67 protein-coding genes and 1 pseudogene (1 of these 68 running past the window's edge) are annotated in these 56,405 nt (G+C 38.6%); 67 read left to right on the top strand and 1 reads right to left on the bottom strand.

Annotated elements, in window-relative coordinates:
- The 4 genes from K9L86_07180 to K9L86_07165 form a co-directional block, all read left to right on the top strand.
- Positions 1-2,387, top strand: partial view of a DUF2341 domain-containing protein gene (locus tag K9L86_07180; GenBank protein MCF7908632.1) — the end only. It extends 8,587 nt beyond the left edge of the window; only the last 2,387 of its 10,974 coding nucleotides appear in the window; its start codon lies beyond the left edge, outside the window; it ends in the stop codon at positions 2,385-2,387.
- Between the two features lie 129 nt (positions 2,388-2,516).
- Complete coding sequence (locus tag K9L86_07175; GenBank protein ID MCF7908631.1) at positions 2,517-3,065, top strand: hypothetical protein; 549 nt, start codon at positions 2,517-2,519, stop codon at positions 3,063-3,065.
- Positions 3,066-3,078: 13 nt separating this feature from the next.
- Positions 3,079-3,648 (top strand): hypothetical protein, encoded by a 570-nt coding sequence (locus K9L86_07170; protein MCF7908630.1) that lies wholly within the window; start codon positions 3,079-3,081, stop codon positions 3,646-3,648.
- The gene (locus tag K9L86_07165; protein MCF7908629.1) at positions 3,648-4,220 is read left to right on the top strand and encodes a hypothetical protein; all 573 of its coding nucleotides are present in this window, start codon (positions 3,648-3,650) and stop codon (positions 4,218-4,220) included. The genes K9L86_07170 and K9L86_07165 overlap by 1 nt, the downstream gene beginning before the upstream one ends.
- A 10-nt stretch (positions 4,221-4,230) precedes the next feature.
- Here K9L86_07165 and K9L86_07160 read toward each other — a convergent pair whose 3' ends face one another.
- A complete protein-coding gene (locus K9L86_07160) occupies positions 4,231-4,335 on the bottom strand; it encodes a hypothetical protein (protein MCF7908628.1) in 105 nt (34 codons plus the stop codon).
- A gap of 371 nt (positions 4,336-4,706) precedes the next feature.
- Here K9L86_07160 and K9L86_07155 point away from each other — a divergent pair, with 371 nt between their 5' ends.
- From K9L86_07155 to K9L86_06845, 63 genes and pseudogenes are all read left to right on the top strand, one after another.
- Positions 4,707-6,152, top strand: a complete 1,446-nt coding sequence (locus tag K9L86_07155; GenBank protein MCF7908627.1) for a PEGA domain-containing protein — start codon at positions 4,707-4,709, stop codon at positions 6,150-6,152.
- A 6-nt stretch (positions 6,153-6,158) separates the two neighbouring features.
- Positions 6,159-7,775, top strand: coding sequence for a hypothetical protein (locus tag K9L86_07150; protein ID MCF7908626.1), 1,617 nt, complete (start codon positions 6,159-6,161; stop codon positions 7,773-7,775).
- A gap of 1 nt (position 7,776) precedes the next feature.
- On the top strand, positions 7,777-8,937 hold the full coding sequence (locus K9L86_07145; GenBank protein MCF7908625.1) for an iron-containing alcohol dehydrogenase: 1,161 nt from the start codon (positions 7,777-7,779) through the stop codon (positions 8,935-8,937).
- A 22-nt stretch (positions 8,938-8,959) separates the two neighbouring features.
- Complete coding sequence (locus K9L86_07140; protein ID MCF7908624.1) at positions 8,960-9,583, top strand: hypothetical protein; 624 nt, start codon at positions 8,960-8,962, stop codon at positions 9,581-9,583.
- Positions 9,580-12,000, top strand: coding sequence for a homocysteine S-methyltransferase family protein (locus K9L86_07135; protein MCF7908623.1), 2,421 nt, complete (start codon positions 9,580-9,582; stop codon positions 11,998-12,000). The genes K9L86_07140 and K9L86_07135 overlap by 4 nt, the downstream gene beginning before the upstream one ends.
- Positions 12,001-12,011: 11 nt before the next feature.
- Entirely contained in the window at positions 12,012-13,736 is a 1,725-nt protein-coding gene (locus tag K9L86_07130; protein ID MCF7908622.1) for a glutamine--tRNA ligase/YqeY domain fusion protein, read from the top strand.
- Positions 13,690-14,268, top strand: coding sequence for a prepilin-type N-terminal cleavage/methylation domain-containing protein (locus K9L86_07125; protein ID MCF7908621.1), 579 nt, complete (start codon positions 13,690-13,692; stop codon positions 14,266-14,268). Before K9L86_07130 ends, K9L86_07125 begins: the two co-directional genes overlap by 47 nt.
- Before the next feature lie 23 nt (positions 14,269-14,291).
- On the top strand, positions 14,292-14,564 hold the full coding sequence (locus K9L86_07120; protein MCF7908620.1) for a TMEM165/GDT1 family protein: 273 nt from the start codon (positions 14,292-14,294) through the stop codon (positions 14,562-14,564).
- 11 nt (positions 14,565-14,575) lie between these two features.
- Entirely contained in the window at positions 14,576-15,334 is a 759-nt protein-coding gene (zupT, locus tag K9L86_07115) for a zinc transporter ZupT (GenBank protein MCF7908619.1), read from the top strand.
- 23 nt (positions 15,335-15,357) lie between these two features.
- Positions 15,358-15,738, top strand: a complete 381-nt coding sequence (locus tag K9L86_07110; protein MCF7908618.1) for a hypothetical protein — start codon at positions 15,358-15,360, stop codon at positions 15,736-15,738.
- Positions 15,739-15,941: 203 nt separating this feature from the next.
- Positions 15,942-16,439: a peptidylprolyl isomerase gene (locus tag K9L86_07105; GenBank protein MCF7908617.1), complete on the top strand. Its 498-nt coding sequence runs from the start codon at positions 15,942-15,944 to the stop codon at positions 16,437-16,439.
- Positions 16,440-16,490: 51 nt separating this feature from the next.
- Positions 16,491-16,826, top strand: a complete 336-nt coding sequence (locus K9L86_07100) for an RNA-binding protein (GenBank protein ID MCF7908616.1) — start codon at positions 16,491-16,493, stop codon at positions 16,824-16,826.
- Between the two features lie 81 nt (positions 16,827-16,907).
- On the top strand, positions 16,908-18,017 hold the full coding sequence (gene arsB / locus K9L86_07095; protein ID MCF7908615.1) for an ACR3 family arsenite efflux transporter: 1,110 nt from the start codon (positions 16,908-16,910) through the stop codon (positions 18,015-18,017).
- Between the two features lie 99 nt (positions 18,018-18,116).
- On the top strand, positions 18,117-18,791 hold the full coding sequence (locus K9L86_07090) for a hypothetical protein (protein ID MCF7908614.1): 675 nt from the start codon (positions 18,117-18,119) through the stop codon (positions 18,789-18,791).
- Positions 18,792-18,801: 10 nt separating this feature from the next.
- A complete protein-coding gene (locus tag K9L86_07085) occupies positions 18,802-21,093 on the top strand; it encodes an MMPL family transporter (GenBank protein MCF7908613.1) in 2,292 nt (763 codons plus the stop codon).
- A 55-nt stretch (positions 21,094-21,148) separates the two neighbouring features.
- Complete coding sequence (locus K9L86_07080) at positions 21,149-21,427, top strand: GIY-YIG nuclease family protein (GenBank protein MCF7908612.1); 279 nt, start codon at positions 21,149-21,151, stop codon at positions 21,425-21,427.
- A complete protein-coding gene (gene dusB, locus K9L86_07075) occupies positions 21,405-22,418 on the top strand; it encodes a tRNA dihydrouridine synthase DusB (protein MCF7908611.1) in 1,014 nt (337 codons plus the stop codon). Before K9L86_07080 ends, dusB begins: the two co-directional genes overlap by 23 nt.
- Positions 22,419-22,447: 29 nt before the next feature.
- The gene (locus K9L86_07070) at positions 22,448-23,890 is read left to right on the top strand and encodes a B12-binding domain-containing radical SAM protein (GenBank protein ID MCF7908610.1); all 1,443 of its coding nucleotides are present in this window, start codon (positions 22,448-22,450) and stop codon (positions 23,888-23,890) included.
- Between the two features lie 54 nt (positions 23,891-23,944).
- Entirely contained in the window at positions 23,945-24,139 is a 195-nt protein-coding gene (locus tag K9L86_07065) for a hypothetical protein (protein MCF7908609.1), read from the top strand.
- A gap of 30 nt (positions 24,140-24,169) precedes the next feature.
- Positions 24,170-25,345, top strand: a complete 1,176-nt coding sequence (locus tag K9L86_07060; GenBank protein MCF7908608.1) for a DEAD/DEAH box helicase — start codon at positions 24,170-24,172, stop codon at positions 25,343-25,345.
- A gap of 13 nt (positions 25,346-25,358) precedes the next feature.
- Entirely contained in the window at positions 25,359-26,027 is a 669-nt protein-coding gene (locus tag K9L86_07055) for a M48 family metallopeptidase (protein ID MCF7908607.1), read from the top strand.
- 200 nt (positions 26,028-26,227) lie between these two features.
- Positions 26,228-26,566, top strand: a complete 339-nt coding sequence (locus K9L86_07050) for a metalloregulator ArsR/SmtB family transcription factor (GenBank protein MCF7908606.1) — start codon at positions 26,228-26,230, stop codon at positions 26,564-26,566.
- A 114-nt stretch (positions 26,567-26,680) separates the two neighbouring features.
- Complete coding sequence (locus K9L86_07045) at positions 26,681-26,908, top strand: hypothetical protein (protein ID MCF7908605.1); 228 nt, start codon at positions 26,681-26,683, stop codon at positions 26,906-26,908.
- Entirely contained in the window at positions 26,905-27,228 is a 324-nt protein-coding gene (locus K9L86_07040) for a hypothetical protein (GenBank protein MCF7908604.1), read from the top strand. Before K9L86_07045 ends, K9L86_07040 begins: the two co-directional genes overlap by 4 nt.
- Positions 27,229-27,298: 70 nt before the next feature.
- Complete coding sequence (locus K9L86_07035; protein MCF7908603.1) at positions 27,299-29,494, top strand: KamA family radical SAM protein; 2,196 nt, start codon at positions 27,299-27,301, stop codon at positions 29,492-29,494.
- Positions 29,495-29,496: 2 nt separating this feature from the next.
- Complete coding sequence (locus tag K9L86_07030) at positions 29,497-30,417, top strand: LD-carboxypeptidase (protein MCF7908602.1); 921 nt, start codon at positions 29,497-29,499, stop codon at positions 30,415-30,417.
- A gap of 9 nt (positions 30,418-30,426) precedes the next feature.
- Positions 30,427-31,503, top strand: coding sequence for a hypothetical protein (locus K9L86_07025; GenBank protein MCF7908601.1), 1,077 nt, complete (start codon positions 30,427-30,429; stop codon positions 31,501-31,503).
- 12 nt (positions 31,504-31,515) lie between these two features.
- A complete protein-coding gene (locus tag K9L86_07020) occupies positions 31,516-32,091 on the top strand; it encodes a DUF2179 domain-containing protein (protein MCF7908600.1) in 576 nt (191 codons plus the stop codon).
- A gap of 141 nt (positions 32,092-32,232) precedes the next feature.
- Positions 32,233-33,480 (top strand): alpha-amylase, encoded by a 1,248-nt coding sequence (locus tag K9L86_07015; protein ID MCF7908599.1) that lies wholly within the window; start codon positions 32,233-32,235, stop codon positions 33,478-33,480.
- 28 nt (positions 33,481-33,508) lie between these two features.
- A complete protein-coding gene (locus K9L86_07010) occupies positions 33,509-33,709 on the top strand; it encodes a LapA family protein (GenBank protein MCF7908598.1) in 201 nt (66 codons plus the stop codon).
- A gap of 10 nt (positions 33,710-33,719) precedes the next feature.
- Positions 33,720-34,409, top strand: coding sequence for a DnaJ domain-containing protein (locus K9L86_07005; protein MCF7908597.1), 690 nt, complete (start codon positions 33,720-33,722; stop codon positions 34,407-34,409).
- A gap of 24 nt (positions 34,410-34,433) precedes the next feature.
- Positions 34,434-35,516, top strand: coding sequence for a magnesium/cobalt transporter CorA (gene corA, locus K9L86_07000; protein ID MCF7908596.1), 1,083 nt, complete (start codon positions 34,434-34,436; stop codon positions 35,514-35,516).
- A 13-nt stretch (positions 35,517-35,529) separates the two neighbouring features.
- Positions 35,530-36,258, top strand: a complete 729-nt coding sequence (locus K9L86_06995; GenBank protein ID MCF7908595.1) for a hypothetical protein — start codon at positions 35,530-35,532, stop codon at positions 36,256-36,258.
- The gene (locus K9L86_06990; protein MCF7908594.1) at positions 36,255-37,754 is read left to right on the top strand and encodes an MFS transporter; all 1,500 of its coding nucleotides are present in this window, start codon (positions 36,255-36,257) and stop codon (positions 37,752-37,754) included. Before K9L86_06995 ends, K9L86_06990 begins: the two co-directional genes overlap by 4 nt.
- A complete protein-coding gene (locus K9L86_06985) occupies positions 37,751-38,374 on the top strand; it encodes a hypothetical protein (protein ID MCF7908593.1) in 624 nt (207 codons plus the stop codon). Before K9L86_06990 ends, K9L86_06985 begins: the two co-directional genes overlap by 4 nt.
- Positions 38,375-38,409: 35 nt before the next feature.
- Positions 38,410-40,218: a glycoside hydrolase family 15 protein gene (locus tag K9L86_06980; protein ID MCF7908592.1), complete on the top strand. Its 1,809-nt coding sequence runs from the start codon at positions 38,410-38,412 to the stop codon at positions 40,216-40,218.
- Positions 40,219-40,469: 251 nt separating this feature from the next.
- Positions 40,470-40,736, top strand: a complete 267-nt coding sequence (locus tag K9L86_06975; protein MCF7908591.1) for a GlsB/YeaQ/YmgE family stress response membrane protein — start codon at positions 40,470-40,472, stop codon at positions 40,734-40,736.
- A gap of 51 nt (positions 40,737-40,787) precedes the next feature.
- On the top strand, positions 40,788-41,249 hold the full coding sequence (locus K9L86_06970; protein MCF7908590.1) for a hypothetical protein: 462 nt from the start codon (positions 40,788-40,790) through the stop codon (positions 41,247-41,249).
- Between the two features lie 4 nt (positions 41,250-41,253).
- Positions 41,254-41,379 (top strand): annotated as a pseudogene (locus K9L86_06965) (DUF3185 family protein).
- A gap of 45 nt (positions 41,380-41,424) precedes the next feature.
- A complete protein-coding gene (locus tag K9L86_06960; GenBank protein ID MCF7908589.1) occupies positions 41,425-42,354 on the top strand; it encodes a DUF3568 domain-containing protein in 930 nt (309 codons plus the stop codon).
- 21 nt (positions 42,355-42,375) lie between these two features.
- Complete coding sequence (locus K9L86_06955; GenBank protein MCF7908588.1) at positions 42,376-42,516, top strand: hypothetical protein; 141 nt, start codon at positions 42,376-42,378, stop codon at positions 42,514-42,516.
- A 305-nt stretch (positions 42,517-42,821) separates the two neighbouring features.
- Entirely contained in the window at positions 42,822-43,304 is a 483-nt protein-coding gene (locus tag K9L86_06950; protein MCF7908587.1) for a transcriptional repressor, read from the top strand.
- A gap of 58 nt (positions 43,305-43,362) precedes the next feature.
- Positions 43,363-43,713, top strand: a complete 351-nt coding sequence (locus K9L86_06945) for a DUF5320 domain-containing protein (GenBank protein MCF7908586.1) — start codon at positions 43,363-43,365, stop codon at positions 43,711-43,713.
- Positions 43,714-43,788: 75 nt separating this feature from the next.
- Positions 43,789-44,190 carry a NifB/NifX family molybdenum-iron cluster-binding protein gene (locus K9L86_06940; protein ID MCF7908585.1) on the top strand — a complete coding sequence of 134 codons (402 nt, stop codon included), beginning with the start codon at positions 43,789-43,791 and terminating at the stop codon, positions 44,188-44,190.
- Positions 44,191-44,201: 11 nt separating this feature from the next.
- Positions 44,202-44,567, top strand: a complete 366-nt coding sequence (locus tag K9L86_06935; GenBank protein MCF7908584.1) for a NifB/NifX family molybdenum-iron cluster-binding protein — start codon at positions 44,202-44,204, stop codon at positions 44,565-44,567.
- 13 nt (positions 44,568-44,580) lie between these two features.
- A complete protein-coding gene (locus K9L86_06930) occupies positions 44,581-44,748 on the top strand; it encodes a 4Fe-4S binding protein (GenBank protein MCF7908583.1) in 168 nt (55 codons plus the stop codon).
- An 81-nt stretch (positions 44,749-44,829) separates the two neighbouring features.
- Positions 44,830-45,048: a DUF5320 family protein gene (locus K9L86_06925; GenBank protein MCF7908582.1), complete on the top strand. Its 219-nt coding sequence runs from the start codon at positions 44,830-44,832 to the stop codon at positions 45,046-45,048.
- 3 nt (positions 45,049-45,051) lie between these two features.
- Positions 45,052-45,663 (top strand): class I SAM-dependent methyltransferase, encoded by a 612-nt coding sequence (locus K9L86_06920; GenBank protein ID MCF7908581.1) that lies wholly within the window; start codon positions 45,052-45,054, stop codon positions 45,661-45,663.
- A gap of 4 nt (positions 45,664-45,667) precedes the next feature.
- Positions 45,668-46,525: an ATP-binding protein gene (locus K9L86_06915; protein ID MCF7908580.1), complete on the top strand. Its 858-nt coding sequence runs from the start codon at positions 45,668-45,670 to the stop codon at positions 46,523-46,525.
- Entirely contained in the window at positions 46,509-46,892 is a 384-nt protein-coding gene (locus K9L86_06910; GenBank protein ID MCF7908579.1) for a CoA-binding protein, read from the top strand. The genes K9L86_06915 and K9L86_06910 overlap by 17 nt, the downstream gene beginning before the upstream one ends.
- A gap of 16 nt (positions 46,893-46,908) precedes the next feature.
- A complete protein-coding gene (locus K9L86_06905; protein ID MCF7908578.1) occupies positions 46,909-48,255 on the top strand; it encodes an FAD-dependent oxidoreductase in 1,347 nt (448 codons plus the stop codon).
- 10 nt (positions 48,256-48,265) lie between these two features.
- Positions 48,266-49,117 (top strand): ATP-binding protein, encoded by an 852-nt coding sequence (locus K9L86_06900; protein ID MCF7908577.1) that lies wholly within the window; start codon positions 48,266-48,268, stop codon positions 49,115-49,117.
- Positions 49,118-49,129: 12 nt separating this feature from the next.
- On the top strand, positions 49,130-50,119 hold the full coding sequence (locus K9L86_06895) for a DUF2099 family protein (protein MCF7908576.1): 990 nt from the start codon (positions 49,130-49,132) through the stop codon (positions 50,117-50,119).
- A gap of 25 nt (positions 50,120-50,144) precedes the next feature.
- A complete protein-coding gene (locus K9L86_06890) occupies positions 50,145-50,540 on the top strand; it encodes an iron-sulfur cluster assembly scaffold protein (GenBank protein MCF7908575.1) in 396 nt (131 codons plus the stop codon).
- Between the two features lie 29 nt (positions 50,541-50,569).
- A complete protein-coding gene (locus K9L86_06885; protein MCF7908574.1) occupies positions 50,570-50,929 on the top strand; it encodes an S-adenosylmethionine decarboxylase in 360 nt (119 codons plus the stop codon).
- Positions 50,930-50,932: 3 nt separating this feature from the next.
- Entirely contained in the window at positions 50,933-51,706 is a 774-nt protein-coding gene (locus K9L86_06880) for a radical SAM protein (protein ID MCF7908573.1), read from the top strand.
- Positions 51,706-52,596, top strand: coding sequence for an ARMT1-like domain-containing protein (locus tag K9L86_06875; GenBank protein MCF7908572.1), 891 nt, complete (start codon positions 51,706-51,708; stop codon positions 52,594-52,596). Before K9L86_06880 ends, K9L86_06875 begins: the two co-directional genes overlap by 1 nt.
- Positions 52,586-53,296, top strand: a complete 711-nt coding sequence (locus K9L86_06870) for an MBL fold metallo-hydrolase (protein ID MCF7908571.1) — start codon at positions 52,586-52,588, stop codon at positions 53,294-53,296. Before K9L86_06875 ends, K9L86_06870 begins: the two co-directional genes overlap by 11 nt.
- A gap of 27 nt (positions 53,297-53,323) precedes the next feature.
- Positions 53,324-53,641 (top strand): thioredoxin, encoded by a 318-nt coding sequence (trxA, locus tag K9L86_06865; GenBank protein MCF7908570.1) that lies wholly within the window; start codon positions 53,324-53,326, stop codon positions 53,639-53,641.
- A gap of 37 nt (positions 53,642-53,678) precedes the next feature.
- Entirely contained in the window at positions 53,679-53,996 is a 318-nt protein-coding gene (locus tag K9L86_06860) for a J domain-containing protein (protein ID MCF7908569.1), read from the top strand.
- 26 nt (positions 53,997-54,022) lie between these two features.
- Positions 54,023-54,397, top strand: coding sequence for a CZB domain-containing protein (locus tag K9L86_06855; GenBank protein ID MCF7908568.1), 375 nt, complete (start codon positions 54,023-54,025; stop codon positions 54,395-54,397).
- Complete coding sequence (locus K9L86_06850) at positions 54,394-55,017, top strand: class I SAM-dependent methyltransferase (protein MCF7908567.1); 624 nt, start codon at positions 54,394-54,396, stop codon at positions 55,015-55,017. Before K9L86_06855 ends, K9L86_06850 begins: the two co-directional genes overlap by 4 nt.
- A 105-nt stretch (positions 55,018-55,122) precedes the next feature.
- On the top strand, positions 55,123-56,037 hold the full coding sequence (locus K9L86_06845; GenBank protein ID MCF7908566.1) for an energy-coupling factor ABC transporter permease: 915 nt from the start codon (positions 55,123-55,125) through the stop codon (positions 56,035-56,037).
- Positions 56,038-56,405: the final 368 nt, after the last annotated feature.

Here is a 56,405-nt window from a genome sequence, read left to right as displayed (position 1 = left end):
GGATGGAGATTGTTAACAGTAATGTATTAGCCACAGTTGACATCGATGCTGAAGATGACGTTGAGATCACCAACGGCGATGACGTTGACACCGTTAAATCCGAGATCGACCTAGTAGTCGGTGGTTGGGATCCTGAAGAAGGCAACTGGTGGAATGACCTAATAATTCAAGACAGCACTGTAAAATCAACAATTGACATTGAAGCTGGAGAAAACATCGAAGTAACTGATGAGACAATTGAAGCTCAGGTCGATATAGTATCAGCTGATGATGTCAAGATCTCTTCTAGTACGGTTAAATCTGAGATCAATCTAGAAGCTGATGAAAGAGTCGAAATCCAAGACAGCGACATCAAAGCCACTGTCAATATCGAAGCTGAAGATGATATCGAGGTCGATACTGGTCATGTTGAAGCCTACACTGATTATGGATATGCTTTGGTTGGTAATGACGGTGACGCAACAGTTAACTTAGAAGCTGGCGACAATACTACAATTACTGATTCAACCTTGGAAGCTTTGGTTGGTAATGATGGCGATGCTACGATTAACGTTCTTGCCGCAAATGATATAACCATTGATCCGAGTACACTTGCTGCATCAGTAGTAAATGATGGCGATGCTACGGTTAACTTGGCTGCCGACAAAGGCAACATAGAGGTAATAGAAAGTACAGTAATAGCTTCAGTTGGCAATGATGGTGATGCAACTATTCTTAGCGTTGCTGGGAATAGTACAACAATTACCGATTCAACCTTGGAAGCTTTAGTAGGCAATGAAGGAATAGCCCTTGTTGATATTAATACCCTTAACGATGTTAATATTAGCAATAGTGATATTACTGCTGACGTAGATGGAGAAGGTCATGCCGAAATAGGCGTAACCGCCCAAGATGGTGAAATTAACGTAACTAATGGCAGCACTATTTTAGCTCAAGCTTTAAGTGGTAGTGATACAGCTTTAGTTGAATTATTTGCTAATTTGGGTGTAAATATTACTGATAGTACTGTTTCAGCTGAGATGATAGGTGACGGCGATGCCAGAGCAACTTTAATCTCTGGTAACGGCGATGTAACCCTTGCTAATAGCTCTATTTCAGCTTCAGTTGGCGGTACAGGCAGCTCAGAAGTAGATATCTATGCTTGGGAAGGTAATATCTATGGTGATGCTACTTCGCTGGTTAGCGCTGATTTTGCCGGGTTATTGGCCCGTCACAATATCGGTACCAGTGCTTCGCCATTTATGACAGCAGTTGATTATTTAAGTGCTTACTCTTGGGATGTAGGAAACATCTACGTTAATGAATTAGACAGCATTACCCTAGGTACCTTGACTGAGGACGCAGGCACTCTTTATGGTCTTTCAGTTGCTGCTAATAATGGGATAATTAATGTTAGTAGTGGTGGGGACATGACAGTTAACTCAGTTATCGCACCGCGCGGTGGAGTTTATTTAGAAAGCCGCACTGGCTCGATTTATGCCGGAACCGGCTGGGATCCTAGCGGAGTACAACCAGACGTAACAACTGGTCCTGACACGGTAAATGATTTCGCAAGAGCGCTTCCGATGGACTTAACTGGTACTCCTTGGTCGACCGATGGTGGAATAGATGTATTTTCACATTACGTAGTTGACCCGGTTTCTGGGCCAAACGTAATTGCTGGAAGTTATTCTTATTTCTCAACACCAGAAGGCACAATTGGAATTGGTAACGCAGGAGTTCCAGTAGATGCAGATAATTTTTATAATCCTTTAAATGTAAATATTCAGGCAGTGGATTTAGATCCTTCAAAATGGGCAGTTCCTGCTGGTTTTACGCCAGTTGCTGGGCTTACCCTAGAGATAGGTGGCGCTGCTCCTGGTTTTACCTTAGCTGGTCCTAGTGGTACCTTAGGGGTAAGCGGAGCCATTGAAGGTATAGTTAGACCTGGGGTTACAGCAGTTACCGGGGTTTTTCCATCGCCAGATATTGACTTAACCAATGTTACACCTCCGGGATACATCTTTTATGATGATACCGACACCAGAGGTGCTTCACCTTTGTTTGGCCCTGCGGCAGCTAACTTAGGACCTCAGCAGATTTGGCCAGATTTCTTACCAGAATTTGACGGTGCTCAATTTTTAGCAAGTATCTTGCGTGATTCTAGGACTTACTATGAATTGATGGCTAACTATAGATTTAGTACAGTTACCCCAGTTAGAAGCACCGATTTTTATGCTTATCATCCGTTAACTGTAACCGATGAGTCAGGCTTTGATGGTATTAGCCTAGATAGTGGTGCTTATGAGTTCATTGAGCAGAATATTAACCTCAAAGGGACTCTAGCTCCTTATTTTGGCGGCAAAGACGATGATGAGAAAAAGAAGAAAAAAGCAACTGATTTGTAAGTAGATTTTGACAATAGAGAGTTTAATTAACAGGAAGGTGGCATCCACCTTCCTGTTTTTTATTTTGAGTTCTTCCGATAAAATAGTATAATAAAAGAAAGATTGATTAGCGGAAAAAAAGGAGGTTCTATGTTCAGAGCAATTCCTGTTATTATAATGATTTTATTAGTTGTTGGTTGCGGCTTAGCAGATAAAGAGCACCCGGTAATTACGATTGGTAATATTGAAGTAAGTAAGCAGGAGTTTAAACAAGCTCTAAACTCTTCCTTATCTCGTAGCTCTGATGTTGAATCGCAGCGAGATTTCCTAGATCAGTTTATATCCCGCAAACTAATTCTTAATGAAGCCGAGAGGTTGGGTTTGGATAAGGATCCGGAATTTCTAAAAGACGTTCAGCTTTTCTGGGAGCAGTCATTACTTAAACTTGCTTTATCAAAAAAGATAAAAGAACTGGCTGTTGGTATTCAGGTTAATGACCAGGATATTCGTAGATATTACAAAAAAAATAAAGATAGTCAATTTCCGGAGAAAGAGCTAGCTCAAGTATATGATCAGATAAAATGGGTCATTTTGAATGAAAAACAACGTGAGGCGATAAACCAGTGGGCAGAGTCCTTAAAGACAAAAGTGAAGATTAATATTGATTATGAAGGTTTAGACCTTAAAGCTAACCAATAAAAGGGAGGAAGTCATGGCAGAAAAATTTAAACGTAGGAATTACTTTATTGATAAAAATTTTCAGACAAGATTTATGATGAAATTCGGTTCAATTATTGTTTTATCATCGTTGCTTATTCTAGGAGGAATATTATTTTTTTCTAGTGATTCAAACACAGTAGCCATTGAAAACACAAAAGTAACCGTTAAAAGAACCTCGGATTTTATTTTGCCGATAGTTGCTATTAATTTAACGGTAGTAGTATTTTTTAGTGGCTTAGGGGTTCTTGCTTTAACAATGCTTGTGTCTCATCAAATTGCTGGACCTCTTTTTCGCCTGCGCCGTGAGGTTGATTTACTCCAGCGTGCAGATTTTAGAAGAGATTTTCATATTCGCGGCAATGATCAGTTGCAGGCGTTTGCTAAATCTTTAGATGCTATGTGTAGGTCATTGAAAGATAAGCACTTAGGGCTAAAAGCTAGCTTTAACTCCTTGAGCAAATTTATAAGAGACAGGAATTTTCATATAGCAGCAAAAGATGCTGATCAACTTTTAACTCTTCTTGATCATTTGCAGGTTGAACTTGATAATTTTAAAACTTGATGAAAAAGAGCTTAATACTGTCTATTGTCATGTTAGGGGTTTTATTTACTCCTAAGGTTTTAGCTCAAGAGGGTAGCCTTTCGCTTCTTGCTACCGGAAAATACTTTTCGGTTTATGGGTCTCGCAAGCTAGATGTTGTTTCTTTGTTAAGTAAAATAAATTTTAGCTATTTAGGAAATGTTGACAGTTTTTTTGGCAAGCAGAAAAATGATTCTTACTCTCTCATAGCACAGGCGATGGATGATTTGTATTTGGAAGTTTCCGATATCCTCGATATCCATGTTTATAGCTTTCACGGCAAGATAAGCATTCTTCCGGATCAGTCATCTTTGAGCTCAGTGTTTAGCAGTTATTTTGGTTCTAGTTTTCCGGAGCGTTCTTTCTATCTTCATTCCAAAAATACAATCTATATTTCCTATCAAGACTTAACTCTTGGCATGCTTGGTCATGAGATGGCTCATGCAGTCATTTCTCATTACTTTGCTGTCCCGCCCCCGGCTAAGGTGCAGGAAGTTTTATGCGGCTATGTTGAATATACTTTATTGAAGAAGGCAAAAAATAGGATTCCTTAGATTTGTTTGTTTAGGCGGGTATTTTTTCAATAATTGTCTTAGTTGTAGATTCAGGTGTTGAAGCTCCAGCTATAATCCCTACTTTTTTTATTCCTTTAAACCATAGGTTTTTAATGTATTTAGTAAGCTTTTTAACGGTTTTAAGCGTTTTTTTTCAAAATTTTGAGTTGATTGAACCACTACTGCGGCTTTTTGTAACTTCTGAACTTTTTTTGAGCTAGATAGGGTAATGCTAACAGCTCTTTTACCCCGAAACAAAAACCAGAAGATTTAGCCAGATTTATTTGCATAGTCTTATTTTTATTCTATTGAGGTGATTTTATATTACCATATTGAATAATCGGAGGTAAATAAAATATGATTGCCTTTAAAAGTAGCAAGGTAGAAAGCGGATAGATAATAGCGTAATGTTTATTAAGGGAAATAGGCTTACATTTTTTCTACATTTTGTTATAATGTATAAGGTACTTATTTTAGGTTTAGATTATGCTTTATTTAAGAAAAACACTCCTTTTTAGTTTCATAGCAGCTTATCTTATTCTTTGTCCTTTACTTCTTTTATATAGTTTTGGCCGAATTATGAGGCCAGGGGGCGAGGGTGATTTGGCTGGTCTTATTTTCCTCTCTAGCAGTCCGCCGGGCGCTACAATTCATGTTGAAGGGAGGCGTTTTACCGAGAAAACTCCAGCGGCCCTATCTGGCATGTTGCCGGGATCATACGATGTCACACTTTCCTTAAAAAATTATAAGCCTTGGCATTATAAAATTACCGCTCTCCCTAAATTAGCATCTGTTTTCGATAAAATTTTATTGATTCCACAGAGATGGGTAACCCGCGAACTATCTTCTGATTCTTTTCAAAAGCTGATCCCATTATCCGGAAGTAGATTTTTTATTTTAGCTAAAGGTCCTAAGCTTAGAGATTATTACAGCTTTGATTCAAAGTCAGAAGCTCTAACATCATTTGTGCGTTCTGATTCAACCTTGGCGAATTACGAGGTAGTTTCCCTATTTAAGATTAAGGAAAGTTCTACGGTGATTGCTAGGGTTAGAAATTTCAATGGAGAAAAGTATCTTTTAATCGAACAAGATATTGATTATGTTAATGTTAAAGATATTAGTCGTTTTTTTACCGGAAGCCCTGAGCATATTATTTGGGAGCCAGGACAGTCTAGGTATTTTTTTCCTTTTGAGAACAATAGCCTTAGTAAAATAGATTTAATTGAACAATCGTTAGAGGCTGATTATATAGACAATTTACGTGGCTATGGTCTTTTTAACAACAAAATATATGTTTTAAAAGAGATTAATACTCTTTTTCGTATTAATTATGCTCGAAGAAATCAAAAGGTTTTGATAAATGATCCGATTTTGGGTAAATTTCTTTTTGGAGATAAAGGATTCTTTGAGGTTAAACCTTTAGATGAGGATTTAATTATCTTTCTTGGTGAAGAGGGAAAGCTTTTAAGCAACCATTTGCCGCATCGTATTACCGAAAGTGGAGTTAGGGGGCTTGAGTTTCATCGAAAGACTAAACGGGTATTGTTTTGGATGAAGAAGCAGGCTGGAATTATGGATTATCGGCCTTTATTGGCGGTAGATCCTACCTATGTTAAGACCACACCGACGAAAGGGTACTGGTTTTATACTAAGGGTCGTGATATTACTCAGAGTTTTTGGGCCTATCAGGGAACTTATATTGTTTTAGCTGATGCTGACGAAGTTTTTATTTTTGAGCTTAAAGCTGAGGGGGAGGCTGCTCCTAATCAAATTATTAAAATAAAAACTAATTCTTCAGTTCACTATTTGGAGGATAATGGAAAGTTATATTATTTGGATGCGCTTACTAAAAAGTTAAGTTGCGCTGAAGTTATTGACCTGAATCGAGAAAGGCCATTTTCTTATCGAGAATACTTAAGCAAGAAGAGGTAAATAGATATGGAGTTTGAATTTTCATATAAGAATTTAAGTAAATTAGATAAAATATTGCAAAGATTTTTTGAAATCTTGCCAGCAGCTATAAGTTGGACTATTCTTTTGGCGCTGACTGTAGTTTGCTTTGTGAGGCCACTTATCGCCGCAGTTATTACTATCGCTTTTAGTTTTTACTGGTTTCTGCGTCTTCTTTATATGGCGATATCTTTTGTTCTTAGATGTTCTCGCTTGGAACTTGAGTCACAGGCTAATTGGCCGGAGCGGGCAAGAGGCTTAAATCGTATCTATACTTATTGGAAAGAGTTAAATGACTTAGAGGCGGCATCTAAAACTAAGCAAGACATATCATTTTTAATTCATAGAAAAGAAATGCGTCTTTTAGAGAAAAGTAAACAGAAGGCGCCGCAATTAGATGATATACATCATTTAATTATAATTCCGGTTAGTGATAATCAAGAGAATTTGATTTCAAAAACAGTTACTAGCTTAATTGGCGGTAACTTTCCTTCAATAAGGATGGTAGTGGTTTTGGCTTTTGAGCCGGGAGTTAGCGAGAATGCAAAGTTGAGTAATCGGCGTCTCATCGAGCGTTATCGCGATAAGTTTTTTGATTTTTTAACCGTAGCTTGCTCAGCTGAATCTCAAACCGGGAAATCTTTTAAGGGGGCCATCCTTAGCCAGGCTGCTAGCCAGGCAGCTAACTACTTCAAAGAAAAGAAAATTGCCCACGAAAATGTGATTACTTCATCTCTAGAGCCCGGAGCTTTAGTTAATCCGGACCACTACAGTTGCCTTACTTATCGTTTTATGGTTTTGCCTAGTCGTCAACTGGCTTGTTTTCAAGCGATTGCTGCTTACGACGTTTCTCTTTGGCGAGCTTCGGCCCCAGGAAGGGTTCTTAACGCGGCCGCTTCATTTTTTCAAATAATTGAAGCGGTTCATCCTGACAATTTGATTATTTTTTCTAGTTTTAGTGTTAGTTTGGCAACTTTGCTTGAGCTTAAGTTTTGGCCAAGCGATTTAATCTCAGCTGATTTATCATTTTTTTGGAAAGCTTTTATTAATTTTAATGGTGCGTTCACCATTAATCCGTTGTATGTTACTTATCCAATTACCATGGATATCGCTGGAGATTCTTCGGATTCAGTTTCTGAACTTTATAAGAAAAAATGTAATTTAGCTTATGCCGGAGAGAATCTACCGATTGTGATGCGAGCCCTTTTAAGGATTGGCCGGATGCCGTTTCTAAAAAAAATTATTTGTGCCTTTAAGTTGCTTGAGGCCCAAATCTTGCCGGCTGTTTGGCCTTTTATTATATTTATCATTGGCTGGCTTCCGGCCTTACTGTCAGGTCGTGAATTTTCAGATTCCGGAATATATTACAGTGCTCCGAGAATAACTTTTGTAATTTTTGCTTTGATGACAGCATGCTTTATTATTTCAATCGTTTTGACTAGTTTAGTTTTTCCGAGAAAGAAATCTAAGCTGGGTTTCTTTAACCAAATTTCTCAATTTTTCGCCTTAATTTTTTTAGTTCCGGTGGGAATTTTTTTAACAGCTGCAGCTACTTTAAGTGTTCAAACAAACCTTATGCTTGGAAAGCATCCAAAGCCTCAGTAAGATGTTAGATTTTAACTATTTAGTTGATACGAAAATATTTTTTGGTAGGGATCGGCTTGATAGCCTTGGTCCGGAGATAAAAAAATATGCCGATCGAGTGCTGATAGTCTATGGTCGTTCGAGTATTAAGCAGAACGGTATTTACCAAAAAATAGTAAAAATATTAGAAGCGAATAATATTTTTTATAAAGAGCTATCGGGAGTTAGGCCTAATCCGAGGATTAAGACGGTTAGGGAGGGGGTGGCTCTTTGTCGTGAGAATAATTTGGGCTTTGTTTTAGCCGTTGGCGGCGGTTCAGTCATTGATTGTGCAAAAGCGGTTGCTTGCGGTACGCTTTACGATCAGGATCCTTGGGATTTTTTCTCAAAGCAGACAGAAATAAAACAGGCCTTAGCTCTAGGCACGGTATTGACTCTAGCGGCTTCCGGTTCAGAGATGAATGGCTATAGCGTAATTAGCAATGAACAGACCCAGGAGAAGCTTGCTGCCGGAAGCGATATCCTTCGGCCAAAATTTTCAGTTTTAGATCCTGAGGTTATGTTTAACTTACCTAAGGAGCAGACTGCAGCCGGAGTGGTTGATATTTATGTTCATGTAATCGAGCAGTATTTTTCTTCTGTCTCAGGAGCTTTTTTGCAAGATAGATTAGCTGAGGCGATTTTTAAAACTTGCCTACATTATGGATCAGTAGTCATGAATGAACCAAAAAACTATCAGGCCCGGGCAAATATTATGTGGGCTAGCAGCCTAGCTTTATGCGGATTGCTTAGCTATGGTAAAATTGGTGATTGGTCAACCCACGCTATCGAACATGCGGTTAGTGCGGTTTATGATGTAACTCACGGGGTCGGGCTGGCGATAATTGTTCCGTTTTGGATGAATGCAGTTTTAAATGAAACCACGGTTGATAAGTTTGCTGAATACGCAATAAATGTTTGGGGCCTAGAGGGGGAAGATAAGTTTGCTCTAGCTAAACAGTCAATTAAGAAAACTCGAGAATTTTTTGATAGTTTGGCTATGCCGAAAACTTTGCGTGAAGTAGGAGTTAAAGAGTCTGAGCTCTCATTATTAGTTTCTAAGGCCATGGTTTTTGGTCCAATTGGGACATTTAAAAAATTAGAGACTTTAGATGTTTTAGGGATATTAAAAGCAGCCTTTTAAAAACCTATGATTAATTTTTATAATGAATAAGGTAAGATTTTTTAATCAAATCGGAGTCAAAATACCAATTGAGAAAATATATGCCCGCTTAGGATATCAACCGGGGGTGACTAAGATATCTTCTGAGCAGGAAAAAGAGCTTAAGGCCTATATTGAAGAGGCAGTTCAGCTTATACAGCTAAAAGGAGCCGCTCGGCGAATTGCCATTGAGATGAAGCATGTTTCAAAATTAGAGCTTTCCGAAGGGGTAATTTTTGAAGGCAACCTTGTTGGGTCGGTTTTTGAAGACTGCCAGGAGCTTCTTTTGATTGGGGCGACCGCCGGGGCCGAAATAGTCAAGGCGATTACAAATGTTAAAGACAACGATTTAACTCGGGGAGTTGTTTTTGATGCGGTTGCTTCGGAAACTGTTGATGCTTCATTTGTCTGGATTCAAGATTATTTTGGACCGCAACTTAAACGTGAGAATAAACAGTTGATTCCTAAACGGATATCCTGCGGTTATGGTGATTTTGCACTTACAAACCAAGAGACAATTCATCGGCTTTTGCAATTAGAAAAAATCCAAGTTTCAATAACCGATAGATATGTACTTATTCCTGAGAAATCAGTTACCGCTATTTGTGGAGTCATCCAAAGGCTATGAGTAATTCTAGAATCAAACTACTTCTAAAAAAGCGTGTTGTTTTGCTTGATGGAGCAACCGGAACCGAGTTGCATAAGCGCGGCATGCCTCAAGGAGTTTGTCCGGAAAGTTGGTGCCTTAAGAATCCTGAGCTTACAAAAAGTGTCCATTCGGACTATCTTAAGGCTGGTTCGGATATAGTTTATGCTTGTACTTTTGGTGCCAATCGCCTGAAACTTTCCCATTTCAAGATTAAAGATGTGGTGTCGGTCAATCGACGTCTAGCCTTATTAGCCCGCCAGGCTGTGGGCAAAAAAGCCTTAGTTGCTGGTGATATAGCTACGACCGGTGAGTTTATTAAGCCCTTTGGCTCTTTGGATTTTAATCAAGCCGTAGATATTTATAAAGAGCAGGTTAAGGGGTTGCTTTTGGGTGGGGTTGATCTTTTTGCTATTGAGACGATGATTGATATTCAAGAGGCCCGAGCCGCCTTGATTGCAGTAAAAGAGCTTACTAATAAATTCACTATAGTAACCATGACCTACGAGTCAGGGGGGCGGACTTTAAATGGTAATGATCCGGTTAGTGCCTTAATTACTTTACAGAGTTTAGGGGCTGATGCTATAGGTTGCAATTGTTCAAGTGGCCCTCAAGCTATGGTTAAGATAATTTCAAAGATGAGGCCATATAGCACTGTGCCTTTGGTAGCTAAACCAAATGCCGGCATGCCGAAGCTTATTAATAACAAGGCTGTTTTTAATATGAAGCCCGGAGATTTTGCTGATTCGGCTAAAAAGTTAATTACTGCCGGAGCAACTATAATCGGCGGTTGTTGCGGAACAACGCCGGAACATATCTTTAAGCTAAAAAAAGTTGCCTTAAGGAGTAAGCCAGTTTTTCCTAAGCGAAAAAAGATAGCGGCCTTAAGTTCTGCTCGGGGAGTTTTTATTTTCGAGAAAGAAAAATTTCCGATTGTTGTTGGTGAAAAAATAAATCCAACCGGTAAAAAGACTATGCAAGCCGAGTTGCTTCAAAATAAATATACCCAAATCCGCACTTTTGCTAAAGCTCAAGAGGCTCAGGGAGCAAAGCTTTTGGATGTAAATTTGGGCGCTCCAAGAGTTGATGAGAAAAAGGCGATGCTTGAAGTTATATCGTTATTGCCACTTGCAACTTCATTGCCTTTGGTAATTGACTCAGCAAATCCTGAAGTTATCGAGCAAGCCTTAAGATTCTATCCTGGACGAGCTTTGATTAATTCTATTTCCGGAGAAAGTCGAAAGCTTAAAAAGCTACTTAATATAGCTAAAAAATACGGAGCAATGTTTATAATCTTGCCTTTGGCCGGAAAAAAGCTCCCTAAAACTTTTAAGGAACGTAAGCCGATAATCGAGGCCGTTTTTAAGGCGGCAAAAAAAATAGGATTTTCTAAAGAGGATATTTTAATTGATGGGCTAGTGATGCCGCTTTCTTGGAATGCTCAGGCTGCTGGAGAGGTTTTCAAGACTATCAGCTGGTGCACGAGGAGCTTTAAAGCTAAAACAATAGTTGGGCTTTCGAATATTTCATTTGGGCTTCCTCAGAGACATTTAATTAATAAAGTTTTTTTAAAATTGGCCGGAATCAAAGGGCTAACTTTAGCAATTGCCGATCCTGAGGATTCACCAGGTTTACGGAATAAATTAGCCGAAGACTTATTATTTAATAAACCTAAGGCTAGCGAAAAATTTATCGCTGCTTATGCTAAGCAAAAAGAATCAACCTTCAGTAAAAGAATAAGCAAAAAGAAGCTTTCTCCTTGTGATTATGTATCGATTGCGATTATTGAAGGGGATAGAAGCCAAATTGAAGAGTTTATTCAAAAGGCTCTAGAGTCGGGGGAGACACCGTCAAAACTTATAGAGCAGGTAATGACCCCGGCAATAATAAAGGTTGGTAACCTTTTTGATCGAAAAGAATACTTTCTGCCGCAGCTAATTGCCAGCGCTGAGGCGATGAAAAAAGGAGTCTCCCGTTTAGAGCCTTACTTAAAGAACCAGAAGTTAGCTTGGGCTAAAAAGGGAGTAATTATTCTAGCTACGGTTAAGGGGGATGTCCATGACATCGGTAAGAATATAGTAGCTTTGATGCTTAAGAATCACGGGTTTAAGATTATCGACTTAGGAAAGGATATTTCGACTAAAAAGATCATTCAGAATATAAAGATATATTCTCCGGATATTGTGGGGCTCTCAGCGCTTATGACTACAACTATGATTAATATGGATGAGGTGGTTAAGTCCGCCGAGAGGGAAGGTTTAAAATGTAAATTTATGATTGGCGGGGCGGTAGTCAATAAAGCTTATGCTGATTCAATAGGTGCTAAATACGCAAAAGATGGTGTTGAAGCGGTAAGAGTCGCTGAGAAGTTGGACAATAAGTCAGCACCTAAGAGATAGCCGAAGGTTATATGGAAGAATCAAAAATAACTTCTAATTTTATCAGAGATATTATTGATCAAGATTTAAAGGACAATAATCGAGCCAAGGTCCATACCCGCTTTCCGCCTGAACCTAATGGGTATTTGCATATTGGCCACGCTAAATCAATTTGTCTTAATTTTGGTATTGCTCGGGATTATCGGGGAAAGTGTAATCTGCGCTTTGATGATACTAATCCGGCTAAGGAGGATATTGAATACGTTGAATCAATAAAAAGGGATGTTCGCTGGCTGGGTTTTTCTTGGGGTTGGCATAAATTTTACGCTTCTGATTACTTTACTAAACTTTATAAATATGCAGAAAAGTTGATCAAAAAAGGTAAGGCCTATGTTTGTGATTTAACTTCTGATCAAATAAGAGAATATCGAGGAACCTTAATTAAACCCGGTAAAGATAGTCCTTATCGAGATCGTTCAATTGCTGAGAATTTAAATTTGTTCAAGAGAATGAAGGCGGGTGAGTTTGAAGATGGAGCAAGGGTTTTACGGGCAAAGATAGACATGAGTTCTCCTAATTTAAATATGCGCGACCCAGCCCTTTATCGCATTCGTCGAGTGAGACATCATCGCACAAGGGATAAATGGTGTATTTATCCGATGTATGATTTTGCTCATTGTCTTTCTGACTCTATTGAGCGGATAACTCATTCTATTTGTACTTTAGAGTTTGAAAACAATCGTCCTTTATACGATTGGATACTTGACCAGTTGGAGGTTCATCATCCACGTCAGATTGAATTTGCTCGCTTGAACCTTAGCCATACGGTTTTAAGTAAAAGAAAACTTCTAGAATTAGTTGAGGGTAGATATGTAAGTGGCTGGGATGATCCGCGGATGCCGACTTTGAGTGGCCTACGTAGACGTGGCTATACTGCAAGTTCAATTAGGAGTTTTTGCCAAACCATCGGAGTAGCAAAATTTAACAGTATAATCGATATGGTTGTACTTGAAAATACTATTCGCCAAGAGCTAAATAAAACTGCTCCTCGGGTAATGGCAGTGTTGCGCCCCTTAAAGGTGGTCATTACCAATTATCCTGAAGGTAAGATCGAGCAACTCGAAGCGATTAACAATCCTGAGGACCCTGCTATGGGTAAAAGAAAGGTTCCTTTTTCAAAAGTTTTATATATCGAGCAAGGCGATTTCCAGGAAGATCCGCCAAAAAAGTTTTTTCGTCTTTCACCGGGTAAGGAAGTGCGCCTGCGCTATGCCTACTTTATTAAATGCTTGGAGGTGATCAAGGATAAAGCTGGCAGGATAATCGAGTTGCACTGTAGTTATGACCCGGCGACCCGTGGCGGTGATTCGCCTGATGGCCGTAAAGTAAAAGCTACTTTGCACTGGGTTGCGGCTGAAAAATCTTTAAAGGCCAAAATCAGGCTTTATGACTATCTTTTTACTGAACGGGATCCCAACAAGGCTTCGGCCGGCCAGGATTGGAAAACCGGCTTAAATCCTAAATCTTTAGAGGTCATTGACGAGTGTTATCTTGAGCCAAGTTTGAAGAATGCTCAACCCGGCCAACGCTATCAATTTGAAAGAAAGGGTTACTTTTGTGTTGATTCGGCTGATTTGTCTTTAAATAAATTAGTATTTAATCGAATAGTTAGTTTGCGTGATAGTTGGGCTAAAATAAAAAGTAGCGAAGATAAAAAAAAGGAGAGAGATGACAAGAAAAAGCTTCACCCTGATTGAGTTGATTGTGGTTATTGCAATAATTGCTATTCTTGCTGCAATTATCGCTCCCAATGCTTTTAAGGCAATTGAGAAGGCCAAGGTTTCTAGGGCTATAGCTGATATGAAGTCAGTTAAGAACGCAGTTCTTGCTCTTTATGCTGACACTGGCCATTGGCTGGGAGATGATTATTGTGCTTGCGGGGTTTGTTTTATAAGCATAGATGAACCCAGGGCTAATCCGGCTTTTTGTCGTTCAGATATTATGATTAATTTCAGTAATTGGTTAGGTTGGGATGGGCCTTATCTTGAGAAAAATGTCGGACCGAGCCCATGGAATAATCTTTATTTAGTTCAGAACTTTATGAGTCGGGCAGATTCCGATATGCGGTTAATTGTTTTGAATTTTTGTTATCAGGATTCTGGAGTCGTTTGTCCAATTCCTGATGACGCTTATAAACGTGTAGATTCCACCTTAGATGATGGTGATTTGGCGACCGGTAATCTTATCAAGGTGGGTGATAGCATACGCTGGTTGATGATTCATAATTAAATTTATTGACAGAGGAGGAAACTATGGATTGGAAGGTATTTTTAGCTACTTTTGGTGCGATATTTCTTGCTGAATTAGGTGATAAAACTCAAGTGGCAAATCTTTGTTTGTCGGCAAAGTCTAAATCTTGGTTGACGGTATTTGTGGCTTCAGTAGCTGCCTTTGCTGTAGTTACTTTAATTACTGTTTCTTTAGGGAATATTCTATGTAAATATATTCATCCTGAGCATATTAAATATGGATCAGGGGCACTTTTTATCGTAATTGGTATTTTGATGCTGGTGGGAAAAATTTAACTGTGCAGACTATCAGTTTAAATAATATTTGGATACCGCTTTTACTTACCTTTTTGGCTGGTATTTCAACTGGCTTAGGAAGTCTTATTTCCCTATTTATAAAAAATTTTAAGCGAAGCTATCTACAGTTTTTCTTGGGGCTTTCAGCCGGGGTGATGATCTACGTTTCATTTGCTGAATTGCTTGTCTCGGCTATTAGAGATGTAGGTTTTTTAAAAGCAAACATTGCCTTTTTTTCCGGAATTATTTTTATTATGCTTATAGATTTTATCATTCCTCATGAATATATCGAAGAGCACGTTACTAAAGGGGTAAACAATAAGAAACTTATGGCTGCCGGAGTATTTACTGCTCTTGGCTTAGCAATTCATAATTTTCCCGAGGGGCTAGCTGTTTTTATGAGTTCCTTAGGGAGTCTGAAATTGGGAGTAGCAATGGCTTTCGCAATCGCGGTTCATAATATTCCTGAAGGTATTGCGGTTGCGATGCCTATTTTTTATGCTACCAAGAGTCGCAAAAAGGCATTTTGGTATTCGTTTTTGTCAGGGGTGGCTGAGCCAATAGGGGCGATAATTGGAATTTTAATTTTAATGCCTTTTTTAAATCCGGCGGTTTTGTCTTTTTCTTTAGCTTTTGTTGCCGGGATTATGGTATTTATTAGCTTTGATGAGTTGTTGCCGCTTGCTTATGAACACGATGGCAGTCATATTTCAATTTTGGGATTAATTTTAGGGATGCTGATAATGGCTTTTAGCCTTTATCTGTTGTAAATTAACTAAAGGAGGATATCTATATGGGTAAGGTAGTTTTTTTTATTTTTTTAGTTAGTATTTTTTCTTTTACAGTTTTAGCCGAAGGTTTTGAGCAGGTAAATGATGCTAATATGGAGAAATATTTGCTGATAACTAAAGAGGTGAGCCGTTTTGCACCACCAGGGAAGTTTGATCCTTCTAAAGGTGCTGAGATAGCCTTTAAGATTAAGGCTGTATGTGATAAGTATAATGTTTCAATGCTTGAATATGCTACTTTTAGTCAGAAAATAGCTTTGGGTATAGCCCAGATAGAGGGGGTTGACAGCTTTGTGCCGTTAAGCCCTAGCGCTCTTTCACCTGATGAGTCAAAGATAATTAAAAAGTATCTTTCTAAGCTAAAGGCGACGATAAACGAGAAGTGACCATTGACTAAGGCTTTTTAAGGTTAGCTGATAGTGGCGATTTTGTCCTTTTTAATTTTTATTGACAAATATTGATAAAAAAGGTAGTATACTCATGGTTGAAAAGTAGGTTTTTGCTCTGAAGTATCTTGAAGCCGCAAAGTTCCAAGATCGGTAACTTTGTGGTTTTTTTATTTATAGGGGCAAGAGTTACTTAAGGATAAATGAAGATAAATCGTTTGTTATTATTAGGGTTGTTGTTGATGACCCTTTGTGTAGCATGTGCCAAGGAGAAGAAAGTGGCAATTACCGAAGGAAGTAAAGTATCTTTTGATTATACTTTAATGATAGATGGAAAAGTGGTTGACAGCTCTAAAGATCGTCAGCCTTTGGAATATACCCAAGGTTCCGGTCAAATTATTCCCGGTCTCGAAAAAGAGCTTTCAGGCTTAACCGTTGGAGATGAGAAAACTGTAGCAGTTCCTCCTGAGGAAGGCTACGGACAAATAGATTCAAGTAAATTTAGTGAGGTTCCGAAAACGTCTTTACCGCCTGAATTGGAACCGCAAGTTGGAATGGTGCTTGCTATGCAGGGGCCAAGCGGCAAACCCCTGCCAGTCAAGATTTCCGATGTCAAGGAAGATCTGGTAGTGCTCGATCTAAACCACCCACTTGCTGGTAAACAATTAAATTTTGAGGTAAAGATTATTTCGGTTGAATAGTATTTAGGTTCGCAGTATGCGACCTAAGGTTTAGGAAAAAGGAGATTTGGAATGGAAGAAGAAAAGAAGATTTACATTGGTAACTTGGAGTATGGCGTAGGTGAAAATGAGCTTAAAGCTCTTCTTGACGAGAAAGGCATTGCTGCAAAAGAAGTAACGGTGATAATTGACAAATACACCGGACGTTCAAAGGGTTTTGGATTTGCCGAATTCGAAACAGCTGACGATGCACAGAAAGCAATTGATGCTTTAAACGGTCAGGATTTAAATGGAAGAGCACTAAAAGTGAACAGAGCACAAAAAAGAAAGCCGCGCAGTGATTTCGGAGGCGGAAGCGGAGGCGGAAGCGGAGCCGGCGGCGGACGCGGTAGAGATAGACGCTACTAAAAAACAACGTTTATGACAGTTTAAGGGCATAAGGAATATAACTCCTTGTGCCCTTTTCTTTTTAAAGCTAAAAATTAGCGTATGAATAAATGTAAGATCAGATCATCAAACCAAATCGAACCAGATTTGGGTTTTTTTGAAAGATATTTAACTTTGTGGGTTTTTGTCTGTATCGGTCTAGGTATTTTGCTCGGAAAATTGTTTCCTCAGGCAGCGGTGAATCTAGAAAGCCTTTCTATTTATCAAGTTTCAATTCCAATCGCGATCTGTTTATTTTTTATGATTTATCCGATTATGGTCAAGATAGATTTTGCCGAAGTAGTTAAGGCTGGTAAAACTCCTAAGCCAGTTATTCTTACTTTGGTTGTTAATTGGTGTATTAAGCCGTTTACGATGTTGGCGATAGCAACCTTATTCCTTGGTGTAATATTTAAAGGCTCGCTTGGCGGATTTGAACTCATTAAGGGTGGCGCTCAGGTTGAACTCTATCGTTCTTATATATCTGGTTGTATACTTTTAGGCATTGCCCCTTGCACGGCAATGGTTTTGGTTTGGGGCCATTTAGCTAAAGGCAATGACGGTCACACCTTGGTTATGGTTGCGATAAATTCGCTGACAATGTTATTTTTGTATGCTCCTTTGGGTAGTTGGCTTCTTGGGGTAAACCAGATGCCGATTCCTTGGCAGACTATTGTTCTGTCGGTTGTGGTTTATGTTGGCCTACCGTTAGTTTTAGGGTATTATTCAAGGAAATTAATCATAGCTAAAAAAGGGGTTATTTGGTTTAAGGAGAAGTTTTTGCATTTCTTAACTCCGGTATCAATTGGAGCCTTATTAATTACCTTGATTCTTTTATTTTCATTTAAGGGTAACTTAATCGTTAAGCAGCCACAAGTAATAGTTTTGATCGCGATACCGCTTTTTATTCAGACCTGCTTTATTTTTGCTTTGACCTATTTGGGAGCTAAATGGCTTAAATTACCCTATCGAGATGCCGCTCCTTCGGCGTTGATAGGAGCTAGTAACCATTTTGAAGTAGCCATAGCGACTTCAGCAATGCTTTTTGGTCTATCTTCAGGAGCTTCATTGGCAACAGTTGTCGGAGTTTTGATTGAAGTTCCGGTAATGCTTATGTTGGTGAAGATATGCTTGAAAACCAGAGGCTGGTTTGCTAGTAACCCTATTAATTGAGAGATTGCTTAGCCTTAAGTCAATCTGGTTAGTCATCAAAAAATTAGGTTTGATTTATCTTGAGGTTTGATGTAATATAGCAATGAAACATAGCTATTTATGAATAAAATTAAGACCTTTTTTGTTGTTGCTTTAATTCTCACGGTAACCCTCATTTCATACCATTATATCCAGCGCTATATTAACCAGAATAAAGTTTTGAGGAAAGTTATTGCTCGTCTTGAGGCTGATTCGAGGATAGCCGAGGTTTTGGTTACCGGAGTAAATTATAACGAAAATGAAAATAAGCTTTACACTACAATAAAATTTCTCGAATACGATGTTGACGGAAATCCCCTTGAACCTAAGTATTTTACCTTTTCGGGAAATATTATTCAGTTCCAATCTTTAGTTATAAGATTTGATGATATTCATGTTAAAGCTGGTGATGCCTTAAAGGGTAAAAGTGCCTTTTTATTTTGGAAGGTATTTATGCTTGACGGTAGCAATACACAAGAATACGAAATAACTCATATTGATAAGGTGCCTCAAGGCTATAAGGTAGATGAAACCGGAAGTGCTTTTGAGCGAAAATTGTGGAAAAAGTTTTGGGAATATGCGCTTAATCCTAAGAAGGGTGAAAGCATGGGCATAAAGAACGCTCAAGTGGAAGCTCCTGGGACGATGTTTGTTCCGGGCATAGTCTATACGATAAAGATTGAGCATGATGGTGGTCTAAGGATCGATACTTTTGCTATACCGGAAGTATTAAAAGGAGAAAGTATCTGGAAGTGAACCAGCAATCATGGTAAAGTTTTTATTTTCTAAGATTAAAAAGTCAAAGTTAATAAATCGATTAATTGCCAAGTATTCTTGGCAGCTTTTGTTGTTTTTCGGTTTAACTATAGTAGCCCTGCTTATTCTATTTCTTACCGTTGATCTTACCCCTCATGTAGATGGTGACTTCTTTTTTTCAAGCGATGAGCCAAAGTTTCAGTATGACAAGATGATTTCTAAAGTTTTTCCCGACCAGGAGCAGGTTATTATTAGCGTAACTGGCGATGTTTATTCTTCAGAGTATATTGAGCGACTGGACTTATTTACTGAGGTTCTTTCAGCGGTTAGCGGTGTGTCTAGTGTAAAGGGCTTAACTCGCGGCCCAAAAAACCTTGATGATGCCTTAGTGAGCCCGCTTTGGAAGCGTCTTTTAGTTTCTGAAGATGGTAAATCTTCAAATTTAATTGTTCTTTTAGAAGATGTCTCGCCGCAAGAGATTGTACCGAAATTTGAGGAGGCGATGGATCTATTCGCTACTGATTATTTTCAGCTAAAGATTGCCGGAGTTCCCTATGTGGTTGAAAATATCCGGCGTAACCTATTAAGAGATTTTAGGTTTTTTAGCGCTATGGCCTTTTTGATTTTTGGGATAGTGATTATGTTGATATTCCGTTCACCGAAGATACTTCTTGGAACTTTACTATCCTGTATTAATGCCTGTGTGCTTACTTTAATTATCTCTAATCTGTTTGGAATAAGAATAGGAATTTTAACGGTTAACTTAGTAACGATAATTTTTGTTTTAGCCCTCTCACATATTGTGTTTCTTACCTATAGCTGGCGTTATGCCGGCCAGAATTTAGAGCTTAGTCCTCCAGAGTTTACTGCTAAAGCGGTAAAAAGTACTTTTACTGCTTCGTTTTGGTGTATGGTAACTACCCTTTTGGGATTTTTAAGTCTTTTGTTTGTCCAGGCAAAACCGTTGCGTGAATTGGGGGTTACCGGATCAATCGGAACCTTGGCCGCAATTGCCGTTGTCTACGGGGTTTATCCTTTATTTCTTAAATCAATGCGGCCGGTGAAGATTAAGGCTGAAGAAACTAATAATAGAAAAGTTAGTTCTTATTTGCTAGGACATTCAAACTGGGTTATTATTGGAATACTTTTTTTGTTTATTGTCGGATTGCTAGGCTTAAGCAGTTTGAATACCGATCCGAGTTTGTTGTCTTATTTTAAGGGTAAAACCGAGCTACGCCAAGGTTTGGAGTATATTGATCGTAATGGTGGCAGTAGTCCGTTTAAGCTTGTTCTACGGGATGCTGGTGGCGGCAAGCTTACTGATAATATAGTTTATAAGAGACTTTGGAGACTTCAGGAGGCGCTAGAGGAAGATCGTTCGGTTGGTAGCATTGTTTCACTTCCGGTAATTATGGCCGAAGGCAGCCGGGCGCCGTTAGCTTTTTTGCTTAATTGGGAAAGTTTACTGAAAACTATGGGTCAGGAAAAATACCATAGGATTGCCAGGAGTTTTGTTACTGACGATCGGATTTCCGGTTATTTTTTTATCAGGATGAAAGAGGCTGATCGTAAAGCGTCAAGAATCATGGTTATTGAAAGAATTAAGAAAATAATTCACGAACACGGATTTATTCCTGAAATGCAGGGCGGGGTATATGTGTTACAGGGCGAGCTTTCAAAATTAGTCGCTTCAAGTCTTGTCTATGGGTTGGTGAAATTAATATTATTTTTTATAATCATCGCCTGGATAGTTTCGCGTTGTTTTGGAATATCTTTGGCGATGGTTTTAAGTTTATGTATTCCTCCGGTTTGCATGCTTGGAGTCGTTGGTCTAATGAAAGTTCCTTTAGACATAATATCAGCCCCGGCAGCTAATGTAGCTATTGCTATGGGTATTGATTCGATGATTCACATGGCAATTTTTGTTCGTCGTCGGATGCGAAAAGGCGTTAAGAGCCGGATAGCGTGGAAGGAGGCTCAAGTTAGGCTTTGGGAGCCGATAGTCGGTTCAGTATTTATAATTTCCGCTGGTTTTGGCATATTTGGTATATCATCATTTCCGCCTACTCAGCGTTTTGGCCTCTCAATAGTTTTAGGAACGATAGTGGCGGCCTTGGCGGCAATTTTTGTTTTACCGGCTATAGCCGAGATCCCAGTATTAAAGCGAGTCAGTTCAAAGAATACATCAGCTGGGCTCAAGCGGGTTTTGCCGTATCTTGCGGTGATTCCGAGAGCCTTAGGTAAATTAAGACGGCATTTTAGTTCTTTGCTTGATAAAGGTATGGATAAAGATGTGGATTGATTTCTTTGACCTTTCAGTTACTGCCCACCGAAGGCTGTAAACTATCTAATATCTGATGGCGAAAATCAAAAGAAGTGGTAGGCATTTTGTTTATATTGTCGAATGTTCTGATCAGACTTACTATACGGGATATACTCCGGACTTAGAAAGACGTCTTAGGTTACATAATCAGGGTAAGGGGGCCAAGTATACCAGAGACAGAAGGCCAGTTAAGTTAGTTTGGTTTAAGGAGTATAAATATTTTAAAATAGCTTTTTTGAAGGAGCTAAAGATAAAAAAATTAAGCAGGGCTAAGAAGGAAGAATTGATCGGTGTTAGAAAAATTAAAAAATAGTTTAAAAATAGGTAGTTCTAGCAAAAGCTTTATGCTTCCGCGGATAATGCTTGCTCCCTTATCGGGGGTAAGCTCTTTGCCTTTTCGCAAGCTGAATCGAGAAGCCGGATGCAAATTTGCTTTCTTGGAGATGATTAGCGCTCGTTCTTTGAGTTATTCAAGCCGAAGAACTCTTGAGATGCTTTCTACTGAAAAGAGTGACCAGCCTCTGGGGGTACAGTTATTAGGAGATGATTCTTACGACATACTAAAGGCCTTAGAGAAGTTAAGGGATTTTCCTTACGGTATTTTAGATCTTAATGCCGCTTGCCCGCGGAGAAAAATAACCAGCAATGGTAAAGGTGCGGCTTTACTAAAAAGCCCGAAAAAGCTCCAAAAGTTGCTATCGAATATGGTTAAGGAAGCTAATCTTCCGGTTACGGTTAAGTTACGTCTGGGTTGGGACAGTGCTAAGAATATTGTTAATATAGCAAAATATGCTCAGGATGCTGGTATTGCCGGGGTATGCTTACATGGGAGAACTCGGGAGCAAGGCTATCGTGATTCGATTGATTATTTGAGTATAGAAAAGGTAAAAAAAGCTTTATCGATCCCGGTTATTGCTAGCGGTGATATTTTTTCGGCAAGTAAAGCAAAAGAGATGTTTGATCAAACTAATTGCGACGCAATTATTGTAGCCCGCGGGGCCTTGGGTAATCCTTGGATATTTAAAGAGATTGAAGAGTTCTTAACTAAAGGTAAGGTTGTAGCTCGGCCAACCATAAAAGAAGTAGCGAAAATGATGAAAAAGCATTTAGATTTATCAATTGGTTTTTATGGTGAACGAATCGGTACAGTTGAATTTCGTAAATTTTATATCTGGTACACCAGAGGTTTTTTAAAAACAAAGACTTTAAGAACTAGTACTCATCAGGCTAAAAGTCGGCTGGAGATGTTCAAGCTGATTAAGGATTTTTCGGCTATTGCAAAGTCTCCAATTAGCCTTGCTTAAGTTTATTTAATCTTATACAATGTATCTTTATGAAATATAAACATGCTTTATTTTTGAACCCCTATGTTAGGAGCTCGGCGATAAGCTCAATGATGCTTTTTCCGCCAACTGGCTTGGAATATGTGGCCACTAATGCTAAGGATTCAGTAGGCAAAATAACTCTCCTTGATTTAAGATATGAGAAAGAGCTATCGGTCATTGACAATCTTTTGGATTTTATAGCTAAAGAAATAGATCTTGTCTGTGTTGGGGTTAGCTGGGATCGTCAACTCAAGGAAATCTTCGATTTGTTGAATTTAATACCTACGGGTAGGCCGTTGGTCGTAGGTGGCTATCAAGCCAGCGAAAAGGTTGAAGAGTTTTTTAATAATTGTCCGAGAATAGACATCATTGTTAGAGGTGAAGGCGAAGAAACCATAAAAGAAATCGCCCCCGGAGCTCGGTTCGAGGATATTCTGGGTATTTCTTATCGGGCAGATGGAAAAATAATACATAATAGTAATCGGCCATTACCGGATATTAATAGTATTTTCCCGCCGGACCGAAGCCTAAGACGTAGCGAGTGTCGCCTGATGCTTAATGGCATTAATGTAACCAATGTAAGCTTTGATACTGTGTTGAGTTCTCGAGGTTGTCCCTATAATTGTAAATTTTGTACTTTTAGCTTAAATCCTCTCGGTCAGAAGCGGAGCTATGCAGTTCGGCAAGTTGAGCTTGTTGTTGATGAGATTGAGAAGATGACCGCGAATGCGATAATTTTCAGTGATGAAAATTTTTTCGTTGACGTAAAAAGAGCCGAAAAGATCTGTGATTTGATAATTTCTCGCAAAATAAAGAAACGGTTCGTAGCCCAGGCTCGGATTGAAGTAGCCCAGCATCCTAAACTATTAGACAAAATGGTCAAAGCCGGGTTTAAAACGCTGCTTATTGGCATTGAATCGCCTCATGATTGGATACTTGCGCAAATTGATAAGGGTTTTGACTCCAAGGCAGTGAGAGAAGCCTTTTCGGTGTTTAGAAAATACCCACTTTACTATCATGGTTATTTTATTTATGGTAATATTGGTGAAAGCGAGGAAGAGATGTTATATATAGCCCAGTTTGCAAAGGAGATCGGGGTTGATTCTTTTTCTTCCCAGAAGTTGAGAATTGAGAAATTCTCGCCGCTCAAGGAGCTAGCCTTAAATACTCCCGGCTACCATGTTACTGACCGAGGCGAGCTTTATTCCGATACCTATAGCCATGCGGCTTTAAAAAAGATTGGACGGAGAATAAAGTTTTCTTTTTATACACCATCGCGATATTTAAAAATGTTATGGAAGGGGATTTTTGTAATAAAGTTTTTCAGTTTTAAGGAATTATTGGCACTTCTTTTTGTAACGCCAAGGATATTGTATAGTGTTATCGCTAGAGAAGTAGAGAAAAGTCGTCTTGCCGATACTTTAAAGCGTTTATTTATAAAAAATGTTTAATGAAACTTACTCAAAGCAAAAACGAAATTAGATTTTGGGTTTAGCTGAATTATTATGTTTAGTTTTTTATTAAAAATATTATTTTTTTACTTGATCGTTAGTTTTCTTTTTAGAATTATTATTTTTTTTATCAGTCTTTTTGCTAGCCAGGTTAAGCCTAAGTCTCAGCCAAGAGGTTATCAAAAATCAAAAAAACAGCCACCTAAAAATAAAAATGTGGTTGATGCTGAATTTAGGGAGATAAAATAAAGAGCCATATTAAAACACTCGGTTAAACTTATGAAATTTAGCGAACTTAATTTACCAAAAGCGATTATGAACTCGTTACAGAGGATAGGGTTTAACGAGCTTACCCCGATACAGGAAGCAACTTATCCTATTATTTTGACTGGGCGCGATATCTGTGCTTTGGCTGAGACCGGATCTGGCAAGACCAGCGCTTGTGCAATTCCGCTTATTCAGAAAGTCGACTCGAGCAGTAAAACTATTCAGGGGTTGGTTATTGTGCCTACGCGTGAGCTTTGTATCCAGTATGTTGATGAGATACATAAAATTGCACTTAAAACTCCGGTTGCAATTCTTGCCGCTTACGGCGGTTTTGATAAGTCAATACAAGTAGCTAAAATTAAGCATGGGGTGCATATTTTGGTAGCTACTCCTGGCCGGCTTACTGACTTAATGTACGATGGGGTAGTTAATCTGGCCGATGTTAAATGCGTGATCTTAGATGAGGCTGATCAATTGCTTGATGATGGATTCCTAGAGGGAATTGAGTTTATCCTTTCTTGTATTAGACATGAGCATCAGACACTTATGTTTTCGGCCACGATGAATGATAAGACGAAAAAACTTGCCAATGATTGTCTCAAAAACCCGGCCCAGATATCACTGATTAATGAACAGGCTATACCAGAAAGTATTGGGCACTATTTTATTTATGTTAATCGTGAAGCAAAAGAAAAAGCACTCCTTGACTACTTGCAGCGTGAAAGAGTTAATCAGACGATCATTTTTTGTAATGCTCGCCATATGGTGGATAAGTTGCACAAGGTTTTACGCAAGCATCTTCGCGATGCCGAATATATTCACGCTGGCCTCGAGCAAGGCAAGCGTTCTTCGATAGTACGACGTTTTCGGGCTCAAAAGATTCGCTACTTAATTGCAACTGATGTCGCTGGCCGCGGTCTCGATTTTTCTCATGTTTCTCATATTATTAACTGGGATTTTCCTCGTGGTGAGCAATATACGCATCGTACTGGCCGAACTGGTCGGATGGGCAGGAAAGGTCTTGCCCTATCTTTGATAACTGATCGCGATATCCTTGCTTTGAGGGAAGTGTTACGTATTACTAAAATTACACCTCATTGGTTTGGATTAGATCCATTGAAGCAATCCGGTAGACCGATACATTCCAGCCATCATCCAGGAAGGCGTTATCGACCTCCGCGACGTTAGAATATTAAATAAAATGGAAAAAGTTAAGGTGGATAAAATAATAAGGTCAAGGCGTCGGACTTTGTCTCTTGCCATAACCCAAGATGCTCAATTGATCGTGAGAGCTCCTTTTGGTATTTCAGATAAGTTAATTAAAGATTTCGTTTCGCAGAAAAAGGAGTGGATTGAAAAGAAGCAGGAAATTGCAAAAAAGCGTAAGGCTCAAACTAAAACTAAACAATTTATTAATGGAGAAGAGTTTTTTTATTTAGGCAGTCCTTACAGGTTCAGAGCTTTGGATCGAAGGGATATAGTCTTAACTGAGTATTTAGAGTTTCCAAAAAGTTTATTACCTCAGGCTCGGAGCTGTTTAATTGAGTGGTATCGAGCCAAAGCGCTAAATAAAATATCAGAACGTTTAGATTTTTTTGTAGAAGTGACGGGTTTAAGATACAAGTCATTAAGAATATCAAATGCTTATAAAAGATTCGGATCTTGCAGTGCAAGTGGGAGGTTAAACTTCGCTTGGCGTTTAATAATTGCGCCACTGCAAGTTATCGATTATGTTATAGTGCATGAATTGGCGCATCTTGAGGTAAGAAATCACTCCCGAAGATTTTGGAGCAAGGTTAAAACGATAATTCCTGATTATAAGAAATATCAAAGATGGCTTAAGGAAAATGGACACTTACTTGTTGTTTAAGAAAAAAGTAAACCTTACTATTCCTGCTAGAATACTTTTAAACAATTCTAAATATAATTTTCCACTTGCCTGTATTTTGTCGCCTTCGGTGCCCTTTATTAACTAAGCCCAGGGCCTATTTTCTTAAAAAGAAAAAATAAATATTGACAACCTTTTTAACCGATGATATATATACGTATATACCAATAAAGGAATGTTATATGCGAAAAGTAAATCTAAAATCATTACGCCAGATATTTAAAGCCTGCTCCGATGATACGCGTCTAAGGATAATAAATGTGCTGGATGAGAAAGAACTTACCGTTAAAGATATATGTGTTGTTTTAAAAGTAAGCCAGCCTACGATTTCCAAGCATCTAATGAGGTTGCGCCTGCTTAAGCTAGTTTTTGACCGGAGAAAGGGCAACTCGGTTTTTTACCGGCGCAATAAGGATCTTAATTCTCCTCAATGTCGAATTACCGATTTTATTGTTTCTCAGTTTAGAGCTACTAAAACTTTCGCCAGTGATAAAAAAGCAACTCGTCGAACTAAAAGATAAAATGTCTTACCTAACAGTTTACACTCTTCAATAAAAAGTATGGAAACTATAAACTTAATGTCGGTGGAGCGGTCCATTAAGAATATAGGAGTATTTGGTTAAAAGGAGGTATAAATGGTTAAAAAAACCAAATGTCCGGTTTGTAAAGAAAATGTTGAGATTGAAGAAGGTTTGGGGATTGCCGATATCCTTAATTGTCAGGGTTGTTTTGCAGAGCTTAAATTAACCAAGCTTAATCCGGTAGAGCTAGAGGAAGAAATCGGCACCTGGGATGATTACGTGGATTACAGTGAGGAGGAAGAAGATTTTAACGGAAAAGGAGAAAGGGAGGAATGGTCATGAAAAAATATTTAACATTGTTGTTGGTTATGATTTTGGCTGGGACAACTTTTGCTTTTGCTCAGGAAGATGATTCAGTGTTGCTTAAGGGTAAGATAGAGCAGATTTCCGAGGACGGTAGCTATATTACTGTTGGTGGTCAAAAAGTGCTAACTACTAAAGAGTTAGTAGAAGAGGCTTATTTTGAGCTTGGAGATAATGTGGAAATTAAAGCCGAAAATAGCCAGGAAGGTTTGCGGGCTTTGAGCTATGAGTATATTTATGATGAAGAGTTAGGATACGATGATGACAGCGAAGAAGTTTATCCTGACCAAGATTATTAGAGAGAATGGAGATATCATAGGGTAATTTATAATTTTCCCGGGTGGACTTTTACCTGAGTGAGGAGGAAAAATGAGCAATAACTTGGATGCTGAAACTTTCCTTGAAGAGGAACCTGGCGGACCTAGTTATGAAACTGTAAATTATCACAACAAAACTCTTGATGTTGGGAGAGAGTATTATGATCCTAAAGAGTTTATTAACAACATTGAAGACCTTTCTCGATACCTACCTTTAGATAAAGAACAGATTTGTCGATTAAAGAAAGTTTCTGATGCTTACCATTTGAAAATTCCTTTTTACTACTTTTCCTTAATTGAAAATACCTCTGATAACTGCGATCCGATTGGAAAACAATGCATACCTAATTTTGATGAGCTTAGCCAAGGTTCCTTTGAAAGCAAGGATCCTTTAGCTGAGGAAAAGAGTTCTCCCTTAGATTGCTTAGTACACCGCTATCCTGATCGGGCACTGCTTTTAGTAACTAACCGTTGCTTTATGTATTGCCGCCACTGCACAAGAAAAAGAATATGGAGCAAAAAAATAAATGAACCAACCCTAGAAGATATAGATAGAGCCTTAAATTATGTGGGCCGGAATCCGAAAATTAGGGAGATAATAGTTTCCGGAGGAGACCCTTTAACTTTACCTACAGAACGGCTAGAAGCTATACTTTCAAAAATTCATTCTTTTAGTAATATTGAGGTTGTCCGTATCGGTACGCGTACTCCGGTTGTTTTCCCTCGGCGGATAGATGATCGGCTTTGTGAGATGCTAAAAAAATATGACAATGTTTGGGTTAATGTCCAGTTCAACCACCCTAGAGAAATTACCCCTCAGGCAGCTTTAGCTTGCAGAAAACTACAAAAAATAGGTATTCCTGTAAGCAATCAGTCAGTATTGCTTAAGGGGGTGAATGATAACTTGCAAGTGATGAGGGATTTATGTCAGAGACTACAAGCGATAAGGGTTAGGCCATATTATTTATTTCAGTGTGATCCGGTTAGCGGGACATCTCATTTTCGAACATCACCTTGGCAAGGTAGAGAAATTATCAAAAAAATGCAGGGGTTTACTAGCGGTATGTGTGTACCGACTTTTGTTATTGATGCTATAGGCGGGAAAGGTAAAATCCCCTTTGGTCCTGATTATTTGGTTTCAGATTCTGACCGAGGAATGATATTAAAAAATTATAAAGATGAAATATTTTTTTATCAGGATACTCCTGTTCAGCCAGAAGCAATAACTAATTCTAAAAAAGTCCGCTCAGTGAATACAATAGGTATAACATTTAATCTTAAAAATAAGGATGCTGGCGAGAACCATGAGGAATACGACGAAATTGAGACCATTGAAAGCATAAAGAAAGAAATAGAAAAATACGGTTTCAAGGTAGTTATTTTTGAGCAGGATGATAATTTTCTAAAACGATTGTTGAGTCAAAGGCCGGATTTCGTTTTTAATATCGCCGAAGGCAGAGGGGATAAGAGGGGGCGTGAATCGCAAGTTCCGGCAATCCTTGAAAGCTTAGATATACCCTATTCGGGATCAGATCCAGTCGCCTTAGGAATCACTCTAGATAAATACCTAACCAATAGATTATTAAAATCAGCAAATATTCTGGTTCCAGAGATGGCTATGATTAAGGATGTCAAAGATTTAGAAAATTTAGGAAATATTTTTGGAGGAAACGGGTCATTTCTTGTAAAGCCGCGTTGGGAAGGTTCTTCAAAGGGAATTTTTCTTAATTCTTTAGTCAGCAACTTTGATGATTTAAAAAAGAGAGTAGAGGAAATAATTTCGAAATATGAACAGCCGGCCTTGATAGAAGAGTTTTTGGAGAGAGATGAGATTACCGTAGGAGTTTACGGCAATGAAGTTCCACAAATTCTAGGAATGATGAAAATAGTGCCTAGGGATAAGGCTTGCAAGAACTTTCTCTATTCTCTTGAGATCAAACAGGATTGGCAAAATAAAGTTAAATATGAGCCACAGGAGAGTATTTTAAAAAATATTCAGAAAATAATTGAATTTTATGCTATAAAGGCATATAAAGAATTAGAATTAAAGGATATGGCGCGTATAGATTTTCGCCTTGATACTCAGAACAAACCTAAGATAATAGATATTAACCCTTTGCCTGGTCTCTCATCTTCGTATGGTGATTTACCAATTCTTTACAAATTGAAAGGTAACAGTTACAATAGTTTAATAAGGTTGATTTTGCAAGATTCATTTAATCGTTATGGTTTTAGCTTTGATAGGTAAAAATGCGTAAGCCTCAAAAATTAGAACTTGGTGATACTATCGGTATAGTAGCTCCGGCAAGTTCTTTTGATGTGGATAAATTTAAAAGCGGCGTTGAACTGCTTAAAGAGCTAGGCTATAAAGTTAAATATGAACGAGTAATTTTTGATCCGAAATGGTCTAAGCCCGATCATGATCGTCAGCGGGCCATGCAGATAAATCGGATGTTTGCCGACAAAGAAGTGAGAGCTATTTTTTGTGCTGAAGCCGGTTACGGTTCAGCCGAAATTATACCCTACCTAGATGAGAAAACTATTAGAAAAAATCCCAAAATTTTTCTCGGGTACAGTGATATAACTATTATCTTACTCTATTTGCAAAAATTGGCTAAGATGGTTGTTTTTCACGGGCCGATAGTTTCCGGGGAGATTTATCAAGGAATGCATCAGCTGACTCTTGAATATCTGCAAAGGCTTTTTAGTGAAACTAAGCCTTTGGGAGAATTGAAATTCCCCCAGCTGATTGCTTTTAAGCTGGGAGTAGCTACCGGTAAGCTGGTTGGCGGCAATATGTCTTTAATCATTGATTCAATAGGTAAGTCTTACCGAATAAGGACTGCCGGCAGCATTTTGTTTTTAGAGGACGTCAACGAAGACTTTAATACCATTAGAAATTATTTTTTTCGTCTCAAGCGTTCAGGGAAGTTTAAAAATATCAAGGGGTTACTTTTAGGCAGAATGCTTGACTCTTCAGGTAAAGACCATGATTTACGTAAACTAATAGAAAAGTTATTTAAAGGACAGGATATCCCGGTATTGTATGGATTTCCTTCCGGGCATTTGCGTTTGCGCGGTGGGCTTCATGTTACCTTGCCTTTGGGACTTCCGGTAACTATCGATGCTGATAGGCTGTCATTAACAGTTGCCGAAAGTGCAGTTGTTTAAAATAAGATAATGAAAAGATACGATTTTGGTTTGACTTGGAGTGGTAATATCAAGGAGAGGTTTGTTGTTTTACTCCAGGCCGCTTGCAAGCAAAGAAAACTTTCTTTCCTTTGGATATCTAAAGATAATGTAAGGCAAGTGGCTCGGGATCTTGATCAAAGAAAGCTTGTAATCAAGGCTTTACTGGACACCGAGGCTACCTATAATAAAAAAGGCGATATCTACACTCGTATTTGCTATGATGTAAAAGATAGCGGTGGGGTGGTTATTAATGATCCTGATCGGGCCCAGAGTGCAATTGATAAATCAGCAATGCACTATGAGTTAATCAATGCCGGGATTATGGCTCCCTATACAGTTGTTGTTCGTAACTGGGAACCGACTACTTTTAGGCTTCCCGATGAGGAGAAGAAGAAACTAGGGGTTCCTTTTGTAATAAAGCCGGCGCTTGGCTATGGTCAATTAGGTGTTATTCGTGATGCTCGGGGCACAATTCGAGAAATTGCTCAAGCTCGGAAGTTTGACCGAGGCGATAATTTTTTACTACAGGAGAAGATTGTTCCTATCCAAATAGAAGGAAAACGTGCTTGGTTTCGAGGGTTTAATGTATTTGATACTATAATACCTTGCTGGTGGGATGATCAGGCTAATCGTTATGAACATATAGGTTATGAAGAATTTAATAAGCATAGTCTTTTCCCCTTAGCCAAGATAGTTTCTAAAATTGCTTCGATAACCCGGATGGCTTGGTTTTCAAGTGAAATAGCTATTGATGAAAAACAGGGAAAAAAGCGTTTTTTAGTCATAGATTACGTTAACGACCAATGCGATATGACTTCTCAATCTGAAACTCCTAGTGGTGTACCCGATCAGATCGCTCAGTTTACTGCTAATAACATCGTTGATGCTGCCCAGCGGTTTATTAATAATAAAAAAATCAGCAAAAGATATTCAATTTTTCTTAAGGATGCAATGATTGAAATAAGGGGGCTAGGTAGTTCTCCGGAATTGCTAAAGCAGGCTGGGCCCAAAGCACATTATTTTTATAATAACTGGCGTAATAAAATATTAAAGATTTTTCGCTAAATCGAGAAAGTTATGGAAATAAATTATATCTTAATTCCGTTTTTGATTTTTCTAGCCCGCATTATCGATGTTACTATCGGCACTATCAGGATTATATTTGTTTCCCGGGGGATAAGATTCTTGTCAGCCGTATTGGGTTTTTTTGAAGTTTTAATTTGGCTTATAGCTATTACTCAGATAATGAAGAATCTAAGCAGTGTAAGCCATTACATCGCTTATGCCGCTGGGTTTGGTATGGGAAACTTTGTGGGCATTTCTATAGAAAGACGAATTCTAATGGGTAATCTTATGATTCAAATAGTAACTAAGAAAGATGCCGTAGATTTAGTGCAGTTTATGAGTAAGCAGGGTTATGGCGTCACCAGTATTAATGCTCAAGGTAAAGATGGACCGGTTAAAGTTATTTTTAGTGTGGTTAAACGCAAGAATTTAAAAAGGGTTATACAAATAATAAAGAAATTCAATCCTAATGCTTTTTATACCATAGAAGATATGCAGTTTGTAACTGAAAATAATCTGTTCCCTCTAGGCAATCCGCATAGAAGATTTTTACGAAAACATAATAGTTCGTTTTTAAAAAGAAAATAGCAATACCGATAGATAAATACGGAAATAATGCTCTAATAGAGAGGTTCGTTTTTCAACTAAAAGGCTTATTGAGAGGTTGAGAAAAGAAAATTAGAGAAGAATCATAAGTGGTATGTTAGCTATATTTCTGATTGAGGTTGAATGGGTAATGTCATTTTACATGCTTTTAACTGGAAATTTAAGGAAATAGAGAAACAAGCAAAAGAGATCAGCAGCTTTGGTTATTCCGCCATACTTATTTCGCCGCCTACCTTTAGTCAGGGTAAAGAGTGGTTTTATCGCTATCAACCTTTAGATTACCGAGTTATATTCTCGCCTTTGGGCAATCTGCAAGAATTAACCTCTTTGATTCAAACTTTAAAAAAAAATAATTTAAAAATCTATATCGACGTAGTCTTTAACCACATGGCTCATCGTAGAGATGATAATTTGGATTTTCCTGGTAAAGATATTCTAGACCAGTATCAGCAAGATCCAGTTTTTGCTAGAAATCGTCTATATGGTGATTTATCAAAGGATATCTTTTCAGCTGAGGATTTTAGCCACAAGACTGATACCGGCCTGTCGGATTTAGATCCTGACAGTCAAAGGGTGATTTCTGCCCAAAAAGAATACCTTAGGGCTTTAAAAAAAATAGGTGCTGACGGGTTTCGGATTGATGCGGCTAAGCATATGTCGATAGAACATATTAAAAAAGTTTTTACCGAGGAGATAACCCGAGGTTTATATATTTTTGCTGAGATAATTCCTGAGTTACATAGAATTTTCTTAAAAGATTTTTTAAAGAGAGTTGACTTTTCAGTCTATGATTTTAATCTTTTCTATTCAATGCGTAAGGCCTTAAGTATTGAGGGTAGTCTGGAAGCTTTAAAAGAACCGGATCAGCTGGACCGTTTCCGAAGTCTCACTTTTGCCATAACTCATGATATCCCTAATAATCAGGAGATGAGACAACTTATCTTTGATTCTAACGATCCAAATAGAATAGATGAAAAGATTGCTTATGCTTATATTATTGGCAGAGATGGCGGAGTCCCGTTAGTTTATTCTGATAAAGGAAAAGAAGGTGGAATGCATTCTGATCAGTGGAAAGATGCTTACAAGAGCAAGGATTTACTAAAGATGATAAAATTTCACAATCTTCTATCGGGGAAGACTATGCAGATTGTTTCAGCCGGAAAATGCCATCTTATATTTAGCCGGGAAGGTGACGGTATCGCGGTATTTAATAAGTGTACCGAATCAATCCAGGTTGAGGTTGATTCCAGGACAATACAGGGAAAATTCATAAACATTGACAATAACAAGAAAAAGTTCAATATAGTAACTGATAACTATTCATTTAATTTACCACCTAGGTCATTTCAGCTATTTTTGAGACAGACATAAAATCGCCATTATTAAGGAGGTAGCAATAATGAAACTAAAGAGGATAATACTATTAGTGCTAGGGTGTTTATTATTAATTATTTTACTGCAGAATACGCAAGTAGTTACTTTGAGATTTTTATTCTGGAAATTAAGCATGTCACGGATTATCTTGTTGCCGCTAGTCATAGTCATCGGTTTTTCCCTGGGTTTCTTTATCGGAAGAAGATCTTCCAATCGGAAAACTTAGAATATAGCTAATGAATACCAAAGATTACTACACAATTTTGGGAGTTAATCGGCGGGCCAGCCAGGGAGAGATAAAATCGGCATACCGAAAGCTTGCTTTTAAGTATCATCCTGACCGTTGCCCGGAAGAGAAGAAGAAAGAATGCGAAGAAAAGTTTAAGGATGTCGCTGCCGCTTATTATGTTCTCGGAGACCTTAAAAAACGCAAAGAATATGATGATTATAAAAAAGGGACCTATACGTTCAGGAGCGGCCCTGGCTCCGGGGATTTTGCTTCTCAGACTGGATTTGATTTTGATGATTTAATGAAACATTTCCAGGATATCGGCGCTAAGAAATCAAGGCCAGGAAGAAGTAGCAGTCAGTATTTCTTTTTTGATGATTTAGCTGATATTTTTAAAGATGTGCATTCAGCCGGCAGTCATGCTGGTGGTAAATATACAACGTATGACTTTAATAATGCCGGTTCTTTTCAGAAGGTTGATACCGACACCCTCGCTAATTTAAATGTTCCGGTAAATATCGCTAATCGCGGTGGTGAAGTAAAGTTTAAAATGACTGATGGTAGAGCGATTACTTTAAAGATAAATCCAGGTACGAAGAATGGCCAAAAACTAAGATTAAAAGGTTTAGGCCGAATGTGTCCTTGCTGTGATCACAGGGGTGATTTGTTTATTATGGTCGGAATAAGGCGTAACTGAAGATTAAATTTTTGGGAGGGACTTATGGCTAAATTACTAAAAAAATTATCTAAAACTGCCGGACATATTCCCGGTGATTTAGTTCACGTGGGGGAAAGAAAAATTGATAAAGTGAAGATATCGGTAATTGATTATGATTCGGTGAACTTTCAAGAAAAAGAAGTTAAGAGCATTGAAGAAGTTTTTCCTTTCAAAGATACCCCCACGGTTACCTGGGTGAATATCGACGGTTTGCACGATACAGAAATAATTACTAAGTTAGGGGAGCGGTTTGAAATGCACCCCTTGACTATGGAGGATATTGTTAACACTGGCCAGAGGCCTAAGTATGAAGATTTTGATAAGTATATTTTTGTGGTTTTAAAGATGTTTATGTTTAAGGAGAAGAGCAAAGAAGTTGTTTCGGAACAGGTTAGTTTAATTTTTGGGAATAACTTTGTTATTTCTCTGCAGGAAAAAGAAGGTGACGTATTTAACCCGATCCGCGAGCGGATTCGTAAGGCCAAGGGTAGAATTAGAAAAATGGGCGCTGATTACCTTGCCTATAGCCTTCTAGATTCAGTGGTAGATAATTATTTTTCGATATTGGAGAAGATTGGTGAAAAAATAGAGGAGATGGAAGAGAAAATTATCGCTAATCCTGTACCTAAGACTTTGCAAATGATTCATCGCTCAAAACAGGACATTATTTTCTTGCGCAAATCAGTCTGGCCTTTGCGTGAGGTAGTTAATGCTTTGGAACGTAGCGAATCAAAGCTGATAGCAAAACCGACCCGTATATTTTTGCGTGATCTCTATGATCATACCATTCAAGTTATCGATACCGTCGAGACTTATCGGGATATGGTTTCCGGGATGCTTGATATATATATGTCTGGCGTAAGTAATAAGATGAATGAGGTTATGAAGGTTTTGACTATAATTGCTACCATTTTTATCCCGATCACTTTCGTGGCTGGTATTTACGGCATGAATTTTGATCCTAAGATATCACCTTGGAATATGCCTGAGCTTAGCTGGAAATTCGGCTATTTTGGTGCTTGGGGAATTATGATTTTAATTGCCTTAACTATGCTTATTTATTTTCGGCGCAAGAAGTGGATTTAATCAGGAGGATAACATGAACTTAATGTTATTTTTGGTAGTTGTGGTTGCATCTTTTGTAGCAGTCAGGATAGGGGCTATTGCTTTTCAGCTTACCGGTCTTGAATGGTCGTTGGCTAAGTTTCAGGCATTATCTTGTTTTTCGGGAACTGGGTTTACTACTAAAGAGTCGGAGCTAGTGGTGGGTAACCCCCAGCGGCGGCGCATAGCTTCGGCTTTGATTATATTAGGTAATGCCGGGCTGGTTACTATGATTGCTACCTTTGCCAATACTTTACGGCCGAATATGTTATTACCACAATTTAAAATACCTTTTTTAGATTTAATTATTCCTTATCGCCTTCTGCCTTGGATTAATTTAGTTATTGTCTGCTTAGGGATTTATTTTACCTATCGTATATTTACTCACTCTAGGCTTACCCAAAGGATTACTAAGGCCTTACGGGCCAGGATTGTTAAAAGAGATATAATAAAAGCAGTATCTTTTGAAGAACTTCTAGTTGCTACCGGAGGCTACGGTGTATCGAGTATAGAAGTTTATAAGGACAGCTCGATATTAGATAAATCACTGCTTGATACAGCTTTGCGTAAAGAAGGTATAAATATTTTGGCTATTGAGAGAGGTGACGAGGTAATTCCTAATCCTTCGGCAAGTACAAAAGTAATTCTTGGTGATAGACTTATTTGTTTTGGTAAGCTGGAGAATATTAAAGATAAATTATATAGTAATGTAAATAAAATATGAGATTTAAAACTCAAGAGCAAATTAGCGAAAAAGAGCTTAAAATCGGGCTAAGATCAGTTGTTGCCGATGGTGTAATGAGCCATTTGATGGGGGTTTTGACTGGTGGTGTTTTCCTGGTTGCTATTGCCGTAAAGTTGGGAGCTTCAAATTTTCAAATTGGGCTTATTGCCGCAATTCCGGCCTTGATGCAGTTTGTTCAGATTCCGGCAATTTTTTTGATTGAAAAAATCCGTAGCCGAAAAACGGTTGCGATTTATTCGGCCTTAATCGGTCGGTTTGGTTTTTTATTGATTGCTTTGAGTCCGTTTTTGTTTGTACCCTCAGTAGGGCTGGCAGTTCTTATTGTCGCGGTTTTGTTTTCTTCCGGTTTCGGAGGCATCGGCGGTTGTGCCTGGAATTCTTGGATGCGGGATTTAGTTCCTGAAAATCAGATGGGAACATTTTTTTCCGAGAGATTAAGGGTTGCAACATTTTTAGGAGTTTTTGTCAGCATTTTGGCAAGTATGTTTCTTGATTTTTGGAAAAGGAGTTTCCCTGATGTTGAAATATATGCTTATTCCGGACTTTTTGCGGTTGCTTTCCTTATCGGGATAGTTGGTGTTATCTTTTTATCCCGGACGCCTGAACCGGCCATGCAGTCGGAAAAGGCAGATTTTTTAAAACTTCTCACTCAGCCGTTTAAGGATATAAATTTTAGGCGTTTAATGTTTTTTTTAGGTTCTTGGAGTTTTGCGGTTAACCTGGCGGCACCTTTTTTTACCGTATATATGTTGACTAAGCTGGGTTTAGGTATGTCGATGATAGTGTTTTTAAGTATAGTCAGTCAGGTATTTAACTTTACTTTTCTTTCTTTATGGGGTAAGTGGGCTGATCGGTTTAGCAATAAGTCAGTTTTAGCGGTAAGCGGCCCTTTATTTATGTTTAGCATTCTTGCTTGGACATTTACCACTATGCCGGAGAAATACTTTTTAACTTTGCCAATTTTAGTAGTCATCCATATAGTAATGGGCATTGCTACCGCCGGCATAGCCATAGCTTCCGGTAATATCGGATTAAAGCTTGCCCCGAAAGGTCAGGCAACTGCCTATTTAGCTACCAATACTTTGGTTAATTCCTTTGCTGCCGGCATAGCGCCTATTTTGGGAGGTAAGTTTGCTGATTTCTTTGCTGCCCGTAATTTATCTTTAGTTTTTAAGTGGTCTTCTCCTGGCAGAGAGTTGATTTTCCAGGCACTTAATTTTCAGCATTGGGATTTCTTTTTTGCTTTGGCTTTTCTTGTCGGCCTGTATTCCCTTCATCGGTTGACAATGGTTAAGGAAGAAGGTGTTATAGATGATGAAGCGGTTCGGGCCGAATTTATCGATGCTATTAAAAGGCCGATAAGAAGTCTTTCTTCAGGGGCAGGATTATTCCAAATAGCATCTTATCCTTATTCTTTTATTAGCAGAGGAGTTAAGTTTATAGGAAAAGTTACCGGAGGAGGCGATAAAGAATGAAAAGTTTAGCTAGATTAATGTCTATAGTTTTGGTTTTATCTTTGTTAGGATGTGAGCCATTAGTTGAAAAGGTACAAGAAACCCAAGAAGGATATCAGATTCAGAAAGGAGTTAACCTCACCGTTGTTTTAGGGGCACCTCTCAGTTCTAATAGCAATAAACGCGGCGATATCTTCATTACTAAATTAAAAGAAGATCTTAATTATAAGGATAGGGTTGTATTGGCTAAAGGCGTACAAATCAGAGGCTTGGTCAAAAGCGCCACAAAATTTGAAAAATTAGGCGATAAAGCAAGCTTGCTTTTATTGCTTGATCAGGTAGTCTTATTTTCCGGAGTAATTATTCCTGTTGTAGCCAGCCTTGATACTGATGAAGGCGTAAAAGTTATTAAAATACCCGGTAAAGCCGCGCAAGATTTAGCCATAATTGGCGCTAGCGGAGTTATGGGGAGTTTAGTCGGAAAAGAAGTTCTTGGTAAGAATGGTGCTGAAAAAGGGCTTGCTATTGGTGTTGTTTCGAGTGCAAGCGCTGCTTTATTGTCAGGTCGAAAAGAGATAAAGCTTCCTGTAGGTACTGAATTAATTATAAAACTTGATGAATCTTTATTGATTCCAAGGTAGTCTATTTTTTTTATGATATTTAAAAAGGTGAGGTAATGAAAAACTACGATTATGCGATTATCGGAAATTGCACAAGCTCGGCTTTGATTTCTAGTGATTGCAGTATAGATTGGCTGTGTTTTCCTTTTTTTGATTCGCCATCGGTATTTGCTAAAATCCTAGACCAAGATAAAGGAGGATATTTCAAGATATCCGCTGCGAATATAATAAAAGTAGAACAACATTATGTTGTTCACACGCCGATCCTTCGGACCATTTTTACTACAGAAGATGGGGTTTTTGAATTAAGGGATTATATGCCTCGTTTTTTTACTTTAAGAGACGAGTATTACTGTCCACCGGAGATTCACCGGGATATTTTGCTTATTTCTGGTAATCCAAAAATTATCGTTGAGTTGAAACCAAAGCCGAATTATGCCATTAGTGATTGCGAGATTGTCTTAGAAAATAATCATTTAAAGATTACCTCCAAGAAAGGTGAATACGCAAGTTTTTATTTATATAGTAATTTAGACTATAATAAAATAATGAGCTCAGAGCCCATGGAATTGAAGGGCACTTCTTTTTTGCTTTTTTCTTATCACGAAAAGCTACAAGACATCGATACGGATAAGATATATATTGAATACGAGAAGACAAAGACTTACTGGCTGGATTGGGTATATCGAACAAAAGTTCCCTCAAAGTATAAAGATTTACTTATCCGTTCAGCTATCACCCTCAAGCTTCTTACCTATCAGCGTTCGGGGGCTGTTATTGCAGCGCCGACAACATCGCTGCCGGAGATAATTGGCAAGGATCGGAACTGGGACTATCGATATTGTTGGATAAGGGATGCCTCAATGATTGTAGATTTATATACTAGAATCGGGCATATGCGTTCGGCGCAGCGCTATATGAATTTTGTATTAAACCGAAGGTTACTGAAACACGAGAATATATCGGTTATGTACGGAATAAATGGCGAAAGGCTATTGACCGAGAAAATATTAGATCATCTGGCCGGCTATGAGGGTTCTAAGCCTGTACGAATCGGTAACGATGCCTATAGACAGGTGCAAAATGATATCTATGGCCAGCTCATTGAGGCTATCTATACGTACCTTATAACCAATCGCAGAGGAAAGGCTACGATAGATGAAGAAATTTGGACAGTAGTTAGGGATTTAGCAAATAATGTGTTGAAAAAATGGCGAGAGCCGGACAATGGAATATGGGAGCGTAGGGGGGAATTAAGGCATTATGTTCATTCGAAGGTTATGAGTTGGGTAGCTATGGATAGGGCTGCAAAGATTGCTAGTTTTATTGGAAGGCCTAGTAATGCCGAAAAATGGTTAAAAGTAGCTTCGGAGATCAAGCAAGATATACTAGAAAACGGTTGGGATGAGGCTCGCGAGTCATTTGTGATGTGTTATGGTGCTCAGGAGTTAGATGCCGCTAATCTTTTGATGCTACATTACGGCTTTCTGGAAAAGAGCGATCCGAAAATGATTAAGACTGTGGAAAAAACATATCAAGAACTAACCAAGTCCGGTTTTACTTTTCGTTACATTTCAGAGGATGAATTCGGTCAGCCGGAAAACGCCTTTATCGTTTGCACCTTTTGGATGATAAATTCTTTATATTTGATCGGAGAAGAAAAAACCAGTCGGGAAATGCTGAAAAATATTTTACGCTGTCTGAATAAATTTAGTCTTTTCTCTGAGGATGTGGAAATAAGTTCCGGCCGTTTGACCGGTAACTTTCCTCAGGGGTATTCGCATCTAGCTTTGATTCAGACTATCTTGCTTTTAGAGACAAATTATAACTGGAGCGATGCTTCAATAATACAAAATTTTAATTAAAGAAAAATTATTCGAATTATGCGACTCTATTTTAAAACGAACGCATTGAATGTTTGCTGTCACCGACAACTGATTTCCTTAAGAATTTTTTAAAGGAATTATTAGGGGGTGAGAAAGCTCCACGGAATAGGTGTGATATAAAAAAGAGAAAAGGAATTTCGTTCGTTTAAAAAATCCGTGGATGTGACTTGTAGTTTATTGACGACAATGCGGCCTTTTTCAATAGACCGTAAAAAAAGGAGGTAAGAGGTATGGAGCATAACACAATAGGACAGTGGGTATGGTTTCTCGTTATCGGTGGAGCGATTGGATGGTTGGCAGGGTTGATTGTCAGCGGTCGGGGTTTTGGAATTATCGGAGATATTGTGATTGGGATTTTTGGGGCTATGCTTGGCGGATGGATAGCCAGAGAAATCGGGTTATCTACCGGTAGTAGTTCAATTGGTGCCTTTTTAGTGGCACTTGGTGGCGCTGTGATCTTAGTTGGCTTGACACGTCTTGTTGTAAGGCATGCATAAAATGATTATTGAGGAAAAGCAGGGTTGAGTTAAAAAAGTAAAGGAGGATTTATGGTTAAGAAGTTATCAAAAATGTTACATGTTTTGTTTTACGCTATTTTAATTGTTCAGTTGTCAGGATGTGGGACTATTATGTATCCTGAACGCAAAGGACAGAAGGCTGGGAGGATTGATGCGGGAGTTGCAGTTATGGATGGGCTTTGCTTATTGCTTTTTATAATTCCTGGTGTCATTGCTTACGCGGTTGATTTCAACAATGGAACAATTTACCTTCCTGGAACTCATAGAAGTTCTTTGGATATAAAAAATTTAAAACAGGTACAATTTGATCCCAAATATTACACTTATGCAGCTATTGAGAAGATCATTGAAGAAGAAACCGGTTGTATGGTTAAGCTAAACCAAAATAAGGTGAAAGTTTCTAGATTAAAGTCTACTGATGAGATGATGATGCGTTTTGCCGAGATTTTGCCAGAAATAAAAAATAATCATATTGTTTTAAGCATGAAATAAAGTCTATCTCTCGGCTAGTGCCGATGTAGCGCGCTTTTTCGCGGACACGTCTACAGACAGGGCGCTCTGGCTTTTGATTGGCGGATTTGTCGCCGGCATAGGCGGGGCTTTTGGTTTAGCTCGAAAGTAAGAAAGACTCTATTGAAAATAGAATCAGCGGGATAGGGGGGTGCTTATGAAGAAATTTCTTATAGTGCTAGGAGTAATAGTAGTTCTTTTAGTATCTATCATAGTTTTTAAAAATCCGATAATTAAATCTGTGGTGACAACTGCCGCCTCTCGCATTACCGGAGTGCCGGTCCATATGGATGGTTTTTCATTTAGTATTTTAAAATCATCTATACGTATATCCGGGCTCAAAATATACAATCCAAGTGGGTTTCCTAAGGGCATACTTGTCTCTTGCTCGAAAATAAACGTTATCTATGACCGCGCTGCCCTTTTTAAACAAAAATTACACTTGGTACTTGTGGAGGTTGAGTTAGATGAGATGGGGCTCATGAAGAACAAAGAAGGAGAGCTCAATGTAGATTCGTTAAAGGTGGTGCAGGCGCCAAAGCCGTCTAAGCCTATGCCGATGCGAATCGATCTCTTGACTCTAGGCATTGGAAAAATAGTTTATAAAGATTATTCAGTAGGCACGGAGCCGGCTGTGCGAGTGCAGGACGTTAATATTCATAAAAGCTATAAAGGTATTACTAGTGCGCAACAACTGGCTGTCTTGATCCTTGTGGAACCGGTAAAGGCTGCGGGGATAAAAGCCGCTAAGATATACGGCCTTGTTATGTTGTCTGGAGTGGCGGCCTTGCCGGTTGGTATCGCGGCAACATTTTTAGGTAAGGATAGTGTGCAGCAAACCACGGATGCCAGCTTTCAACATGTGTATGAAGTAAGCCTTGAGGTAGTAAAACGGATTGGAAAATTAACCAAAGAGGATGCGGCAAACGGAGCCATTAAAGCGAATATACAGGGTGCGATGGTGGCGATTCAACTCAGGAGGGAGTCGGATAACAAGACTGAGATAACAATTTCCGCGCGCAAATATGTTTTTCCAAAGCCTGATATTGCCGGAGGGGTTTTGTATCAGATAGTCGATAAGCTGTAATAAAGTGAAGGGGGTAAAGACATGGCAGACAAGAAAGATTCATTGCAACCAAGCACCGGATCTCTAAAACCATTTATCATTGCGGTTATAGTTATCGCTATTGCATGGCTAATTGGCAAAGGTGTTTTAGCCCTTATTGCATCTGTAAAACAAATGCAATAGTTTGCATTTTATGTTTCGGATAATCAGAAGTTGATCTCGGGGCAAGAGCCGAATCTTTTTCCAAACTTAGGTGCTTAAGAATATCCGATCCCTGGCTGCCGGCAGGCACTCGAAAGTTGTCCTTGTTCTTGGGCTTCGCCGCTTTGGGCGGTTTCAAGCCGCTATTTTACTAAACCTTTCCCTAAAGTTTACTATTCTTGTATATTTAGATTTCCTGAGACAGTATTTTTTTGAAAAACCACCTTGACAAGCTTTGAGATGAATGTTATATTAGAAATGGAAACCATTATCAATAAGGAGGAGTAGTGCAAGGTAGATGCAAAAGAGGGCCTAGCTGGTGGCAAGGCAAATTCAAAGGATGTGGTTATAGGTTTACTGTTCCGAGAAGGGCAATTTTGGACGTTTTAGGTGCAACCTCTGTACATGTTAGTGCTGAGGATGTATATATAAAGGTTCATAAGGATTATCCCAATGTTGGCTTAACTACTGTGTATCGTACGCTTGAATTGCTTGTTCAAATGGGCTTGGTAATTAGATCAGATTTTGGAGATAGAAGAGCACGCTATGAGTTAAACCAGGGCCCCAAAGGCCAACGGCATCATCATCATCATTTAGTATGTAGGAATTGTGGAAGGGTTATTGACTATACTGATTTTATTAAAGATGAAATTGAACTATTACAGAAGACAGAAAAAGGATTGTCTAAAAAATATAACTTTAAAATCGACGATCACGTTATCCAATTTTATGGGTTATGTGATAAATGTAAAGGTAAAAAGGAGGAGTAATTTTTTTTAAAATATTAATGAAAATGATTATCATTAACAAAAAATGGAGGTGATTTAAATGCCAGGTTTCGATGGAACAGGTCCTCAAGGGTTAGGCTCGATGACCGGTGGGGCAAGAGGCTATTGTGCATTGCCGGCAGGAAGTGCGCAGCGTCCGGTCAGAGGTGGATTTTTTGGCAGAGGTCGTGGATTAGGAAGGGGTCTTGGAAGAGGCTTTGGATGGCGAAGAGCCGGCGGTTACGCTTACGGAAATCCTTATTTTGGATTACCGTATGTTCCCGGGCTTACACCACAGCAGGAGGCAGTTGAGTTAAAAGCCGAAGCGAAGCTGATGCAGGATGAGATTGAAGCTATGAATCAGCGCATTAAGGAATTAGAATCTAATGCTGGACTTGAAGGTAATAAATAGTGTAAAGAGATAGGTAGGGGTAAGGAAATATCTTTATTCTTACTTGTTTGGTAAATTTTTAATAAGGGGGTAATTTTGAAAGTAGCAATTTCAACAGATGGTGATTTAGTATCAGCTCATTTTGGCCGGTGTCCTTCCTTTACTATTGTAGAGCTTGAGGGTGATAAACTAATAAGGAAACAGGTGGTTGATAACCCAGGGCATCACCCGGGGTTTTTACCTCAGTTTTTAAAGGAGAAAGGAGTGAACGCCATTGTCGCTGGTGGCATGGGGCAAAGGGCTCAAATGTTATTTGATGAAAGTGGAATAAAAACAATAATGGGGATTAGCGGAAAAGTAGATGAAATAGTTAAGCAAGCTACGGCCGGAACACTTAAAGGAGGGGAAAGCCTTTGCCAGCCTGGGGCCGGAAAAGGATATGGCGTAGAAAAGACAGCTTGTGATCATCCTGATGAAGATAACTGTGAGCATGAATAGGAGGTAAATTTATGAAGATTTGTATTACGTCACAAGGGGATAGCCTAGATTCGACGGTTGATCCTCGCTTTGGTCGTTGTCAGTATTTTATTATTGCTGATACCGAATCAGAGGATTTTGAGTCAGTTAAGAATCCTAATATAGATAGTATGGGTGGGGCTGGAATTCAATCGGGTCAGCTTGCAGCCGAAAAGCAGGTAAAAGTAATTTTAACCGGCAATGTTGGACCAAATGCTTTTCAGACCTTACAGGCAGCAGGCCTTGATGTGATTGCTGGTGTATCGGGAACAATTAAAGAAGTGATAGCGAAGTATAAAAGGGGGGAATTTAAACTAACCCAAGGTCCAAGTGTAGATTCACATTTTGGTAATAAATGATAAAGGAGGGGGCATGGCGGCTAAAGTAGATAATAATAAATGTACTGGTTGTAGCGCTTGTGTTGATGTGTGTCCAGTACAGGCGATTAAGATTGAAGAGGGTAAAGCAGTTATTAGTCAAGAATGTGTAGATTGCGGAGCTTGTTTAAGCCAATGCCCGGTTGAAGCGATTTCGTTATAAAGTTAGATTAAGATCCTTCCTTAAGAATTTTAGGAGTTAATTTATCAATTTAGTAAATTTCGAAAATTAAGGAGGTATAAAATGCCAAGAGGAGATGGGACAGGTCCTTTCGGTCAAGGTTCAGGGACAGGTAGAGGAATGGGGCGCGGTAGGGGGCGCAATGGTGGCAATAGTCCTGGTGCTGGCCCAAGTGGAAATTGTATTTGTCCAAGCTGTGGGGCGAAATTATCTCATCAGGCAAGCGTTCCGTGTAATTCATTAAATTGTCCTAAATGTGCGACTCGAATGTTAAGGGAGTAGTTTTTGGAAAATAAAACATCAGATTATTATACTCGATATTTAGAAAGGGTAAATTTTTATAAAAGCTTTGGTTACGATATTGAAAAAGAGCGTAAATTTATTTTAGAGAAATCATGCCCTTTCGATGGAGATATTCTAGAAGTGGGGACTGGAAAAGGTTATTTTACTGTTGAGTTAGCTAAGGCAGGGTATAATTTTACTAGTGTTGACGTTTCGTATCAAGAACAAGATTATGCTAGACGGAATATAAAATATTTTGGTTTTGCAAAATTGGTAAATTTTCAAATAGAAAATGCCGAACAATTTAGCTTTAAAGATGCAAGTTTTGATACAGTATTTGTAATCAACGCTATTCATCATTTCGAAAATCCTTATAAAGTAATGGATGAACTTATCAGAGTAACTAGTTTTGAAGGTAAATTTATCTTGAGTGATTTTAACGAAGAGGGGTTAAAACTAATCGGTAAGATTCATGAGAGCGAAGGGAGAACTCATAAGGCAGGCTCGGTAAACTTAAACGATATAGGTAAATATTTACAGAGAAAAGATTTTAGCATAGAAACGTATTCCAGTAAGTTTCAGGAAATAGTGACAGCTTGCCACTCACTTATGTAAATTTATGATTATATCAATTGCCAGCGGAAAAGGCGGGACAGGAAAAACTACAATAGCGGTCAATTTGGCACTTTCTATAAAGGAGAGGGTGCAGTTTTTAGATTGTGACGCTGAAGAGCCCAACGCACATATTTTTTTGAAGCCGACCATAAGCAGTATCCAAAAAGTTTTTATCCCGGTTCCGGAAATTGACCAAGCAAAGTGTAATTATTGCGGCAAGTGTCGTCAGGTATGCGCTTATAATGCTATCGCGGTGATAGCCGAATCCAAGGAGAGGAAGGGAAACATTTTAGTCTTTTCGAACCTTTGCCATGGCTGCGGAAGCTGTACTTACTTTTGTCCCCAAGCGGCGATAAAGGAAGTTAATAAAGAGATTGGTGAAATCGAGATTGGTGAGGTTGGTTCTATGCAGTTTATACATGGACGTCTAAATATCGGAGAGGCAATGGTGCCGCCGGTCATAAGGCAAATCAAGAAGTATATTGATCCAACAGGTACGGTTATTATTGATGCTCCTCCTGGTACATCATGCCCGGTGGTTGAGACTATAAAGAGAAGTGATTTTTGCCTGTTGGTTACTGAGCCAACGCCGTTTGGGTTGAACGATTTAATGCTGGCTGTAGAAGTTTTACGAAAGCTGAAAGTGTCTTTTGGGGTCGTGATTAACCGCTCGGATTTGGGGGACAATAAAACAGATGAGTATTGCCAAAAGGAGAATGTTCCTATTCTTATGCGGATACCTTTTAAAAAGGAGATAGCAATTACCTATTCAAAAGGTGAGCCGATTGTAAAAGCCTTTCCCGAATACAGAAAAGATTTTGAGCAGCTTTTTAATAAGATTAAAGATGGAAAACTTAGTTAAGGATTTTTTAAGGCAGAAGAAATTTGCGGTCGTGGGCTCGTTCAGAAATGAAACTAAATACGCGTATAAAATTTTGAGGACTTTGATAAAAAGGGGGTATGAGGCATATCCGGTTAACCCCCGTTTAAATGATGTCGACGGAGTAAAAGGTTATAAAAGTATAAGCGATATTCCTTTTAATATTGATGTTGCTAATCTGGTTACCCCTCCTTCGGTTACCGAGGCGATAGTAAAGGAATGTCGGGAAAAATCTATAAGAAGAGTTTGGCTTCAACCGGGAGCTGAAAATGAAACTGCGATAAAATTTTGTCGTGACAATAACATTGATGTAATTTATGGACTCTGTGTAATGCTAGAATCTTTATAAAGGAGAAGTATACTTTATGGCTAAAAAAGTGGATGTTCTTATTGTTGGCGGTGGACCAGCTGGGTTGGTGAGTGCGATCACGGCAAAGCGATATTATCCGGATAAAAATGTCTTAGTTATGAAAAATGTGATTAACGGTTGTATTCCTTGTGGTATTCCTTATATGTTTTGGAGCCTTAAAAATCCCGATGACAATAAGTTGGGGCTTGACGCTCTTAAGAAGAATAATATAGAAATCGTTATTGATGAGGCGGTAAAGATAAGCCGTAGCCTAAAAAAAGTAACCGCTAAAAGTGGCGAAGAATATGAATATGAGAAATTGGTCCTTGCCCCTGGTTCGGTGCCGATTAAGCCCTCAATAGTTGGAATTGATAAAGAGGGAGTTTACCCGATATATAAAGAAATGGATTATTTAAAAAAAACAGTAGCGGAATTAAAAAAAGCTAAGGATGTATTGGTTCTGGGGGGAGGATTTATCGGCGTTGAATTTGCTGATGAGATTTCAAAAATAAACGGTGTTAATGTATATTTAGCAGAGGTTCTTCCGTGTTTACTGGCAAATTCTTTTGATAAGGAATTTTCTTTATTGGTTGAAGAGAAGTTAAAGTCAAGAGGAGTCACCATTTTAACTGACACTAAAGTGGTTGAATTTTTAGGGAAGGAAAGAGTAGAGGGTGTGCGGTTTGAAAACGGAAAAGAGCTTAAAGTGGATAGCGTTATTTTAGGGATAGGCGCTAGTCCGAATACAGCCTTAGCGACCGAAGCAGGTTTGGATTTAGGAAGAGGCCAGGGTATATGGGTGGATGAGTATATGCGTACTGCTGATTCCGATATCTTTGCTGTGGGTGATTGTGCCGGAAAACGAGATTTTTACACGAGAAAAGACACACCAGTTATGCTTGCTTCTACTGCTACTGCTGAGGCGAGGATTGCCGGAGCAAATCTATACCAATTAAAGGTTGTGCGTGAAAATAAGGGGACAATAGCGATTTACTCAACTTACGTGGATGGTTTGGTTTTGGGTTCAGCCGGTCTTACCGAAATGAGTGCCAAGAAAGAGGGATTTGAGATTGTTTCGGGAAATACCGAGAGTATTGATAAACATCCCGGAAGCCTTCCCGGAGCAAACAAAATAAGGGTAAAACTTATTTTTTCAAAACAATCAGGTATTTTTATGGGTGGGCAGGTAGCTGGAGGCATATCAGCGGGGGAAATAATCAACATTATTGGTATGGCTATTCAACAGAGAGTCTCGATAACCGAGTTAGAAACATTGCAAATGGCAACTCACCCCTATTTAACATCTGCTCCAACTATGTATCCGGTTGTCTTGGCGGCTCAAAACGCGTCAGATAAAATGTAAGAGAGACTGCATGAAGCAAATAGTCATAATAAGTGGAAAAGGCGGGACAGGCAAGACTGTAATTACCGGAGCCTTCGCGGCACTGGCGAAAAATAAAGTTATGGCTGACTGCGATGTGGACGCAGCGGATCTGCATCTTTTGCTGAAGCCGTCGGTCAAAGAAAAACATGAATTCAGAAGTGGCAAAACAGCCGTTATTGATAAGGAAAAATGTGTTAAATGCGGCAAATGTGTTGAAGTCTGTCGTTTCTCTGCTATAAGTGAAGATTTTTCTGTAGATGGGGTTTCCTGCGAAGGATGTACTTTTTGTTATCATGTTTGTCCGGTTGGCGCTATTAAGATGGAAGAGAATATTGCCGGAGAGTGGTTTATTTCCGAAACTCGCTTTGGCCCGATGGTGCACGCTAAACTTGGAATCGCTGAAGAGAATTCAGGCAAGCTTGTCTCATTGGTGAGAAAACAGGCAAAAGAACTGGCCGAGAAGAATAATTGTGATTGGGTTATCATTGACGGTGCCCCAGGTATAGGATGTCCGGTTATCGCCTCGCTTTCTGGAATAGATTGCGCGGTAGTAGTAACTGAACCCACCTTATCCGGTTTGCATGATGCGTTAAGGGTTATAGAAGTAACTAAACATTTTAATGTCCCTTCGCGGTTAGTAATTAATAAATATGATTTAAATTTGGATATGTCAGAAAAAATAGAAGAACATTGCCTAAAGAGTGGAATTTCCTTAGCCGGTAAAGTCAGATTTGATAAAACAGTGGTAGAAGCTATGGTTGAGGGTAAGACTATTATTGAATATAAGGATACGGTAGTTAAGGGTGAGATTCGCAAAATTTGGGAAAAATTACAAGTTTAGAATAAGGATTTTATGGATAAACGGGATATCCATATATTAAAATATTTTTCATCGTTTGTGAGTGTATCTTCTGGGAAGGTCATTAATATTACCGAGCCAACACTTGCTTTTTGCCCACTGGCCGAGCACCTATATAAGGATTTTAGTGGTATTCGGGGCAACAATAAGGAAGCCATTAAAAATTCTATAAAAAAAGTGATTGAGTCAAAAATAAAAGACTACGGTTTTTTTACGGATGAGAGAAAAATTTCATATGATGATGTTACGATACCATATGGCGCTTCAGAGATGCTCATGTTCGCGTTAAAAAAAGGTACGATAGATTCGGCAGTTGTAGTTTGCGAAGGGGCGGGGACGGTTGTTACCGATAAACCGGAAATAGTACAAGGCATCGGCGCCCGAATGAATAGTTTATTGTTAACCTCACCGATTAAAGCGATTATTCAGAAACTTAAGGCTGCTGGCTGTCAGATGATATTTGAAAACGCGCTTATTGATCAGGTACGGGGAGTTGAAGGCGCGATAAAAGCAGGATATAAGACTATTGCGGTTACTATATGTGGTCATTCAGCTAAGAATTTAAAAGCATTACGTTCGTTAGAAAAAGAAAGCGGTATTAGAATAATTTCATTGGCAATATGTACGACCGGTATAGCTAAAGATAAAATTAACATGATACGTGATTACGCTGATTTAGTCTGGAGTTGCGCTTCTTTTGATATAAGACAGATGATCGGCCCTGCGGCTATAATGCAACTTTCTCGGCAAATACCTGTTTTTGTTTTAACGAAAAATGGAATGGATTTTGTTTCGGCATATGCCTTTGAAGATGAACTTATAAAAAAATTAGACACGAAGAAGCAATACCTTTTTTCAAATAAGCCAAGCGGGCAATCTGTTCGTTTAGGAAGTTTTAAGGCATTCATCAGTGAGTCTAAGCTGCCGGTTGACGGGCCAAGAGAGCCAAGTTTTAAAGATAAAAATAAATACGTGTCGGCATAAATAGATAATTTCGGAGGGTATCTATATGAAAAATTCAAGTAACAAGGAAGAAACTACTGGCTACCCTAAAGAGTTTGTAAGTCTTTTAAATGATCCGAAGTTTTTTGGCAGAATGAGCGATCCTACAGCTTCGTCATACTTAAAAGGGCCTTGCGGGGATTCGATGGAGTTTTATTTGGTGATAGAAGATAGAAAGATTACCGATATTAAATATTATACAGATGGCTGCGGCGCAACAAGGGCGTGTGCTGCAATGGTCGCTAATCTGGCTTATGGTAAAACAATCAACGAGGCGTTGACAGTCTCTGCGGGAGAAGTGATCACAAGGTTGAAAGGTTTACCCGAAGACCATCTGCACTGCTCAATACTTGCAGTAAGTACGCTTTATCGAGCAATAGCCGGTTATTTATTACGTTTTTAAATATTAATTAATTTTTAAAGGAGGCGGGTATGGATCAAAAGGCATTCGGGTACGAACTGATTATGGACTTATATGATTGTGATTTAAAAACTATGAAGTCTAAGAAAAAAATCAGTGCATATGTCGACCGTCTTTGTGAATTAATTGATATGGAGAAATATGGTAAGTTGCATCTTCCGTATTTTGGTTTGCAAAAACCTCAGACTAGCGGTTATTCACTTTTACAATTTATTGAAACCAGCTCGATAACTGGTCATTTCAGTGAGCATTGGCGTATTTCTTATATTAATATTTTTTCCTGTAAGTTCTTTGACCATAAAGTTGCCTTAAAATTTACCAAGGATTTTTTTTCGGCTAACCGCGTAAAGTCAAAATTCATTGTGCGTTGACAAATGAAGCCTGAATTTAAATATATTTACGGCCCGGTTCCTTCATGGAGGTTGGGCAGTTCTTTAGGGATAGACCTAATTTCTCAAGGCAATAAAATCTGTAGTTTTGATTGTATATATTGCCAATTGGGCAAAACCCTGCTTTTTAGCGATGAAAGAAAGGTTTTTGTTCCGGTCAGTAAGATTATTGAAGAGCTAGACTCATTGCCGCCGGTAAAAATAGATTATATTACTTTTTCTGGAGCAGGTGAGCCGACTATCGCCGAGAATTTGGGAGATGCGATAAGGGCGGTTAAAAGAATACGAAAAAACAAAATAGCAGTTTTAACTAACTCTTCTCTATTACACAGAGAAGATGTCCAGAAAGACCTATTACTCGCTGATTTAGTTGCAGTTAAGCTTGATGCTTGTTCGCAGGAAGTTTTTGAGGTAATTAATCGTCCGTTAAAAAGCATTTATTTTAAAAATATTGTTTTCGCGATAAAAAAATTTAAAAATATATATCAAGGGAAATTAGCATTGCAAGTTATGTTTATCAAAGAAAATAAAAAATATGCAAAAGAGATTGCAAAGATTATAAGAGAAATTAATCCTGAGGAAGTTCAAATTAATACGCCTCTTAGGCTGTGCAGGGTGAAGCCGTTACCCAAAGGAGAATTAACCGGAATAAAAAAATATTTTGAAGGGTTGCCTGCGGTATCGGTCTATGAAGCGTCAAAAAAAGATATTAAACCGATTAGCAATAAAGATACCTTAGCCAGGCGAGGTAAAGTTTAATGAAAACTTATCTAGACTGTATACCTTGTTTTTTTCGGCAGGCTCTGGAAGGAGCCAGGATTGCTGGGTTGAGTCCGAAACATCAGAAGCAGATTATTAATCACTTAGCAAAGACAATCTCTGAAGTTTCTCTTAATTCTACGCCTCCGGAGATAGCTCGTGTGGGTTATCACTTGTTAAAAAAGCTTAGTCCGGGAAATGACCCTTATAAAAAAATAAAGGCTACAAGCAACCGCCTAGCTTTAAAGCTCTATAAGCAATTAAAGAATAAGGTAAATTCTTCTAAGAATCGGCTTTTGGTGTCAGTGGAACTGGCCATTGCCGGCAATATTATAGATTTTGGAGTAAAAAACAATTTGAATATTGACCAAGAATTAAAAAAAATATTAGCTAAAGAAAAGAAATACATCGATAAGCAGTCAATATTTCATTATCGAGAGTTTAAACAGTGCCTTAAAAAAACTAAAAATATTCTTTATTTAGCTGATAATGCCGGCGAAACAGTTTTTGACCGGATTTTGATTGAAGAGATAAAAAGACTTTATCCTGATAAAATTATTTATTATGCGGTAAAGGAAAAGCCGATTATAAACGATGCCCTGTTGGATGATGCCAGAGTTTGCGGTTTAGATAAGGTGAGCCGGATAATTTCTAATGGGACTGATGCCCCGGGAACAATATTGCCTTTATGCTCAAAAGAATTTAAGCGGATTTACCGTAGCGCCGACATGATAATCAGCAAGGGCCAGGGTAACTTTGAAACTTTGTCGCAAGAAAAAAGGCCAATTTTCTTTTTATTCATGGTTAAGTGTCAGGTAGTAGCTGAGCATACTGGCTGTAGGTTAGGCGATATAGTATTGTTATATAATTCAAAGAAAAATGCAGGTTAAAATACTTTTTGATAGTTTTTCTTTAGGTGAGCACTTTTTAACCGGCTGGGGCGTGGCTTATCTTGTAGATGGAAAAATTCTTTTTGATACTGGTGAAAAGGGATGGTCGTTATTCAACAACCTGGAATTTATGGAAGTAAAGCTATCGAAAATAGAAAAAGTAGTTATTTCTCATGATCATTGGGATCATACCGGTGGATTAGAGGATATACTGGAGGAGCGCTCAGGATTAAAGGTCTATGTCTGTCGTTCTTTCAGCAAAAAGTTTAAGACAACAGTTAAATCTTATGGCGGTAAGCTAGCAGATATTAAGCAGTTTACTAAATTGAACGAAAATATCTATAGTACGGGTGAAATAATCGGCAGTTATGGTGGTCAACCAATAGCTGAGCAGTTACTTACCTTAAAGACATCTAAAGGTTTAACTATTTTGACTGGTTGCGCACATCCGGGGATAATCAAGATTATTGAAACCGTGAAGGCGAATATTTCTGATCATATTTATCTTGTTTTGGGCGAATTCCACTTGATCGATAAGGATAAAAGAGAAGTGAAACTCATAGTCGAGAAGCTCAAAGAAATTGGAGTCGAGAAAGTTGGGCCTACTCATTGCACCGGTTATGAGGCGATAGAAATATTTAAAGCTGAATATGGAAATAATTTTGTCGGTGTAAAGGTAGGACAGACAATAGAAGTTTAGAATTTTGTAGAATAGAAAGGAGGGTGAATGGAAGCTAAAGTAAATGATAGTAATTTTAAGCGAGAGGTATTAGAATCGGGTTTACCGGTTTTGGTAGATTTTTGGGCTCCTTGGTGTGGGCCTTGTCTTATGGTCGCTCCGGTAGTTGAAGAGATAGCTAAGGATTATCAAGGGAAATTAAAGGTATGTAAATTAAATGTAGACGAAGCGCCAAAAACAGCTTCTGAATATGGCATTATGAGTATTCCTACGTTGGTAATTTTTAAAGCGGGTAAAGTGGTTGATAAGGGTGTGGGTGCATTGTCGAAGGCAGAACTTGAAACTCTAATTAAACCTTGCATTTGATGTAGTCCTGAAATTTTTCAGAGTAAGGAAAGTGCAAATGGCAGATTTTAAACAAATTGATGAAGCAAGAAAAGTACTGGGCTTGGATGAAATGGCAACTTTGGATGATATAAAGGAGTCCTATCGAAGCTTAAGTCTTGAATTTCATCCTGATCGCTGCCAGGAGGAGGATAAAAAACACTGCGAAGAGATGATTAAGAAGATTAATCATGCTAGGGATATCCTTTCGGTTTATTGTACTAATTATCGCTACTCTTTTAAAGAAAAAGATGTAAAAAGGAATGCCATGGATAAAGAATTCTACAAACATTTGAAAAGATTTTATGATGGATGGTGGGGAGATTTAGATTTCTAATCATATTAATGTTTTTTGTCGGTATTATGGGAAAAATTAATTTTATTCAAGAAATAAGGGATCATGTAATTTGGAATATCAGGCTTAGGTGTTTTCTTGATGGAGGAGAGTGTATTCAGGAGGAAGAAGCAGTTTCCCCTCATGAATGCAGTTTAGGGAAGTGGCTATATACCGAAGGGATACAAAAGTATGGAATGATATCTGAGATGCAAGAGCTTGAAAAAGCCCACGCCAAGCTCCATGTCATTGTTAGGCGAGTCATTCAGTTAAGTGACTCTGGGGATAACTATACGGCTAATTCAGAGTTAGCTAAATTGGAATTAATAAGTAATAAGGTTGTTGATTTGATAATGGCTGTTGAGAATGGGATTAGTATAGCTGATGAGCAGAGCGCTGTATGAAAAACATATTTGAAGTGTATCCTAAAAAATATGATGCTTGGTACGATAGGAATAAACTTGCTTATTTATCGGAAATTGAAGCTTTTAAGATTGTAATTCCTAAAGAAGGGCGAGGTTTAGAGATCGGTGTTGGTACGGGGAGATTTGCTTCTGCTTTAGGAATTCAGATGGGGATCGATCCCTCTCATGATATGATTGAAATTGCCCGACAAAGAGGAGTAAACGTGTGCTGGGGTCTTGGCGAAGACCTTCCTTTTTTGGATAACGCCTTTGACTACGCTGTGATTATTGTTACTCTTTCATTTGTTGATAATCCGCTGGGAGTAATTAAGGAAGCATGGAGAGTTCTTGAGAATAGTGGCAAGCTGATCATAGGCATAATAGATAGAAATAGCTTTTTAGGTGAATTTTATCGAACTAAGAAAAGTGTTTTTTACCAGGAGGCCAATTTGCTTACGGTAAAAGAATTAACAGCTTTACTTAAAACTGCAGGGTTTAGTAGCTTTTCTTATTATCAGACAATATTTCGCTTGCCAAGCAAGATTGACTCAATCGAAAAGCCTCAGAGAGGTTTTGGAAAAGGTGGTTTTGTTGTGGTAAGTGCTGGAAAAATCATATAGCCGAATTTGCCTTTGATAAAATAGGGGTTTTATTGAGGGTTTCATTATACTAATCCCAATTTAATTACCATTAAATTGGAAAAGTTTCATTGAGGGAGGTATCTTATGCATATTCCTAATGGGATGTTACAAGGTGGGGTCTGTCCGGTTACGGCAGTGGTTAGTGTTGTGGGTGTTGGATTAGCAGCCTTTAAGGTTTTTTTTGCTAAAGCTAAGCCCAGTGCAGGAAAATTCGCGGCAATTACAGCGCTAATTTTTGCCGGACAAATGATGAATTTTCCAATTAGTGGAGGAACGAGCGGGCATTTGCTTGGCGGTGTATTGGCTGCTGCTTTATTGGGTGTTCCTTTTGGAATTTTATCTATGGCTTTAGTCGCTACAATTCAATGTTTGGTTTTCTCTGATGGTGGGCTTACTGTTTTAGGAGCAAATATTTTTAACATGGCTATTGTTGGAGCAGGGTTAGGCGGGTTTATTCAGGCATACTTTAAAAAATCCCAAACATCAAATATTCATTATGCGTTAGGGTTAGGATTTGCTGCTTGGTTATCAGTAATGGCAGCGACATTGGTTTGCAGTATTGAGTTAGCTGTTTCAGGAATCATTCCCTTTTTCAAGGTGATTGGGGCAATGTGGGGTACCCACGCATTTATTGGGATAGGCGAGGGTTTAATTACTGTTGCAGCATGTTTTGCTTTAGGCCATGATCCGGTAAATACTTTAGAGAAAAAATCCATTATAATTCCCCTCGTGGCTTCTGGTATTGTTGCCTTTGTTTTGAGCCCTTTTGCCAGTGGTTTGCCCGATGGTTTAGAATGGGTGGCTAGAAAGTTTAATTTTCTTCATGAAACAGCGCCAAATTTTGTTAGCCCTTTACCCGACTATATAGTTCCGGTAATAAGTAATGAAATATTGGCAACATCTTTGGCAGGGTTGGCAGGGGTAATTATTACTTTTGTAATTGCCTGGATGGTTGCAGGATTATTGAATAAATCTAGACAGTTAGAAGTTAATGCATAGAGAAAAACATTAAGTTGAGTTGGAGCAGGATGTTTAGTTATTCGAATTAGGCATCCTGCTTTTTAATTTTTCTCCCTCAACAATCATGATTTCTGAAGGAAGCTTTGTGCTCGTCCGGCTTCAATCACTATTTTATTAAACCACTCTGTAAACTAACTATATCCTGCTATAATACCTGCTTATGCCTAATATCTATATTCGGACTTTTGGCTGACATATCATTAAGGTTTTACGATATGCTGTTTTCCTTGTTCTCTATATCATGATGCATCCGCCCGCTTCCGCACCTGTCGGTGCTTCAGCGGGCTTGGTGGTAGGTGCAGGCACCGTCCGGCTTTGCGGGGGCAAAGCCATAGCTTTTTGCAAAC

Source organism: Candidatus Omnitrophota bacterium (assembly GCA_021735655.1).
Classification (GTDB): domain Bacteria; phylum Omnitrophota; class Gorgyraeia; order Duberdicusellales; family 4484-171; genus JAHKAJ01.
Note: the sequence above shows the minus strand (reverse complement) of the source record. Positions and strands in the feature narration are given on the sequence as shown.

Excerpts from the sequence above, each read along its gene's own strand:
- K9L86_07040 (MCF7908604.1), top strand. The coding sequence starts at position 26,905 with ATGAAAAAATATTTAACATTGTTGTTGGTTATGATTTTGGCTGGGACA.
- K9L86_06855 (MCF7908568.1), top strand. The coding sequence starts at position 54,023 with ATGGGAAAAATTAATTTTATTCAAGAAATAAGGGATCATGTAATTTGG.
- K9L86_07015 (MCF7908599.1), top strand. The coding sequence starts at position 32,233 with ATGGGTAATGTCATTTTACATGCTTTTAACTGGAAATTTAAGGAAATA.
- K9L86_07085 (MCF7908613.1), top strand. The coding sequence starts at position 18,802 with ATGGTAAAGTTTTTATTTTCTAAGATTAAAAAGTCAAAGTTAATAAAT.
- K9L86_07145 (MCF7908625.1), top strand. The coding sequence starts at position 7,777 with ATGTTAGATTTTAACTATTTAGTTGATACGAAAATATTTTTTGGTAGG.
- K9L86_06925 (MCF7908582.1), top strand. The coding sequence starts at position 44,830 with ATGCCAAGAGGAGATGGGACAGGTCCTTTCGGTCAAGGTTCAGGGACA.
- K9L86_07035 (MCF7908603.1), top strand. The coding sequence starts at position 27,299 with ATGAGCAATAACTTGGATGCTGAAACTTTCCTTGAAGAGGAACCTGGC.
- K9L86_07120 (MCF7908620.1), top strand. The coding sequence starts at position 14,292 with ATGGATTGGAAGGTATTTTTAGCTACTTTTGGTGCGATATTTCTTGCT.
- K9L86_06980 (MCF7908592.1), top strand. The coding sequence starts at position 38,410 with ATGAAAAACTACGATTATGCGATTATCGGAAATTGCACAAGCTCGGCT.
- K9L86_07110 (MCF7908618.1), top strand. The coding sequence starts at position 15,358 with ATGGGTAAGGTAGTTTTTTTTATTTTTTTAGTTAGTATTTTTTCTTTT.
- K9L86_07070 (MCF7908610.1), top strand. The coding sequence starts at position 22,448 with ATGAAATATAAACATGCTTTATTTTTGAACCCCTATGTTAGGAGCTCG.
- K9L86_06915 (MCF7908580.1), top strand. The coding sequence starts at position 45,668 with ATGATTATATCAATTGCCAGCGGAAAAGGCGGGACAGGAAAAACTACA.
- K9L86_07025 (MCF7908601.1), top strand. The coding sequence starts at position 30,427 with ATGAAAAGATACGATTTTGGTTTGACTTGGAGTGGTAATATCAAGGAG.
- arsB (MCF7908615.1), top strand. The coding sequence starts at position 16,908 with ATGAATAAATGTAAGATCAGATCATCAAACCAAATCGAACCAGATTTG.
- K9L86_06975 (MCF7908591.1), top strand. The coding sequence starts at position 40,470 with ATGGAGCATAACACAATAGGACAGTGGGTATGGTTTCTCGTTATCGGT.
- K9L86_06860 (MCF7908569.1), top strand. The coding sequence starts at position 53,679 with ATGGCAGATTTTAAACAAATTGATGAAGCAAGAAAAGTACTGGGCTTG.
- K9L86_06870 (MCF7908571.1), top strand. The coding sequence starts at position 52,586 with ATGCAGGTTAAAATACTTTTTGATAGTTTTTCTTTAGGTGAGCACTTT.
- K9L86_07155 (MCF7908627.1), top strand. The coding sequence starts at position 4,707 with ATGCTTTATTTAAGAAAAACACTCCTTTTTAGTTTCATAGCAGCTTAT.
- K9L86_06955 (MCF7908588.1), top strand. The coding sequence starts at position 42,376 with ATGGCAGACAAGAAAGATTCATTGCAACCAAGCACCGGATCTCTAAAA.
- K9L86_07020 (MCF7908600.1), top strand. The coding sequence starts at position 31,516 with ATGGAAATAAATTATATCTTAATTCCGTTTTTGATTTTTCTAGCCCGC.
- K9L86_06885 (MCF7908574.1), top strand. The coding sequence starts at position 50,570 with ATGGATCAAAAGGCATTCGGGTACGAACTGATTATGGACTTATATGAT.
- K9L86_07130 (MCF7908622.1), top strand. The coding sequence starts at position 12,012 with ATGGAAGAATCAAAAATAACTTCTAATTTTATCAGAGATATTATTGAT.
- K9L86_07005 (MCF7908597.1), top strand. The coding sequence starts at position 33,720 with ATGAATACCAAAGATTACTACACAATTTTGGGAGTTAATCGGCGGGCC.
- K9L86_06875 (MCF7908572.1), top strand. The coding sequence starts at position 51,706 with ATGAAAACTTATCTAGACTGTATACCTTGTTTTTTTCGGCAGGCTCTG.
- K9L86_07150 (MCF7908626.1), top strand. The coding sequence starts at position 6,159 with ATGGAGTTTGAATTTTCATATAAGAATTTAAGTAAATTAGATAAAATA.
- K9L86_07060 (MCF7908608.1), top strand. The coding sequence starts at position 24,170 with ATGAAATTTAGCGAACTTAATTTACCAAAAGCGATTATGAACTCGTTA.
- K9L86_06945 (MCF7908586.1), top strand. The coding sequence starts at position 43,363 with ATGCCAGGTTTCGATGGAACAGGTCCTCAAGGGTTAGGCTCGATGACC.
- K9L86_06985 (MCF7908593.1), top strand. The coding sequence starts at position 37,751 with ATGAAAAGTTTAGCTAGATTAATGTCTATAGTTTTGGTTTTATCTTTG.
- K9L86_06930 (MCF7908583.1), top strand. The coding sequence starts at position 44,581 with ATGGCGGCTAAAGTAGATAATAATAAATGTACTGGTTGTAGCGCTTGT.
- K9L86_07140 (MCF7908624.1), top strand. The coding sequence starts at position 8,960 with ATGAATAAGGTAAGATTTTTTAATCAAATCGGAGTCAAAATACCAATT.
- K9L86_07100 (MCF7908616.1), top strand. The coding sequence starts at position 16,491 with ATGGAAGAAGAAAAGAAGATTTACATTGGTAACTTGGAGTATGGCGTA.
- K9L86_06845 (MCF7908566.1), top strand. The coding sequence starts at position 55,123 with ATGCATATTCCTAATGGGATGTTACAAGGTGGGGTCTGTCCGGTTACG.
- K9L86_07135 (MCF7908623.1), top strand. The coding sequence starts at position 9,580 with ATGAGTAATTCTAGAATCAAACTACTTCTAAAAAAGCGTGTTGTTTTG.
- K9L86_07165 (MCF7908629.1), top strand. The coding sequence starts at position 3,648 with ATGAAAAAGAGCTTAATACTGTCTATTGTCATGTTAGGGGTTTTATTT.
- K9L86_07045 (MCF7908605.1), top strand. The coding sequence starts at position 26,681 with ATGGTTAAAAAAACCAAATGTCCGGTTTGTAAAGAAAATGTTGAGATT.
- corA (MCF7908596.1), top strand. The coding sequence starts at position 34,434 with ATGGCTAAATTACTAAAAAAATTATCTAAAACTGCCGGACATATTCCC.
- K9L86_06850 (MCF7908567.1), top strand. The coding sequence starts at position 54,394 with ATGAAAAACATATTTGAAGTGTATCCTAAAAAATATGATGCTTGGTAC.
- K9L86_06900 (MCF7908577.1), top strand. The coding sequence starts at position 48,266 with ATGAAGCAAATAGTCATAATAAGTGGAAAAGGCGGGACAGGCAAGACT.
- K9L86_06890 (MCF7908575.1), top strand. The coding sequence starts at position 50,145 with ATGAAAAATTCAAGTAACAAGGAAGAAACTACTGGCTACCCTAAAGAG.
- K9L86_07030 (MCF7908602.1), top strand. The coding sequence starts at position 29,497 with ATGCGTAAGCCTCAAAAATTAGAACTTGGTGATACTATCGGTATAGTA.
- K9L86_07175 (MCF7908631.1), top strand. The coding sequence starts at position 2,517 with ATGTTCAGAGCAATTCCTGTTATTATAATGATTTTATTAGTTGTTGGT.
- K9L86_07105 (MCF7908617.1), top strand. The coding sequence starts at position 15,942 with ATGAAGATAAATCGTTTGTTATTATTAGGGTTGTTGTTGATGACCCTT.
- K9L86_06960 (MCF7908589.1), top strand. The coding sequence starts at position 41,425 with ATGAAGAAATTTCTTATAGTGCTAGGAGTAATAGTAGTTCTTTTAGTA.
- K9L86_06905 (MCF7908578.1), top strand. The coding sequence starts at position 46,909 with ATGGCTAAAAAAGTGGATGTTCTTATTGTTGGCGGTGGACCAGCTGGG.
- trxA (MCF7908570.1), top strand. The coding sequence starts at position 53,324 with ATGGAAGCTAAAGTAAATGATAGTAATTTTAAGCGAGAGGTATTAGAA.
- K9L86_07090 (MCF7908614.1), top strand. The coding sequence starts at position 18,117 with ATGAATAAAATTAAGACCTTTTTTGTTGTTGCTTTAATTCTCACGGTA.
- K9L86_06910 (MCF7908579.1), top strand. The coding sequence starts at position 46,509 with ATGGAAAACTTAGTTAAGGATTTTTTAAGGCAGAAGAAATTTGCGGTC.
- K9L86_07080 (MCF7908612.1), top strand. The coding sequence starts at position 21,149 with ATGGCGAAAATCAAAAGAAGTGGTAGGCATTTTGTTTATATTGTCGAA.
- K9L86_07055 (MCF7908607.1), top strand. The coding sequence starts at position 25,359 with ATGGAAAAAGTTAAGGTGGATAAAATAATAAGGTCAAGGCGTCGGACT.
- K9L86_06990 (MCF7908594.1), top strand. The coding sequence starts at position 36,255 with ATGAGATTTAAAACTCAAGAGCAAATTAGCGAAAAAGAGCTTAAAATC.
- K9L86_06935 (MCF7908584.1), top strand. The coding sequence starts at position 44,202 with ATGAAGATTTGTATTACGTCACAAGGGGATAGCCTAGATTCGACGGTT.
- K9L86_06895 (MCF7908576.1), top strand. The coding sequence starts at position 49,130 with ATGGATAAACGGGATATCCATATATTAAAATATTTTTCATCGTTTGTG.
- K9L86_07065 (MCF7908609.1), top strand. The coding sequence starts at position 23,945 with ATGTTTAGTTTTTTATTAAAAATATTATTTTTTTACTTGATCGTTAGT.
- K9L86_07010 (MCF7908598.1), top strand. The coding sequence starts at position 33,509 with ATGAAACTAAAGAGGATAATACTATTAGTGCTAGGGTGTTTATTATTA.
- K9L86_06970 (MCF7908590.1), top strand. The coding sequence starts at position 40,788 with ATGGTTAAGAAGTTATCAAAAATGTTACATGTTTTGTTTTACGCTATT.
- K9L86_06880 (MCF7908573.1), top strand. The coding sequence starts at position 50,933 with ATGAAGCCTGAATTTAAATATATTTACGGCCCGGTTCCTTCATGGAGG.
- K9L86_07170 (MCF7908630.1), top strand. The coding sequence starts at position 3,079 with ATGGCAGAAAAATTTAAACGTAGGAATTACTTTATTGATAAAAATTTT.
- K9L86_06995 (MCF7908595.1), top strand. The coding sequence starts at position 35,530 with ATGAACTTAATGTTATTTTTGGTAGTTGTGGTTGCATCTTTTGTAGCA.
- K9L86_07050 (MCF7908606.1), top strand. The coding sequence starts at position 26,228 with ATGCGAAAAGTAAATCTAAAATCATTACGCCAGATATTTAAAGCCTGC.